This window comes from Bartonella sp. B10834G3 (assembly GCF_016102505.1).
Taxonomy (GTDB): Bacteria; Pseudomonadota; Alphaproteobacteria; order Rhizobiales; family Rhizobiaceae; genus Bartonella; species Bartonella choladocola.
Genome location: NZ_JACFOM010000001.1, coordinates 980416 through 1038086, shown reverse-complemented (window position 1 = coordinate 1038086; position 57671 = coordinate 980416). Strand labels below are relative to the sequence as shown.

Below are 57671 nucleotides of genomic sequence, written 5' to 3'. Positions count from 1 at the left end.
TAAAGATTTCCAATGCCATACGCTTCATAGACACCACGCTATTCGAGAAAAGTGGCTAATTTCGTAAAAATCTCCGCTAGATCTATCGAAACAAAGCTCGGCCGGTTTTAAAAATATTTTAGCCCGAACAATCACTATTCTTCTCCGACGCTTCCATTTTGAAGCTTGCTCAACGTGTCTTCCAATCAATTCCGGCAAGTATCGGAAACTGTAATAGAATTAAAAAAAGCTGCCGGAATTGATCCGGCAGCTTTTCCTTGCATGAAATCTTTGTTCTTTCCATCCATTCAGTGACGGAAATGGCGCATACCGGTAAAGACCATTGCGATATCGTTTTCATCGGCTGCTGCAATCACTTCATCATCGCGGATAGAACCGCCAGGCTGGATGACCGCTGTCGCGCCCGCTTCAACTGCCGACAACAACCCATCGGCAAACGGGAAGAAAGCGTCGGATGCGACAACCGAACCCTTGGTCAAAGGCTCGCTAATACCGGCGATTTTAGCCGCATCCAGCGCTTTATGAGCGGCTATACGGGCTGAGTCCACGCGGCTCATCTGACCGGCACCAATGCCGACTGTTGCATTATCCTTCACATAGACAATGGCATTCGATTTCACGTGTTTGGCAACCTGAAATGCAAATTTGAGATCGCGCATTTCCGCTTCGGTCGGTTGGCGTTTTGTAACCACTTTCAAATCGAGATCGTCAATCACACCATTATCACGCGTCTGAACCAACATGCCGCCCGATACGGTTCTCATTGTCAAACCGGGAGCGCGCGGGTCAGGCAGGCCGCCGGTAATCAGAAGACGCAGATTTTTCTTCCTGGCAATGATTTCGCGAGCCGTTTCTGTAGCGTCCGGTGCGATAATAACTTCGGTAAAAATTTTGGTAATTTCGGTAGCGCAATCTTCGTCAAGCGGACGGTTCAGCGCGATAATACCACCGAAAGCAGAAACAGAATCGCAAGCCAAAGCTTTGAGATAGGCTTCTTTCAACGTTTTGCCTTTGGCAACCCCGCAAGGATTTGCATGTTTGATAATGGCGACCGCTGCACTCTTTTCCGGATCGAATTCGGCAACGGTTTCAAAGGCTGCGTCAGTATCATTGATATTATTATAGGAAAGCTGTTTTCCCTGTAAAACCTGTGCGGTTGATACACCGAAGCGCTTTTCACCGGTCAGATAAAAGCCGGCTTTTTGATGCGGATTTTCGCCATAGCGCATAATCGTTTCAAGTTCGCCGCCAATTGCGCGCCATTTCGGCGTATCAATTTCAAGTGTTTCGGCAAACCAGTTCGATATTGCTGCATCATATGAAGCTGTACGGGCAAAAGCACGGGCAGCCAGCATGCGACGGAAAGAAAGCTTCAGACTGCCTTCATTTTTATCAAGTTCGGCCAATACCAGATTATAATCATCCGCATCTGTCACAACTGTAACATAAGCGTGGTTCTTTGCAGCGGCACGAATCATTGCCGGCCCCCCAATGTCGATGTTTTCGACAATGGTTTCATTATCGGCACCGGAAAGTCTTGTTTCCTCGAACGGATAAAGATTGACAGCAACAAGATCAATGCCGACAATTCCGTGTTTTTTCATTGCGGCCTGATGTTCCGGATCATCACGGATTGCAAGTATGCCTCCATGAATTGCCGGATGCAGAGTTTTGACCCGACCATCCATAATTTCCGGAAAACCGGTAACTTCGGAGACATCTTTGACAGGCAAACCGGCTTCAGCCAGAGCCTTTGCAGTACCGCCTGTCGAAATAAGCTCGACGCCATATTCATGAAGGCGCGTTGCAAAGTCAATAAGGCCGGTTTTATCCGATACGGAAATAAGAGCCCGACGCACCCGAAGCAAATCGGGCGCGGGAATGTGTTTCGATGTCACAGTCATAGTATTGTTCCTGAAATTTACGCAGAAGAAATAACCTTAACTGCCATAGCACAGGAAGTTGAAAAAAACACTCTATGAAAAGAAAAGTGAACGGTTTTGACTTGAAACTTTTAGATAAGCTCTTTTCAAAATACCTTCATTTCCAAGTCAATTACTTAGCTTGCTCCGGTAATACGTGTAAAACGCCAACGGATTTTTTCGGTGAGAACCGGCCGAAAATTCAAGACAATCTGACGTGTTCTTCTGGGACCGCTCGGATCTGCAAAGTCGATTGAATCTTCAAGCTGTATATCGGCATCGGGAGAAATAAAATTCCACGCGTCTCCCTTCAAAACTTCCAGACGCAAGCTGTTACCATCATGGCTCACCTCGACATGGGGATGAAGATGGAACCGCACCGCTACATTGTCACGACCATCGCTTTTGATGGATTTTCCGGCAGGTGCGAAAAAGGAGTCATAGCCGTCGATAATATTGCCATTGGATGTAAGCAGCAATCCACGTTCGTGAATCATATTGAATGATGCGAGATAGCCGTTATGACTTGCAACAAAACCGACACGGTCCGGTTCTTCAACGCGTTTGATATTGACAATTGTCGGGCCGCTTATAAGTGCGGCGCGGCTATTGCCTTTGCGCTTATGGAATTTACCGGAAGATGTATCGTTCAGTGTTGCCGTCGAATGGGCTGCGGTTGCCCGCGCCATCAAAGCATAATCGTCCGGTCCATATGGGTCGATTCCCGCATTGATAATGAAACGGTCGGCACCTGAGGACATTTCAAAGGAAAGGCAACCTGCGGCCGCTTGATAGGAAACCTGACGCGGTGGAATTGTTCCGGTATCGGCAATGATCGTTGTGTTATTGGCGTAAAGTCTCTGATAGCCGGAATAAGGCGCATGTGAAAAAGGCATACCGGCTGTCTCGTCAAGTTTCAGAACAACTGCCAACCTTTCCGGCAAAACCGGCCCCACTCCGTTAAAATGGGCAAGCGTCTGATCCTGATGAACAAAAAACCGCAAAGCCGGTAACATGCGTTCAACCGAATCAACCAATATTCTGGGTGCGGTCTCTTTGCTATGGGCATAAAGGTGACGCAATGCGATAAGATCGGTCAACAGGGAAAGCAATGTTGCGGGATTGCGCGAAATATGCCCGCCATCCGGCAAGATTTGCCGCGCCAAAGACCGCGCAAGCTGCATCTGGGAAGCCTTTTTCATGGAAGGTGATACAGGCAAAGAAACAGAAGCAAAACATAAAGCGATAGCGGCTTGGAGACGGTTTTCATCCTCATCCATATTGCGGATAGCCGTTCTTAGAAACCGTGCATGAAAGCCCAACGCACGCAAAAACCGGCGCTCGAAATTTTCATTTGCGCCATCAAGCAACATTCGTGCATGGCAAAGCCATGAAATCAGCCTGCGCGCTGCAACATCAGGGCGCCATGCCAAACCTTTGACATGTTTTCCGGACTGTTCAAGCCAGTCGTTAAGCAAGGAACGGGCATGGGCATTGGCAAGCGGCGTACGCGCTGCATCAAGATGCCGGAGCCAACTGAAATCGTTAAGTGCTGCTTCCCAAGCTGGCGTTGGCGGCTCGACCGCAAAAGGTGAAATTGAACCGGTTTGCACAATTCTTCCGGCAAGCGCAAAACGGCCATGATAGAATTCATGCGCCATTTCCGGATCGGCCAAATGAAGATCGACAGGTTCAGCCAGAATACGTTGCGGACGAAAACCGGAAAACCGCCAGCGAAATAACGGTCCGACACACACACGCCGCAACAAACGCATCGCAGCATAAAGCGCCGGCGATGTTTTATATTGCTGATCGATTGTGGTGGCCACGATAGGAACTCCATGAAAATGAACTTGAACCTATTTTCATGGATTAAGGTGAATGATTGGTTAATTTTGGTAAAAAACCCGCAATAGAACATCGAGATCAAATGAAGTGGTTGTCATCCATTATACCGGCAAAAAAGGCTTAAAGCTTGATAATGTGCTGGGGCATAAACCGCTATAGTGGCGCTTGAACTTTTAACTTTTTAAAATGCGTTCGGGCTTTTATTTTTAAAAACAAATTTAATTACTCTGCCAATTTTATGCGTCCCGCCTTGAAATATCGGCGTTGAAAATTCCGGATGCTGCCCATCAGCCATTTAAAATTCACAAAACAAACATTCAAAAAACTGAAGGTTTCAGTGCCCCATTTCTCTTTTGTCAGGACAAAGCGGCATGAAAATTGAAAATAATAGCGAGGTTACGAAAGGCTTAAGCAATACGTTTGAATCTCGCTGAAAAAAAGCCGTCCATGCCCGATAATGACGGCGTTTCCCCTTCAAGATCGGCGGGAGTGGTGCGTAAAACACCGTTTGGCAAAAGTTCTTTTCTTCCCCCCACTTCTTCATCACGGATTGGTACGAGCGTGATGTCACTGCGGCTTGAGAGGGCGTTATTGACGAGTTCTTCACCTTCCTGTCTTGCAATCGAACAATTTGCAAAGACAATCAATCCGCCAATTTTGACAAGCGAAATGGAAGCGACAAGAAGTTCAAGCTGTAATTTTGCAAGTTTTTCAATGTCACTAATATCTTTTGTCCATAAAATATCAGGATGTCTTCTGATTGTTCCGGTCGACGAACAGGGCGCATCAAGCAAAACAGCATCGAAAAGCTCTTCAGGTTTGAAATCTTTAAGGTTGCCTGCCCATGTTGCAACCTTCAAATCGAGCCGTTCCATATTATGTTGTAAACGCTTCAGGCGGTTTGCCGAAAGATCGATTGCCGTTACATGGGCGCCCTGAACGGCAAGCTCTGCCGTTTTTCCGCCCGGTGCTGCACATAAATCTGCTACAGCTTTACCTTTAATATTGCCGAGCAAGCGGGCGGGAAGAGAGGCGGCCACATCTTGCACCCACCATTCCCCTTGTTGATAGCCTTCAAGATCGCTTACCGCCCCTTCGACATGTTCAAGCCGGACTGTGCCATTGAAGAGAACATGACCACCGAGTTTTTCCGCCCATATTTCAGGGTTGCTTTTGACTGAAATATCGATTGGTGGTTCATTTGCCTGTGCAGCTATAATTTTTGCTGCCTTTTCACGACCATAGCTTTCGATCAACATGTGAGAAAACCATGCCGGAATATTTTCCGTTGCCGAACTTTGCACCCGTTCCTTATCGGCATTGCGGGCAAGTTTTCGCAAAATTGCGTTCACAAGGCCTGAAAAACGTTGATTGCGCGGGTCGCTTTTGGCGGCAGTAACGGCAAGATCAATGGCCGCATGGTCGGGAACGTCAAGATAGAGCACTTGCGCTGCCGCCACATGGAGAAGATGTTTTAACGACAGGGCATTTTGCGGCAAAGGCCGATCAAGATAACGCTCAAGAATTCTTTCAATATCGGCACGATGGCGAAGGGCTGCCCCCAAAATAGCGCGCACCAGCATACGATCGCGCATTTCAAGTGCCAAATATTGGGGATGCCCGTGCTCGTTATCGGTGAGGCCATCAAGCGATGTCTTTTTGTCGATCACTGCCGAAAGAAGACGGGCTGCTGCCAGCCTTGCCGGAAGTCCCGGAACAGGCACGGCGGATTTTTTTTCGGACAAACCGGATTGATGTATTTTATGTTTATTTGCCAATATCGACTCGTTATGACCATGGACCTTTCGGCGTGTTATTGCGCATCCATGACGGACGTTCAACAGTGCGGCGCATATTTTCCCATGGCGAACCGCTTGTTGTCGTAATATTCATTTCCTCGGCCTGTTTACGCAAAGCTTTTATGCGGTTTTCCGTTGAAGGATGGGTCGAAAAAAGACTATCCGCCCCGCTCCCATTCAAAGGATTGATGATAAACAGATGTGCTGTTGCAGGATTATGTTCTGCTTCCTCATTGGGAACATCTGCAACACCACGGGCAATTTTGTTCAAGGCCGAGGCAAGCCATAACGGATTTCCACATATTTGGCCGCCGCGTTTATCGGCCGCATATTCGCGTGTTCTGCTGATCGCCATTTGCACAAGCATGGCAGCAAAAGGTGCCACGAACATCGCAATAATTGTACCGATAATACCGGATGAATTGGAGTTACCATTGGAATCGCGGTTACTGCTGCCGAAAAACAACGCGAAATTGCCAAGCATCGAAATGGCTCCGGCAATCGAAGCGGTTATTGTCATTGTGAGCGTATCATGGTTTTGCACATGTGACAGCTCGTGCGCCATAACGCCGGCCAGTTCTTCCGGACTAAGCGCATTCAACAGGCCGGTTGTTGCAGCAACCGAGGCATGTTCGGGATTGCGTCCGGTTGCAAAAGCATTGGGCTGCGCGTTATCAATCACAAAGACTTTCGGTTGGGGAAGACCGGCTTTTTTGGCAAGGTCGCTCACAATCCGGTAATATTGGGGGGCGCTCCGCTCATCGACCTGATGCGCGCCATACATACTCAAAACCATTTTATCCGAATTCCAATAGGAAAACAGATTCATTCCGGCTGAAATGAGAAATGCGATCACTGCACCATTACTGCCGCCGATGAGGTAGCCGACGCCCATCAATAGTGCCGTCATGAAAGCAAGAAGCATGGCGGTACGCATAAAATTCATTGTCAAAAACTCCGATATAAAGCATATTTGCCCTATATGATGGTGAATATTTCCGTTTTCTTCAATGGAAGACCTATGAAAAATGACAGACAAACAAAAAGAACAAAATATAGAAAATAAAAATTCTGAAAAAAAAGAACTTCCCCCTGCAGCACAAAGAGCACTGAAAGAAGCCGAGGAACGGCGTAAAAAAGCCAAGAAAACCAATGCGCCGAAGGAAATCGGCGGTCGTGGTGGAAATGATCCTTCACGCTATGGCGATTGGGAAATAAAGGGAAGGGCTATCGACTTCTGATTTTTTGAAATTCGGTTCAAATAAATCCGGTTTTTTAAAAATAAATTCCGGATTTTTTGTGTATTATTATTTTTATATTATTCCGTCTAAATTGTTAAACCGGTTTTTCTTATATATTTTTTTGTTTTTATTTTGGATTTGCCAATTTTTATAACAAATCGAATGTTCGGGAAAGCGATTTATACAGCACGCTTCCCTGTTTTTATTTCCATATTTTAACGACAAATACGCAAAGTTTTTTATCAGGCTTGACCCCATACACCCCGCAATAGAGGCCGGAATGTTTAAAAAAGCTCATCGCCGGAATCTTTGAAAAGCCCGTAAATGAGGAAGTTTAAACTGCCTAATTGATAAATTGCCGCGCTTTCGGTTTGACAATTCATGCTGTAACGCTTCGCAACATATCAATATAGGGCCTTTGATAAAAATAACGAATGCAAAAAATTCTGTGTGCCGTTGATGGTCCACGCAAAATTCCAACAAAAACGGGCATCAAGTGCCCGTTTTTTTGACTTTTTTTCAAGACTTGCAGGAAGTCTCGAAAGCTTTAATTTTAAAAACTTATTCTGTCGGCTGGGCTGCTGCTTCTTCAGCAGGAGCAGCGGCGGCAGCTTTGGCTTCTTCTTCAGCCTGTTTGGCGGCAGCAATACGTTCCTGAGCTTTTTTGCCGGGCTGCGCTTTATTCGGATTGTTGCGGGGCTTGCGCTTGAAAAGACCGGCAGCATCAAGAAAACGTGCAACACGATCTGTCGGCAAAGCACCGTGACCCAGCCAATATTGGATGCGCTCGTTATCTATCTTTACGCGATCATTCTCGTCGGCAAGCATCGGATTCCAGAAACCGACACGTTCGATAAACCGGCCATCACGCGGGCTGCGGATATCGGCGATAACGATATGGTAGTAAGGACGCTTTTTTGAACCTGCGCGTGACAGACGAATTTTCAACGACATGTTTTATCTCCTATTGTCGGTTTTGGCTTTTGACCAATCGGTTTGCCGCCGGTCTTTTCGTGTTCCGGCAGAAATGTTTCCTTATTTTGAATGCAGTTTCAAAGCTGTCGCTTCGTGGTGACGAATGACTTCCTTGACGATGAAATTTAAAAATTTTTCCGCAAAATCGGGATCAAGATGGCTTTCTTCAGCAAGCTTGCGCAAACGCTCGACCTGCCGTTTTTCGCGTGATGGATCGGCGGGCGGAAGGCCATATTTTGCCTTTAATACTCCGACAGCTTTGGTGCAGCGGAACCGTTCGGCAAGAATATGCACAAGTGCAGCATCAAAATTGTCGATTGATTCACGAAGTTGCACAAGCTCTTCAGGAATTTTTGTATCACTCATAATTTTCAACGTTTCTTCGTTTTTCAATGCTTTTTCGGCAGGCCGGGAAGCCCTGGGAATTTCGTTCCGCTTGACGGCAGTCCGGGTAATGTCCCGCCACCAAGACCGGGAAGTTTGTTTCCAAGGCCTGCACTTTCAGCCTGTTTCTGAATTTTTTCCAATTGCTTGGGATCCATTGACGAAAGGTCGGGAAGACCACCACCCAAACCGCCAAATCCCAATTTGGCGCCAATGCCGCCCATCATCTTCTGCATCAGACCACCTTTGCCTTTGCCGCCCATCATTTTCATCATGTCGGCCATCTGGCGATGCATTTTGAGAAGTTTGTTGATGTCGGCCGCATTGGTACCCGAACCTTTGGCAATGCGTTGCTTGCGGCTATGTTTCAAAAGATCGGGATTGGCACGTTCTTCTTTGGTCATGGAAGAAATAATGGCCAATTGGCGGTTAAAAAGATTGTCGTCAAGACCGGCAGCGGCAATCTGGTCTTTCATTTTTCCGATGCCCGGCATCATGCCGAGAATGCCGCCCATGCCACCCAATTTTTTCATTTGCTTGAGCTGTTCGGCCAAATCGCTCAGGTCGAATTTGCCCTTCTGCATTTTTTTGGCAAGTGCGGCTGCTTTTTCCTGATCTATTGTTTCGGCGGCTTTTTCAACGAGCGAAACAATGTCGCCCATGCCCAGAATACGATCGGCAATGCGGCGCGGATGGAATTCTTCCAGCGCTTCCATTTTTTCGCCGGTTGCAATGGCCTTGATCGGCTTGCCGGTTACAGCGCGCATGGAAAGGGCAGCACCACCGCGCCCGTCACCATCCATACGTGTCAATATGATACCGGTAATGCCCACACGCTCGTCAAATGAACGGGCAAGGTTGACAGCATCCTGACCGGTCAGACTATCGGCAACAAGCAGGATTTCGTGCGGTGCGGATTTGGCCTTGATATCGGCCATTTCAACCATAAGCGGCTCGTCGATATGGGTGCGACCGGCCGTGTCGAGAATAACAACATCCTGACCGCCAAGTTTGGCAGCCTGAACAGCACGGGCAGCTATTTCGACAGGTGTCTGTCCGGCAATAATCGGCAATGTCGGCACATGAATCTGTTCGCCGAGCTGGCGCAATTGTTCCTGCGCTGCCGGACGGCGCGTATCAAGAGAAGCCATCAAGACTTTCTTGTTCTGTTTTTCAGTGAGGCGTTTGGCAATTTTTGCCGAAGTTGTGGTTTTACCTGAACCTTGCAAGCCGACCATCATGATAACAACCGGTGAAGGTGCATTGAGGTCGATAGAAATGCCTTCTGTGCCAAGCATTTCCACCAACTCGTCATGAACGAGTTTGACAACCATTTGCCCCGGTTTGATTGATTTCAAGAGATTGGCACCAACCGCCTTTTCACGGACACGGTCGGTAAAGGAGCGCACAACATCAAGTGCAACATCGGCTTCAATCAGCGCACGACGGACCTCACGCAGAGCGGTTGCAACATCCTGCTCCGACAAGCTTCCACGCCCTGTCAGATTGTTCAGAATAGTGCCCAGACGTTCCTGTAAGGAATCAAACATTGTCTACCTCTTTAATAAGCCAACAAACCCGAACCAAACAAAACACCCACCCGAGGGCGCATCGCGCTGTCGGATGTTGACCTCCGGGATCTCTTTATACCGTTACGGGTCCCGGTCGGTGGCTCCAAGTCTGATAAGCTTGTCGCAGATTTAAAGCGTCTTAAAACAGCAAAAGGAGCATCTTGTCAAGGTTTAAGCATATTGTATTTGATAAAGTGTAATCCCACTTGGTTTCAGAACCAACTTGTTATAAGCGGTAAAGTACATTTTACCTTACACAAAAGTCAGGTTTTAAGAAGGAACAGCTCTAATGTCTCGAATGTTTTGTAAAAGAGCGATAAAGGCCGGTTTTATCGGCTTGGCATTTGCCGCAACCACAGGAGTTGCCGTCGCGGCTCCGAAATGCGGAAACACTTCGGCCGGTTTTGAAAACTGGGTAGAGGCAACCAAACAGGAAGCAGCCGCAAACGGAATCGGCAAACAGGGCATAGCCGCGTTGAACAATGTGCATTATGCGCAGGCGACCATCAATGCAGACCGTGGCCAGAAAAGTTTCAAACTGAGCCTTGACCAGTTCATGAAAAAACGCGGCTCGTCAACCATTGTTGCCCGTGGCAGAGTGATGAAAAAGCAGAATGCGGCACTGTTCGACCGGCTTGAGAAAAAATACGGTGTTGCATCCGGTCCGGTGATTGCCATTTGGGGAATGGAAACGAGCTTCGGTTCCTATATGGGTAAACAACATACGCTGTCCGCCGTTGCAACATTGGCTTATGACTGTCGGCGCAGCGCATTTTTTACCGACCAACTCTATGCCGCTTTAAAGCTGATTGACCGCGGAGATTTCGACCCGAATTCTATCGGTGCGATGCATGGCGAAATCGGACAAACCCAATTTTTGCCGAAAAATGTTCTGCTTTATGGCGCCGATGGTGATGGCAACGGTCACATTGACATGATTAACTCGAAAGCCGACGCACTTGCTTCGACATTCAATTTCTTGCGTAACCATGGTTGGAAACCGGGACAGGGCTATCAACCGGGAGAACCCAATTTCGCCGCCATTCAAGGTTGGAATGATGCAAGCGTTTACCAGCAGTCGATTGCCATTATGGGTAAACAGATAGACGGCAATTGATGAAGCGCCTTGCCGTTTCATGGCAAATGGTATTTTTCCATTCCGCTATCCGGCAATAACTATAAAGTGGCGATAAAAGTCATATTTGTTAAAGTCTTGAAAGCCTGCCAATCCGGCGGGCTTTTTCTATAAAACTTTTGTTCGACAACGCGACCGGTTTGAAACGGACTGCCGCAAAGATTATTCTTCTGCCCTGATAAAATCACCGGTACGCCTGTCCATAATCCATAATTCGCCTGTCGCAATATCGAACCACGCTCCATGAAGGGCAAGCTTTCCCTGATCTTCCCGTCGTTTTATCCATGGGAAGGAGCGCAGATTATTGATTGAATAGCGGATGGAAATCCGCTCAAGTGCGGTTTGACGTTCACCCGATGTCATCAATGTATTGGTTGCAACCGCTTCGGCAGCCGGTGTCAATAGCCCCATCCATTTACCGATAAAATCGACCGATGAAAGGGGTGCTCCATCAAGGTCAAGTGCATTGCGTATGCCGCCACAACGCGCGTGGCCAAGTACAACAATGTTTTTGACTTTTAAAGACTGGACAGCAAATTCCAGCGCTGCCGAAGTTGCATGATATTCCTTGTCAGGGTGAAATGGCGGCACGAGATTGGCAACATTGCGCATAACAAATATCTCACCCGGATCGGTATCAAAAACAGTTTCCGGTGCAGCTCGCGAATCGCAGCACGCTATGACCATGGTCTCGGGCTTTTGCCCTTCATAAGCCAATTGTTTATAGCGCTCGCGCTCATGAGTAAAACGGCTTTTCATAAATATATGATAGCCGTTTAAAAGCTTTTCAGGGAAATCCATCATCAATCAGTCACTTGGCAATCATTGGGCAATCACTGGGCAATCACTTCACTTAACAATCACTGGGTAATTTTCGTTGTTCCCGCCTTTTATTTGTTTTTTGCCACTTCTGCCGTATCTTTGAGATAGCGCAACGTAACGCGCTCGGCGAGTGTGCCAAGCCGGTGCAGCCCGCTTTCAAGCATCAATTCGTAACCATTGTTCCTCGTTGTTTCCATGAGCATGGTATAAACAGAAGCCGTGGCAAAACGGAGAGCATCTTCTTCATTGTCACCATCAAGAATACGGGCAAGGAAAAGTGCCGCTGTGAGATCACCAAGCCCGTTGACCGGATCCCTCACCAACGGGTGTTCGGCAAGCAGGATGGATTTATCGGTCACAAGCAGATTGCCGGTGGCGTTTTTTAAAAGTGGCCATGCAGAAGTAACAAGAGTTGTCTTGCAACCCGTTTTTCGTGCAGCTTCAATAATCTCGTGATTGGTATCAAGTTTTTTCGACACAATCCATTCAAGTTCCGACCGGTTGGGTTTCAGAATATCGGCAAGCGGCAACAGTTTTTCGACTGTTTCTTTGGCGATGTCTTCCCCGACATAAAGCCCGCCTTCGTCCCCCAGAACCGGATCACAAAAATAGACAAGATGCGGATTTTTCTGTTTGAGCGTTTTGATAAGATCGGCGGTAATCTCGATCTGTTTGGCACTTCCGAAATAGCCGGTCATGACTGCTGCAATTTCACCCACCCATTTCGAGCGGATAATATCATCCGCCCAGGCTTTGAAATCGGCTACCGGAACGATCAGCCGGTGGGAAGGACCATGGCGCGGCTGCCATGTCATGCTGACTGTCAACATATCCCAAACAGCATATCCCATTTGTTCGAGAGCATTGACGCTCACACGTGTGCCGACCGAACCGCGAATGACATGACTTGAAATAACAAGAACAGATTTTCCAGAATTGCTCATCAACAATGCCTTTTTCATAAAACAAGCTTTTATTTAAAACCTGTTTCACTTTGCCACAAGTGAGAAATTGGTGACAATCGGCAGCAAAGTTCCAGCAATCAAATGGCGGAACCGGAATGGGCGGAAACGAAATAGTCTGAAACGGAATAGTCTGAAACGGAATAGTCTGAAACGGAATAGTCAAGGAATCTATAATAGCGCCATTTGGAAATTATCGTCGCTTTAGGTTCCTGAAATTACATATGACCAGTTTATAAAGATCATTTTTTGAAATATAAATTTATAAAAATTTTATACAAAATTCCAATATCATTATTTTATGAATTAAAAATCTTCATATAGCTCCAAAAAACAATTTATATATTTTAATGATTGAATTTATTTCAAATCGGATATTAAAAATTGTTTTTGTCATCATATCGGATCAATGTGTCCAATTTTAAAAAAGGCCAATCGCACTTCACCGTTTTTCACTGATAGTTGCAGAACCGGATCGCCCTTATCATTCTTTGGCATAGCGCTTAAAGCGAAAAAGATTGTTTTGAGATTGTCGAATTGTGAAGGAAATGTTGAACGGGCCGTTTGCATGAGCTTGTTCTGGTCACTTATTGCAATGTCGAATTTCGCATTGAGGTAACCTTCATCGTTGAAGGAAAATGGTCCCGAAACAGTTAACGCCCCGCCGGTTGCAAAACGCACTGTTGACGATTTCAAAAAACCTTTGTGACCGCGTAGTCGCTCGATCGGAATATCGTGGTTTTCGTCACTTGTAAAAAGGGATGAAGCTTCATCGAGTGTCCATTGAATATCGCCACTCATTTCCGGTATCGCCGTATTTTCATGCGGAACAGTCAAAGGCAACTGCAAATCGACAAATGTCAATCTGGCATCAAGATTGCTATTCAAACCATGAGCATCAAAACGCAGAAATTTTCCTGTTGTTCTGTCTTGTAGCTGGTCGGCATCTGTTCTGGTTCCAATTTCTAAGTCATCAGTCCGTAAACTGACAGCATCGGGGATATGATGGCTCATATCTGTTTCAATTTTCATATCACTCCACTTGGCAGAAAGTGGAACAAGACCCGGAAATTCGAGAGATATTGGGGAATTTAGCGACAATTCCAGCCAGCGGGGTGCATAAACCGGAGCACCGGTAATTATTTTCCCGCCGGAAAAAGCAAATCCTTTGACCAATTGCTGCAAATTGACTGTGTCGCAGGAAACGCCGATTCTGAGAGGATAGCCGGTTTTATGCATATTTTCACATATCGCAACAAAGCCGTTTTCATTATAGCTTGCCAATTGTCCGGAAACTTTTTCCTCGACCTTTGCTGCCAGAAAATACCAGAGAATCGAATAGAGAACGACAATCAGGACAATGGAAAAAATACCCCGTTTCAAATATCTGTGCTTGAGTGATTTACGGTGAGACACAAAGTCGGAGGAGGTCATCTTTCGGTTTTCTCGCAATTTCCATCAATGCCGGTTCGCCGATCATAGAGAATAACAACTTATATCTCCATAGACATTTATGCTTTTTTTAGTGCATATATCGATGTCTATAATGGTGCATGGAATAAGGATCGGCAGCAAATGCACGACTTTTGGGTATTCGGTTATGGTTCTTTGATGTGGAATCCGGGTTTTACCTATGATTTTATGTCGCCTGCCCGCCTTTATGGCTACCACCGCTCTTTGTGTATCTATTCCAACCATTATCGCGGAACAGTAGAAAATCCGGGACTTGTTTTAGGACTTGATCGCGGTGGGTGTTGCGACGGGCTGGCTTTCCACGTTCCGGTAGAGGATACTAAAAAAACCTACGATTATCTGATTGAACGTGAACAGGTAAACAGTGTCTATATCGAAAAGATGAAGCCGATCTATTTGAAAGACGGTCGCGTTGTCAACGGGCTGTTCTTTGTCGCCGATCAATCACATGAGCAATATGCAAAAAAGCTTGATCCGGAAAATATGGCACTCATCATCCGCAAAAGTCACGGACTTGCCGGTTCCAACGTTGATTACGTGGTTAATACTGCGGCAAGTTTGAGAAAAATGGGCATTCCCGACAAGTCTCTGGAAAAGCTTGCAAAACTTCTTCAGGATTGACGAAATCCAATAATCGACAACCTTTAAAGCCGCTTCGGATATTACCGGTCAGGATTGGATGGTTTTTTCCGGATTGCCGAATATCTTGACAAGTGCCTGTTCGATCCAGCGGCGCAAAGCAGGGTCATAGACAAAACGCCCTTCCAGTTGCGATTTTGCACATTGGGCGCCCTTCAACTCCAAACGTTCCGCACCATGCACCACCCAACGCTGCATCATTGCACGTGTCAATTCGGAATGGAATTGCAACCCCCACGCATTTTCACCATAGCGGAAGGCTTGTGTGGGATAAGTGTTGCCCTTGGCCAGAAGTTCGGCACTCTGCGGCAAATCGTAAATGCCTTCGCTATGGAAATGATAAACCATTTTCGGCCAATCCATAACACTTTTGCCCCTTCCGGTTGCTTCGATCGGATACCACCCGATCTCCACCTCGCCATCGCTACGCGGTTTGACCACCCCGCCAAGATTTCTGGCAAGCAATTGCGCCCCAAGGCAAATACCGAGAAACGGTTTATTTTCTTTAAGGGCTACCGAAATCCAGTCCATCTCGCGATTGATAAAGGGCTCATTATCATTGGCACTCATCGGGCCGCCAAAAATAATGGCTCCGGCATAATCTTCCAATGTTGCAGGCAGACAATCCCCTAACACCGGACGATAAATGCTGAGTTCAAACCCGTTTCGTTGCAAGATTTGCCCGATCCGGCCTGTGGTTGAAGAGGCCTGATGTAACACTACCGCTATTTTTTGCTTTTTTTCTTTCGGGTAGAAATTTTCTTCTGCCACTGACATTTTAATAAAACGACCTATTCATTCTCTATGGGGGCTTCCGGTTTTTCCGTAAGTTGTTTTCTTTGCCCCGCCATTTTTTTCAATTCCAGACGATCCTTGCGGTCAACCCCGATCATTTCGGCAATTCGCCAGATCAGTGTGTCTTCCAATTCGTAAATATAACCATCGGCATATGCAATTTCCCATAGCAATCCTATAAATTTGATACATTCCTGACGCGTAAGGTGGCGTTTCAATGTCGAGGTAAATTGGAATATATCAAGACTGTCACGATTGGCTGCTTTTCCTGCTTCGATCAATGCCTTCAATTCGGATCCGGCAAGCGCGAACTCATGGGAAATAATATCATAAAGAACTTTTTTCTCTACACCCTGTTCCTGACCATCCGCATCGACAACGTGAAAAGCAAGGGCGACCGCCGCAACGCGTGGGTCATCATCGCCAAACACGTGATTGGTATTTGCAAGCGATTGTAAAAAATCTGTCAGATGCTTTAATATCAATCCCTGCCCTCGCCTTTTCGGAATAGGTTGATGTGGCACGACGCCATTCAACGAGAAAATACAAAACGTTCGGCTTTATTCTTTATCCGGATTCTTTATCCCGTTTTAGATTTTTCATCCGGTTTTAGGTTTTTCATCCGGTTTTAGGTTTTTCATCCGGTTTTAGATTTTTTATCCGGTTTTAGATTTTTTATCCGGTTTGAAACCCGATATTTTTACAATCGTCCCAACAGGAAACCATCTGCAACCGGTTTTCAAACTTTTGGCCGATTTTTGGTAATTTTTCAAACCTTATTTCTTATGAACACCGGGATCGTCGACATTAATGCGCGTAACATCGACAGGTGTCTCCGGTTTTGACGGGTCAACAGCATCGACAATCATTATCGGTTTTGTGTGGAATGCTTGCGTTCCTTCCCCTTCATGGTTCCCGATTTTTTCCGATCCGATTTTCGCTTCCGCTTTGAGCGCTCCGCTCTTTCCGGTATTGGATGCTTTTTTTGCCTCCTTCGGCGATTGTTCAATGGCAGGAGGTATAACTTCATCCGGATTTAAAGTCAGTCCCGGATTGCGTGAGGGGGCTTGCCACCGGAAAACATCCAATTTGCTGCTGATCGGTGAAACCGGTTGCCATTTTTCAAAGATTTTGCCATCCGCCATCCAAACCGGATCATGGTCGGCGCGCACCGCCAAAGATAACCATTGACGTACCCGCCCCTGATCGCCGCTTTGCGCTTCTTCAATATCGGCAAGCAACAGATAGGCACTCTCGCGAGGAGCAATTTTTAACGCTTTTTCCGCCTGATCGCGCGCAAGCTGCAATTCTCCCGCATCAAAAGCCGATCGTGCAACAATATAGAACGATTCATAGGCTTGCGGATTTTTTTGGAAAAGTGTTCTCGATTTTTTCAAGCGGTCGACAGCACGTTCTTCGCCATCGAGATAAAGGCTTGCCAAATCACCATGGGGCGAGGTTTTCCATAAATTTTCTATGAGCCTGTCAGCTTTGCCGATTTCATGCTGGCGATAGAGAATATCGGCAGCAACCAATGTTGCCGGAACAAATGACGGTTCGAGCTTTTGGGCTTTCAATGCTGTTTTACGCGCATCGTCGGGATAATATTCAAACATATCCTTTGCCTGACCGGTCAAAAGGACAACACGTTTATGCGTCAGTTTTTTATCTGCCCGTTTCGAGCGCGGCAGCGATTTCACCTCGCGGTCAAACAGCGCAATGGCTTTATCCCATGCCCCTTCCGAGCATAACCGGTCGAGCATTGCCTGATTGGCCCATGTAACCGAAGGAGCAACGAGACTTGCTTTTTCTGCATATTGACCGGCCGCTTCATAAGCGCCCGATCTCATGGCTTCACGATAAAGCCCGTAAAACCCCGCAAGTTTCGTTTTCGGAGACTTGCTCATTTCCTCGTAAATGCGAAGTGCATTGGGAACATCGTTTTCTGCAAGCAAGGTTCTTGCTTCCAGAAGTTTTACCAGAGGTTCGTTGTCGCTATCGAGATAACGGGCAACCCGTTTGTTCATCTGTTTTGCAGTGTCAATATCACCGGATAGAATTGCCAACAGCCCGTTCGACAATGCGTCACGACCTTTTTTCTGCCGTTGTTCTGCGAAATGACGCGAAAGCCTATGGGGTGCAGAAAAGATAGATTTCAGGAGCCAGAGCAACAACAAGACAATGACCACAAGCAGAACAAAGGCAATCACGGCTGTCAGAACCGACACTGTTACCCGGCTTGAACCAAAATCCATCACCAGATCTCCGGGATTGTTTGCAATCCACGCAAATCCGGCACCAAGAATTGCTACCACAAGAACATAAAAGAGTACGCGAACCATTTTTCTGAATACTCCTCTAATTCAAATCTTGTGCTTTGGAAGGAGACATAAGCTTGCTTAAAATCTCCGATAAAACCGCATCGGCATCACGCCGCATTTTCAATTTTGTTATAAAATCCGATGAAACATCCTTGGCATTTTGGGGCAAATTCTGCCACTCGCTCAAAGCACGTTCATTATCGCCTTTTTTAATTGCGACTTCCATTCTTGCAGCAATTGCCGGTGCATTTTCTCCCTCTACATTTCCGACCGGACGGGAAGCAACCAGACCTTTTGCACTTGCCCATAATTTTTGACCGAAACCTGCGTCACTTGCAGGTTGATTTTCAGTTCGGGCAATTTCATCGGCAACATGGGCAAATTCTTGCGAAAGTTCGGCCTGATTGGGAACACCCTTATCGGCATATTGTTCGAGGTTATCGAGCGAAGTCAAATCGGGCGCAAGATTTTTGAGCATATCAAGCTCGGCTGCATAGGAACCACCGCGATCAATCGCATTTTTAAGTGCATTGGCCGCTGTTATCGACGCAATGTCCTTCCCCTGAACAGGGTTCTTGAATTCACTTTTTACCGCTTCGATCTCATTCTTCAAATGATCTATATCTTCGGCATTTTTATGAGCCAAATCCAAAGCCTCACCGGATTTTTCCGATATTGCAGAGACTGATTGCAACCGGTTTTGAATATCATCAAATTTCGTTGTCAAAACTTCGGCGGCCTGAGGATTGGCGTTATCACTTCCCAATGAGTTGACAACATTGTTCAATGTTTCAACATTGTCGATAACGCCCGACAATTGCTCGCCCATTGCATTGGTTTTGCTATCGAGTTCGCCAACAGAAGAAACAACTTTATCAAGTGCTTCGCGGTCTTCCGAAGAAAGTTCGGCGGTAATTGCAGCACCATCTGTCGCATTCTGTTTGAGACTTGAAATCCGGTTTTCAAGTTCAGCCAATCTGGTTTGTGTGGAACTATCCTGACGGGAAAAGGCCGGCAACAAACCGCTCCACTGCACCCCCGCTCCAAGAATGAGGGCAATAACACCACCGGCAACACCTGAAGCAAAATGGCTGAAACCGCCTGTTTTTGCACCGGTGGATTTTTGTTGTCTCGAAGCTGTCGAAGCGCCATTGTTTTTTTCATCGGCACGAGAGGTCTGGTCACTTGCCATTTTTACCTCGTTTTTTTCTCTGTTGGTCACTGGAGTGGTTTTTCTATTGGCGGAGGTTTCCGCACTATATGTGGCAGATGTTTTTGTTTCGGCTTTTGCGACCGATGATGGTTTGGCTACAGCAGTTTTCCCGTTTTTCCCCGAAGCTTCCGCCATCGAATTTTTATTGTTTTCATCAAAAGCGACAGGCTCGGCTTCCGGAACACCGGTCTTTTCCGAGTGAATGGCCTTTTCCGCGTGAAGATCGACAACCGGCGGCTTACGGGTTTTCCCCGAATGCCGGGATTTGGCCTTTGGTTTTTGAGGCTCTGCCATTGCTCCTCGCTTTCCTTGTTTAATCTCTCGCCAGAATATGGGCGTGAGATGAAAGAATGGTTTAAATCACCTGAAAATATTGAAAATAGTTTAAGCCAATATTGCCTTCAAGCCTTCTAACATCGCTTTCTCGTTCGGTTCATATGCTATAATCGGTGCATTCAAAAATGTTTTCGGAATAGCATTTGCTATACGCATCGAAAGACATAAAAGTACCGTTGATTGATTAATATAGCCGCCAATTTGTTCAAGACCAGAAGCTGCCATCGCCGAATAGAGCATAACGGCCTCGATTTTTTGCGGAATCTTACGTTTTTGTTGTTCATCAAGCCTTATCGGTACTGTATCATAAATTTCGATCAGCTTTAAAAATTTGTATTTTTGCCGCAAATGGTCTTCAAGATCGGGTCTGCGCACATGACCGGCAAGATAAAGAAGATGATCGGTCGAGGCTCTTTCTATTCGATGACCAAGAGTTCGTGCATCAGGTGCAACAACCGCAATATTGGTGAAACCTGCTTTTTTGGCCGCTTCTGCCGTTTGTTCCCCGACAAGATAGAGAGGTTTTTGGCGAATTTGGTCCAATAAATCCCTTTTCGCATATAAAAATGCCGATTCACTTGTGGCAATAACAGCATCGCATGAAACCTCGCAACGGGTGGCAGGTAACGCGATGGTTTTTGATAAAGGCAAAACATAGGGAAAGAAATTCAAACGACGCAAATGTTCGGCGGTTCGCGTTGCACCGGGTTCAGGACGCGTCACCAGAATGACCATAAAGGAAAACTCCATTTCTTAAAAAAGCCGAAAGATAAATCCGGATTTATCTTTTTGCTTTATAACATGGCAAATTCTATTCGATAGAACTGGTTATTTGATAGAACCGGTTTTAAAATCGTTGTTTTCATGATAGCCAAAAAAGCTAAAACTGACAATTGATTGTCCTGATAACAACTTTGCTAATGATCTTGGTGACAGACAAGATTACGTTCAAAACCATAATGGAAAATATCTTTGAAACGGCTTTCGGAAAGGTGCTTGAGGCGCAAAATGCGTGTTTTAGGAATTGAAACGAGTTGTGATGAAACGGCGGCCGCTATTGTCGAACGTGACGAAGGCGACAAAGCACATATATTGAGCAATATCGTTTGGAGCCAGATTGAAGACCACATTCCTTATGGTGGCGTTGTTCCGGAAATTGCTGCACGCGCGCATGTCGAAATTCTTGACGGGCTTGTCAAACGTGCCCTTGAGGAAGCAAACACCGGACTTCAGGATATTGATGCCATTGCCGCAACAGGTGGCCCTGGACTTATCGGCGGATTGATTGTGGGTTTGATGACGGCGAAAGCACTGGCTCTTGCGGCAAACAAGCCCTTTATTGCAGTCAATCATCTGGAAGGCCATGCGCTGACTGCAAAACTCACCAATAATCTTGACTATCCCTATCTTCTGCTTCTTGTTTCAGGTGGTCACACACAGGTTATTCTGGTCAAAGGATTGGGTGATTATCAACGCCTTGGCACAACTATTGACGATGCATTGGGGGAAGCTTTCGATAAAACCGCAAAGCTTCTTGGCCTTCCCTATCCCGGTGGACCGATTATCGAAAAACTGGCCGCTCAGGGCGATAATCAAAGAATAGAACTGCCAAGACCGTTGAAGGGTGAAAAACGGCTCGATTTTTCATTTTCCGGTCTTAAAACTGCGGTACGACAAATTGCTCTGGAGATGGCACCTTTAAGCGACAAAGATATTGCCGATATTGCAGCCTGTTTTGAACTTGCTGTGACCGATACACTAAGCGACCGTGTCGAACGTTCACTTGCCGTTTTCAAAAACGAATATCCTGATAAAGAGGCTTGCCTCGTGGTTGCCGGTGGCGTTGCATCAAACAAAGCCATAAGAAATTGTTTGCAACAATTGTGCGATGCGCACGGGTTCAGATTTATCGCACCACCAATCGGCCTTTGCACCGACAATGCGGCCATGATTGCCTATGCAGGGCTACAACATTTTATTCACGGCGACTATTCATCCTTCGATATTGCCCCGCGTTCGCGCTGGCCACTTGATGAACAGTCATCGCCATTGATCGGTGCCGGACGACGGGGAGCCAAAGCGTGACCAAAACTTCCAAAAAAATCGCCGTGATGGGAAGTGGCGCATGGGGGACAGCGCTTGCTGTTCTGTCTCGTAATCTGGGGCACAATGTCTCGCTTTACGGGCGCAATCCCGAAACCGTTGAAAAAATTAACAGCCAGCACATCAACCCCTATTATCTTCCGGATGTGGTTTTACCCTCCGGCATTTCTGCGACAACAGATGCAGGAAGTGCACTTTCTTCTGCCGATCTTGTCCTTGCGGTTATTCCGGCACAGGTTTTCGCCTCTGCCTTGACCGGTTTTGCCCGCTTCATTCCCGAAAAGACACCGATTGTTCTGTGCGCCAAAGGCATAGAACAAAAAACCGGACGCTTTATGTCCGACATTGTTGCAGATATTTTGCCCGATCACAGTTTAGCTGTTCTTTCCGGACCCAGTTTTGCCGAAGATGTCGCCCGTGGTTTACCGACGGCGGTAACCATTGCTGCAAAAAATATCGACCTTTCCCGCGAGATTGCCAATGTATTTTCGGGACCGGTTTTCCGTTGTTATGCAAGTGATGATATTGTGGGCGTAGAAATTGGCGGATCGTTGAAAAATGTTCTTGCTATTGCTGCCGGTGCGGCTGCGGGGCGAGGTTTGGGAGCAAGTGCACAAGCCGCTCTTGTAACCCGCGGTTTTGCCGAGTTGCGCCGTATCGGAAAGGTTATGGGCGCGAAAGCCGAAACCATGACAGGGCTTTCGGTATTGGGCGATCTTATCCTCACCTGTTCATCGTCGAAGTCGCGTAATTTTTCTTATGGTTTTGCACTTGGACAAGGGAAATCGACAGATGGTTTGAAACTGGCGGAAGGCGTTGCTACCGCACCCGGTGCTGCCGATTTATGCAAAAGAAAAAATATCGTTGCACCGGTTATTGATGCTGTCGCCAACCTGCTTGACAGACGTATCACCATCGATCAGGCTGTTACCGCACTTATAACTCGCCCATTGAAATCGGAGGATTAGACAATGCTTTACGCCGTTATCTGCAATGACAAAAAAGACCATTTGCATATTCGTCTTGAAATACGCCCGAAGCATCTCGAATATTTGAAAAGCCTTGGCAAAACTCTCAAATTTGCCGGTCCGTTTCTTGATGCTGATGAAAAACCCGATGGCACTTTGGTTGTTGTGGAGGCAAAATCACCGGAAGAAGCAAAAAGTCTTGCCGAAAACGACCCTTATGCAAAAGCCGGTCTCTTCAGTGATATGAAAATCCGTCCGTGGCGCTGGAGTGTCAATAATCCCGAGGAAGCTTAAATGGCTTATTGGTTATTCAAATCCGAGCCATTCAAATGGTCGTGGGACATGCAAAAAAATAAAGGCGCCGAAGGAGAACAGTGGGACGGTGTGCGCAACTATCAGGCACGCAACAATATGCGAGCCATGAAACTTGGTGACAAAGGCTTTTTTTACCACTCCAATGAAGGGCTGGAAATCGTTGGCATTGTCGAAGTTTGTAAAACCGCCCACCACGATTCGACCACCGATGATCCGCGTTGGGAATGTGTCGATATTTGCGCTGTTTGCGACATGCCGAAACCCGTTACTTTGAAAGCTGTCAAAGCCAATCCGAAACTTGCCAATATGTCTTTGGTGACATCCATGCGCCTTTCGGTGCAGCCGGTACGCGAAGATGAATGGTTGGAAGTCTGTAAAATGGGAGGGCTTTTACCGGCTCCTTGACAATTCCTTAGCAGAATTGCCGTTAGTCGAATTGCCCTTAGTCAAATTGCCCTCGGTCGGACCGGTTTTGCCACTGTGATAAACAAAGAAACATTTATCCTTGAAAACACTTCACCACTCCCCTGTCTCAATATACCGGCGATAAAACTGTATCAGGCCGATGAAATCCACGACCTCTGGCATATGACAGAAGCGGAAATGGGAAAAATCGGCTTGGATCCACCCTTTTGGGCTTTTCCATGGGCAGGCGGCGAAGCTTTGGCACTCTATATTCTGGAAAACCCCGAAACAGTAAAGGGGAAAAAAGTGCTCGATTTCGCGTCCGGTTCGGGGCTTGTCGGCATTGCTGCGAAAAAAGCGGGAGCTTCTCTGGTTCTTGCCAATGATATTGATGCTTTTGCATGTGAGGCAATCCGGCTTAATGCCCGCCTCAATCATGTATCAATCGAAATCGACAATAACAATCTTGTCAAAAATGGTAGCCACTTTCAAAACTCTTTCGATGTTATCCTCGCAGGTGATGTGTTTTATGACAAAACAATGAGCGAAACGGTTATAAGCTGGCTAAAACTCTTTGACAGATCAAAAACCGTCATATTCGTTGGCGATCCTGCACGCGCCTATCTACCGGTCGAATGGATGGAAGCAAAAACATCTTTCAAACTACATGTTTCAAAAGCAATAGAAGATAACAGTTTCAAGCATGTAACAATCTGGCAAATGAAACCGTAAAAAATAAAACGGTTTTTTGAAAATCCGGTTCAAACAAACGGGTTTCCCGTGAAACCATGCCTGTTCAAGCAATAGACGGGAAAAAACTCGAAACCGTCCTGATTGACCGACTTATATCTTCACCAATTTTAAAATTCGCAACCTTTACCCCTTAGAAGTCGTTCCTCAAATCACTATATTATCAATATAGGCAATAATCTTATCTGACCGGCTTTGAGCCGTGTCGGGGGTTTTATCTGACAGGCTTTAAATAAAAGCCGGATTGAAAGATTAAAAGAGCTGGCAAGAGGAGGCCGGAATATGGCTCCTCGAAGAAGGTAGAAGAACAGATATGTGGTTGATGCGCATTATCCGGGCAGTTCTCTCACTGGCAATTGCCTTCATTGTTGTGATTGTGGTGGTAAATAATGCCAGCAGCCGGGTGGCTGATAATATGGCAAAATTTTCTGTTCCATTTGCTGTCATGGACGACCACAATTTCAGGAAAAATCCGGAAAAACCGGTCACCGCTTCAACGGGTTCATATGTCCCGACCATAATTGAATAGCCGTTCAAAACTTGAAAAGATCGGGTAAGGCACCGCGGCCGCGAAAACAATAATATTGAAAAAACGGCGGTAAACCGGATTGTTATATTCTCGTGGCTATAGAAATTCGGGCTTTTTAGGGGATGTTTAATTTTTTTGGTGTTATGTTATAGTAAACACAACTGGTCAGGTTTCATCTTTCAAATGGATGAAATCACCTCGATTGAATCTGGTATTGGTGAGGACCTGCTCATCCGGAGCTTTATGAATGAAATTTAGAACTGCGCTTCTTGCTTCTTTCTTTCTTACAGCGACTTTTCTGAGTGGTTGCCAGGAATCATCGAACTTGCCGCAAATCGGTAAAGCGACACAAGAATTGCCGAAAAAGCTGCAAGACAAGATGGTTGCCAAGAATATGGAAAAATATTCGCCTATCGTTGTGCGGGTTTTCAAGGAAGAAAGCGTCGTCGAGATATGGAAGCAGACACGCACCGGAAAATATGACCTGATCTCCACCTATAACATATGCAAATGGTCGGGAAAACTTGGACCTAAATATATGGAAGGAGACCGGCAGGCTCCTGAAGGTTTCTATACAATTCGTCCAAGCCAGATGAATCCGAATTCAAACTATTATCTGGCTTTCAATATCGGCTTTCCGAACGCATACGATCAGGTCAACGGTCGCACCGGCCAACATTTGATGGTTCATGGGGCATGTTCGTCATCCGGCTGCTATTCGATGAGCGATGAAAATATTGCTCAGATTTACGCATTCGGGCGTGACTCGTTCAAAGGTGGACAACGTGAATTCCAGCTTCAAGCTTTTCCATTCCGCATGACTGCCGAAAACATGGCTCGTTACCGCAATGATCCGAATTATAAATTCTGGACAATGCTGAAAGAAGGCTATGACATTTTTGAAGTCACAAAACGCCCGCCAAAGGTTGATGTCTGTGAAAAACGCTATGTTTTCAACCGCAATACCGATGGCAAGGCTTTGACACCGGCAGGCGTATGTCCGGTTGCAACACCCGATGCAGCATTGCAGACAGCTTTTGCATCATATCAAAAGAAATATGATGATGCATTTTCATCTGCCCGCGAAAAGAAAATGAAAGCACCGGCACCGACAATTCAAGGTGTGGAAGAAGCTTCTCTGGTTGCCGATTGGAGCCGTAAACGTGCTTCCGGTGTACAAGTATCGCGCGAGCCGCCGTCACTGACACCGGCATCGAAAGAAACACCTGACGCGCCGGATATAGCAAAGGAAAATGCCGTTGCGTCAAAAGCTGCTGTTTCCAATGAAAAGACAGCAAGCACAGTTGTACCGGCACAAAAACCTGAAGTCGCTGGCCAGTCGCTTGCCGAAGAGGAAGCACAAAATTCCGGTGCGCCGGTTACTCCGGCGGCAGGCGAACCACAAACAAAGAAATCGCTCTGGAAATTATTTGGTGGTTGAAAAAAGTTTTATATATGATTTATGCGGGCTGAAATGCCCGCTTGTTCTTTTGAAGGCAAGAAAAAAGCGGCATTTACTCCCCAATAATATAACGCTTGTCATATTAAGCGATGACCCGTTGGCGCCTTTGGACATTGCCAATTATTGCCAACATAATAATTATGATTTTAAAAAACGTCTGGAAAATCACATTCATCATCTTTTTATCATTCCACGACAGAACACTTGAAAAGTGATCGACCGGAACGTAAATCGGCTTTTCCGGAATAATACTTTAAATTACTCTGTTATGAGAAGATCAATTCTATTTTTAAATTTTATTTACATTTCAAAGTTCATATATTAAAAATATTTAAATAAGTCATCATATAATTAAACAATTCAATTTCTAATTGCTTATCACGATATTCATGAAAATTATTTATTAATTACAATTGTTTAAGTTATGAATTTCAATATTAAATTGATTTTATGTTTATTTTAGAGAATCTTCTTTAATAAGATTTTTTTCAGGTTTCTCTATTTGTTACCGATGTTTTCGGATTATTTTAACTTATTGTTTGAAATGCTGTTTCCGGTTGCAAAAAATTTTGTCGGGCTATTTAACCCGTACTTCACCTGGAATTTTACCCGCAGCCGTAAATCATTCAAACCGGAAAGGAATGAATTTTACGGCCAAAACAAAATGGTATTTGTGCAGATAATTTTCTTCACTTTAAAATTTGAAGCCCGGTATTGCGAGCGGATTATCTGTTATTGCTGCCCGATCAGCCTTATCAAGCACAGGTTTCCCCAAAAAAGCGTCGAACATTTCCCGCACTGTGGTTTCATCCACCCCGTCGGTAATCACAACAAGCCGCGTTTCATGACGGCCTTCCGGCCATTCGGGCAGGCGAACCGGCGGATGGAACAATGTCTGGACACCATGGATGACAACCGGACGTGACGGGTCTTCCTCCAGCTCGACAATGCCTTTCATACGCAACAATTTTGGCCCGTGATTGGCGCGCAAAAGATCTATAAAAGCTTCCAGCGCAAAATAGGGAACAGGTTTGTCATGGGTGAGAGAAAAAGCATGAATCGTATCGGAATGGCGATTGACATCATGATGGTGATGATGGTGATCGTGATCGTCTTCCTTACCAAGCCAGTTTCTTATATCCGGCACTTTCTTGTTCAAATCGAAAACGCCGATATTGACGAGTGCCGAAGGCGGGCAATGGGCAGCATCGGAATAAAGAATTTCGGCCATGGGATTAAGTTTGCCGAGTTCGCTCATCAATGGTTCGAGAGTTTTTTTATCTTCAACAAGATCGGTTTTGGTGAGAACAATCCGATCAGCCAATGCAACCTGATTGCGTGCTTCTTTATGCCTTGCCAGAGTTTCCAGTCCATTGACGGCATCAACAGCGGTGATAACCCCGTCTATGACAAATGCCTGAACCATTGCGGGGTGACCTAACAAAGCTTGCAGAATGGGGGCGGGATCGGCAAGGCCTGTTGTTTCGATAATAACATGGTTCAAGCGTTTGATACGACCTGTTTGAAGCCGGTCGACAAGACTTGCAAGACTATCGACAAGCTGACCACGCATTGTACAACAAAGGCAGCCATTGGATAATTCGATAACGCCATCATCGGCTTGTTCAACAAGAAGGTTATCAATTCCAACCTCGCCAAATTCGTTAACAATAACGGCTGTATCGGTGAGCATCGGGTCTTTCAAAACGCGATTAAGCAAAGTGGTTTTGCCCGCCCCTAAAAAACCTGTAAAAATTGTAACAGCGATACGGTTCATCGAATTCGTCATTGTGCATCCATTGATTGGGGACGAGGTGTCGGAACAGGAATTTTCCACGCCGGTATTTCACCCGGTTTTGCAGGCGCCGGTGCCGAAATCAGCCGAACCTGCATGGGTGTAACATCAAGTGGCCGCGCTGAAATATAGGGAGAATCGAAAACCACTTTCCCCTTTTCATCACGATGCTGCATGCGTGCTTTCCATGCATCATCATTGCATATCCGGTCTTTAATATCGCTAATTTGCGTTAGTTTCGTTCCATAAGGCTGCAAAGTTGCAAGTGTTGTTTGTGACGAGCCTTGGCTCGAAAAACCGTCGTTCAAAAGTTTGGCGGCGAGAGCTTCACGCTGGTCGATACGATCAGCACCGAGAACTACCGCGATAATTGTGCGTTTGTTGCGGGTGGCAGATGCGACAAGATTAAATCCGGACGCACATATAAAACCGGTTTTCATGCCATCGGCACCGGAAAAACGGCCGATCAGATTGTTTGAATTCTGTTCGACTTTGCGCCCGCCGCCGAAATCAATTGCAGGTATGGAAAAATAATGGGCATATTGGGGAAATTCCCGACGGATCTGTACCGCCAGAACGGCAAGGTCACGGGCGGTTGAATAATTATCGGGATTGGGAAGGCCGTTGGCATTGGCAAAATGTGTTCCGAACATGCCAAGTCTTTGGGCTTCTTCATTCATGCGTACAACAAAAGCCTGTTCGGAGCCGCCAACTGTCTCGGCAATCGCTGTTGCAAGATCATTGGTGGATTTTACCAAGGTGATTGACAAGGCTGTATCAAGGTCAAGAACGGAACCCGGTTTATATCCCGAATGGCTGGGTGGAAGCTTTGCGGCTGCCATGCTTATCGTTACTCTTGTTTCAGGCGTAACCTCGCCATTATGGAGTGCCCGAAAAGTGACATAGGCAGTCATCATCTTTGTCAAGGAAGCAGGATACCAACGGTCGAATGCTTCATTATGGGCAAGAATACGACCGCTTGCGACATCCACCGATATATAAGGGTTGGCATGGGCAACAGCCAAACTTATAAAAAACATTATAAAAAGGACGGGTAGACCCGTTATTTTACACATATTGTAAGATCCGGTTTGGTTTTCGGATCCTGATTGGACTTTTGTTTTCATTAGCGATTCTCTTGAAACCGGCTTTTGACCGGAAAAATAGATCTTATCATTTTCAGATGAAGCTTATTAATCCTATAGCTCATAAAATTCAAAACCGCATAAAAATATGGCGATTGGCACGTAAATTGATGCGAATTTACCGGATATAGCCGCCTTCAAGAACGGCTTAGCTGTGAACAAATGTTTTTTCCTGCCCCGATATGGAAGCGCGAATAAAATATAGTATACTTCGGACAAGTTTAGCTTTAAAATTATTGAAGCGGAGCGAGATAATTCTTATTTGCGTGGTAGGGCATAAGTCCGAATAGAAGAGGGAAGGAAATAAATATGTATGAACGTATTCTTGTGGCAACGGATGGTTCGGAACTTGCTGGCCGTGGCGTTGATGCAGCCGTCGAACTTGCAAAGAAAACCGGCGGTGAACTTTTCGTTGTGACAGTAACTAGTCTGATGCCGTCTTACGGCATTGTCGTCGGCGCAGAATGGGCTTCCAGCCCCGGTGCTTTTGACGAATTCCGTAAAGAAATGGAAGATGGTGCACGCAAGATTCTTGAAGGTGCACTCAATAAGGCCGAAAAACAGGGCGTTAAAGCAAAAGGCGTTCATGCAGAAAACCAACTTGCTGCTGCCGGCATTGTTGATGCAGCAAATGAACATAATGCGGATCTTATTATCATTGCCTCGCATGGGCGTCGTGGCGTTAATCGTCTTATTCTCGGCAGTCAGGCTTCCGAAGTTCTGGCCATGAGTGAACGTCCGGTTATGGTCATTAAATAATCATTTCATTCAACGAACTGTTAAAAGCGGGCTTTATGCCCGCTTTTTTTTATGAAGCACACATTTTTCCATAAATTTATTTTATGAATTTTGCTTTTGTCTATTCAGCCTGCTTTTTATTGATTTGCCCCCATTAAATCCGGCAAAGCTTTGCGCAGACGGGTTGCAATCAAATAGGCGAGAATAATCTTTACCATGTCGCCAGGCACAAAGATAAGGTCACCTAAAAAAGCTTTGGAAAAATCAAGCCCGCTCATCATGGTGAGCCAGACAACGCCAAACAAATGATCGATACAAAAAACTCCCGCCATCATAATCAATATCTGTTTGGCGGGTGTCAGTTGTTTGCGAAAGACATGAAAGAAATAGCCGATAAAGGCCGCAGTAAACGGAAAACTGATAAGATAACCGCTTGTGGGCGCAAAAAATACACCGATGCCACCACGCCCGCCGGATAGAAGCGGGAGTCCTGCTGCTACCAATACAAGAAATAAAAGACAGGCCGCAAAGCCTTTTTTTGCCCCCAAAACCGCACCGGAAAGGATAATTCCTAACAGTTGCGCAGTAATGGGAACCGGAATAACGGGAACCGGAATGGCCGGTAAAAATCCTAAAATTGCAATAAAGGCCGCAAAAAGCGCAACCGCAACAATATCACGAATAGACATTCTCTCCCCCGCTCAATTTTTCCCGTTTTTATTGTTCACATCTTCATCAAAACAACGCGCCTCGATTGCGGCTGCCACATCGGCTTGAACCTTCAAGCTTCTTATCAGAACCGGCATAATGACCGCAAACACATTATTTTCCAACCCTCGTGCTTTTTGTGCTTCGCGTACATCTTTGGCAATATCCGAAAAGATTGCAATAAATCGTAAAGTGAGCGACAGCCCTAGCGAGATTTTCGCAGGATTTACGCCAAAGAAGCGCGTAAATGAAAATAATTTCTCGAAACAGGCCATCATTTTTGAAAATGGCGTTGTCAATGTTACGAGTGTGGCAAGCAGTAACAGACTTGAAAGTCGTATGATGACGAGTGCAGCACTTGCCAAATTGTTTGAAAAATATTGAACAATGAAGAGTGCAACGAGAAACCATAAAATTTTCTTCAGCTCGAAAACCGGCTGCAATAACGGAAAACCTGCCAGAAAAAATAGACAACAAACAAAAATGAGAGAACAAACCGCCAATAAAAGTGATGGTAGATAAAACAGCCCGATACTGCAAAAAAAAACGATAGCAAGTTTCAACCCGGCCGGAAGCCGATGAATAAATGTCGTCCCGTAACTCGGATCAATCATGCCATCGCCTCCTCGTAATAGCTGATTGACTTTTCCGGTATATCGTCATGGACAACTCTACCATGGTCGATGACAATAACCCGATCGAAGTTTTTGAGCATATCAAGATCGTGTGAAACAACGATAACTTGCTGGGAAAGACCGAATATTGTTTCTGTCATTTTTCGTTTGTTGGAAAGATCAAGCTGGGTGGTGGGTTCGTCGAAAACAATGATTTCCGGTTCCATGACAATAACACCGCAAAGTGCAACCAATTGCCTTTGTCCACCACTCAAACTTTGCACAGATTGCAACCTCGCAGCTTGAAGGTTGAAGCGGTCAAGCACATAATCGATCCGTCTCGCGATTTCGGCTTTTTCAACACCGATATTTTTCAAACCGAATGCAAGGTCTTCTTCAACCACCGGCATGACAATCTGATTATCGGGATTTTGAAAGACAAAACCCACTTTGCGACGGATGTCTTTGCCATATTTGCGACTGTCGAGTGAATCCACCAGCACTTCACCCGATGTTGGTAATCGCAAACCGTTGAGCAATCGCACGAAGGTACTTTTGCCCGAACCATTGGCACCAATAATAGCAATCCGCTTCTCGGAAAGTTTCAAATTCAAATGATCGAGTATCTTGTGGCCACCCGCCTCGACACAAACATTTTTAAGTTCAATCATGTCAGTGGAATACCCCGATTAATGAAGAATTTTCTGTCGATCCGACCAATAGTTCAAGCGCTAGTCGCGGGTTGGCCCTGTCCAGTCAACGCCCAACTCTTTCAGCCTTTTGACCGCTGTCGGCGGCATAGCCGGCGGGTTCGGATCAAGCGCGGCCTTCACGAGCAGTTCATCACAAGCACTTTCGGTGTCTTTTATCAGACGCGGCAAAAATTCGCGTTTATTGAGATGCGCTTCAATAGGTGGCAAAACGCGGACACGAATTTTTCCCGGATAACGGCGGAAATTGCCACGCGGCCAATAAAGCCCGGCATTGTGGGCAATAGGCACAACCGGCAAACCGAGTTCATTATAAATAGCAACAATACCGGGTTTATAAGCAGGTTCTGCTCCCGGTTGACGGCGCGTACCTTCCGGAAAAATCAGAATCTGGCGACCTTCTGCCGCTTTTTCTTTGGCGCCGGTGAGAACCGCCTTCATGGCTTTCAAAGGCGAGCCGCGATCAATGGGAATAATGCCGGTTTTCAACATGTACCAGCCGAAGATCGGTATCCATGTCAATTCACGCTTCATAATGAGCGAGGGATCATCAAGAAAAGGAACGAGGCCGAACGTTTCCCATGCCGATTGGTGTTTTGGTGCAATGATGTAGGCACCTTTTGGCAGGTTTTCGAGGCCTTCGATTTCAAAATCCGTTCCGGCAATATGTTTTTGCAGAAATAAATTCACTCGCGCCCATGTTTTGGGCACAATCCATGCTTTTTTGCGCGGAAGAAAAAAGTAGAACGGCGCATAAAGAATCATCTGGACAAAAGTTGTCACATAGAATGCTGCCGTAAACAGGATTGACCGGATTGCAAGAACCATAATGTTTCCATTTCAAGCTATTCAAATCAATCTTGCTTATAGAGCAAAATCTTTCGAGAAAACACCTCAATAAAAAACGGCCCGTAGGCCGTTTTCAAATTTGTTTGCAATTTTCACACTTTATTATTTCGTGCGAACCTTGGCGACATCTGCGGCTGTGACTGCCGGAGCATCATTGGTCCAGCTCGAACGCAAGAAAGTAGCAAGTGCTGCAACTTCATCGTCATTCATGCGCCAGCCAAAGCCCGGCATTGCAAGATCGGCAGGGCGTTTTTCAGTCGACGGCATACGAGAACCGTTAACGATCACGCGCAGCAATCCGCTTGCATCCTTTGCATTGACGATTTTTGCACCATCAAGCTCGGGGAAGACACCTTTTGCACCTTTACCGTTTACAAAGTGACAAGCATTGCAATTGTCCATGTAAAGGCGGGCACCAAGTGCCATATCCGGTTTGGCTTCAGTCAACATATCTGTTGTCTTTTTCGGATCACGTACCTGTTTTGATGCGTCACCTGGAAGTGCAATATGTTTGAGATAGGCAACAATCGAATCAAGATCGTCTTCGGTTGCAAATTGCATTGATTCTTCGACAACGAGCGTCATCGGACCGACAACGGCCGAATGACTGTTACGACCTGTCTGCAAATAGGCCTTCAAATCATCTGCTGTCCAATTCGCAACGGATGAATTCGGGCTACGCAAATTCGGCCCATAGAAACCGTCAATCGTTTCACCGGTCAGGAATTTGTTGCTATCGCTATTCGTTCCCGATTGGCGGAACATGGAATCACGCGGTGTATGGCATGCGCCACAGTGGCCTAAGCTTTCGACAAGATAGGCACCGCGATCAAGTTTCGCATCGTTGAAGCGTGGCTCGAAACCACCTTTGCCGGAAATCGCAAAGAAGTTCCAAAGACGGATTCCCCAACGCTGGTTGAACGGAAATGACAGATTGGTTTCTTTGACTTTGGCACTAACCGGTTTCACTTCATGCATGAAATAATCATAAAGTGCAACAATGTCGGGCTCGCTGATCTTGCGATAGTTTTCGTAAGGCATTGCCGGATAAAGAAGCTCGCCATTTTTGCCGATACCGTCACGCAAAGCATCACGGAACTGGTCAAGTGTCATATTCTTTATACCGTTTTCATCCGGTGTGATGTTGGATGAATAGATAATGCCGAACGGACTTTTGACTTCACGACCACCTGCATAAGGTTGGCCACCGGGTGCGGTGTGGCAGGCTGCACAATCGGCCATTCTTGCAAGATATTCACCCCGTCCCTGTTCCGGTTTGAAGTCCGGAGAAAGAGCTTCTGTCGGGCCTGTTCGTTTGATTGGCACAAACATGATTGCCAGAATGACAATAATTGCAAGGATTACCAATCCAATAATAATTTGTATTAAACGTTTCATCGGATGTTTCTCCTATGCCAAAGGCCGCGGGTTTTTGAGGTAATCGGATTTGATATTTTCAAGCATCCAATAGGTCAAAGCGCCGAGCGTTCCTGTAGGATTATGCTGGATATTCTGCGGGAAAGCATTGGCACCCGGAATAAACAGATTGTGGTAATCCCAGTGTTGGAGATAACGGTTCAATGCCGAACGTTTGGGGTCTGTACCCATAATCGCACCGCCCACAGTGTGGGTCGTTTGATAAATGCGGGTATCATATTGCTGGCCTTCTTTCATCGCCGGATTCTGACGATATTTATCAGGACCGATTGCATCGGCAATCTTGTTGATCTTGTCTGTGATGAATTGCGACATCCTGATTTCATTATTGTGCCAGTTGAATGTCATACGCATCAACGGACGACCGAATTTATCTTTATAAGTCGGGTCAAGATCAAGATAGGCATCACGATAGGACATAACCGAACCGTGTTGGCTGATCGACATGGCATGCCCATACCAATCGCCAATAGCCTTCTTCCATTCCGCACCCCAAGCCGGTGTGCCACCCGGCAACGGCATATTGCGAATTGGCTGGCCGTTGGTCTGGCCTGACGAAATACGGCTGCCACCGATAAAGCCTTCTTTTGCCATATCGATCTGGTTGAAGCTGTAATCATCAAGATAAGAACCGTTACAACCGGTACCGACAAATGGATTGAATACCTTATCCTTGAAGAACAATGTGCCACCGCCAATAGCAGTCTGGTAGGCGTAGTTACGGCCGATAACACCTTCACCGGTGATCGGGTCATAAGGTTGACCAAGGCCGGAGAGCAACAACAGGTGAACATTGTTAATCATGAAACCGCCGAGAATGACGAGATCGGCCGGTTGGAAGAACTCTTCATTCTTTTCATTGACATAAGTAACACCGGTTACAGTCTTGCCATCTGCGGATTTTTCAATACGCAAGACTTCCGACTTAACCCGATATTCAAAATTCTTATAGCGCTTCAAAGCAGCCAGAACACTGACTTGCGGTGAAGCTTTTGAATAATTGAGGCAGCCATAACGTTCGCAGAAACCGCAATAGTTACAAGGCCCCATCTGCATACCATAAGGGTTGGTATAAGCCTCGGAAGCGATAGCCGACGGGCAAGGGAACGGATGAAGGCCGATTTTCTTTGCACCTTCTGCAAAGAGCCGCCCGTTATAAGTATAAGGCAAAGCCGGCATAGGATAAGGATTCTTGCGCGGGCCTTCAAAAGGATCGCCACCTTCCTGGATTTTACCGTTCAGATTGCCGGCAGTACCCGAAACGCCTGCGACCTTTTCAAACATATCGAAATGTTTTTCCAGTTCGTCATAGGTAACGCCCCAGTCCTGAATTGTCATATCTTCAGGAATAATATTGCCGAAGGTTTCCTCGATATAGGAACGGGCTCTGAGCTCTTCCGGCTGTGCACGCCATGTCATGCCGTTCCAGTGGATACCTGCCCCGCCAACACCGATACCGGGAAGAAAAGAACCCAATTGGCGATAGGGGAGAGCAACCTGATCCAGTCCTCTGCGAATCGTTACTGTATGATCGCGCGGACGGACGGCAGTGCCGAGACGGACACCATATTTCAATTCGTCAGCCGGTTTCGGATAAGCGAAACTCGGAACTGTATCGCGGTCTTCACCGCGTTCCAGTGCGACAATTTCCAGACCTTCTTTTGCAAGTTCGATGCCGCTGATTGCACCGGTCCATCCGAGGCCGATAATGACAACGTCTTTCTTCTTCATTGTTTGTGTCATGATTTAAGCCCTTTGACCTGAGAGTGAAACGGGCCCGAGTTTGTAAGGAACATTATCCTTTTCGACCCATTCGAGGAAGCTTGCACGTGCACCAGGGAACCCGATGTAAACCCATGCAGCCATGTCATAATTGCCACCATATTGGGGATCGGCGAAATAACCTTCCTTGGTGTTTTGCAAAAGGAACGAGAAGAAATCACCGGAACGCAATTCGGCAATTTCGACTTCATCCTTTTCGACACGCTTTAAAGCTTCATCCTGTTTTTCAGCGGGAAGCTCTGCAAAAATTGCACCATATTGGGCTTTGCACCATTCATTGATCTTCGGAATGGCAATACGATAGGCTTCGGCAGGTGAAGGTTCTGCCTGATAGCCTGTGTAACGGGGCGCATCACGATTGAAAGGCGCTTGTCTATACCAGTGGTCACCTTGCCCCCAAGGATCAGCCAATTGCTTGTCAATGAAAACCGGAACACGTGCTTCCAAAGCACCCGGTCCTTTCCCGTCTGACGGGATAATTCGGGCAGTAGCGGCCATCACAAAGGCCCACTCTTCAGCGTTGAAAAACGACCGCTGATAGTTTTGTAAAGGAACTGGCCCTTGTGGCTGTGCCATTACATGACGGGCCGATAGTGCAGCGGCAGCACATGCTGCTGCCCCCAATAGAAGCCCACGTCTTGTAATGGACAGGTTGGTTTCGTTCAAATTTTTTCGTGTCATAAATACCTCCACGAGCGAATTACACTGCCCTCGTTACACGAATTGTGGCGAGATTTAAGCAACAAGAGTGTGAGCTCCGGAAAAGTGATAAACCTTCAGCTGGTTGTCACATTTTTTGTCATTTTCTATTTTTCCGTTATCGTTTATGTTCGGAAAAAATGTAAAACAGGAATTGCGGTAAAACGGAACTTCATGAAAATCTTGGCCTTTAGCGCTTTTTGGCTGGTGTTTTGGTTGTCCTTCTCATTTGCTGGCGAGCTGCCTGACGGGCCGGAGGGGCGCTATTGCGGTTTTGTCTATAATGCCGGTTATCTGGTTCGCTCCGAAGTTGTGATCGGGAAAACGAAAGACGGTCGCCTGATCGGCAAAATGACTTATCGCGACGGTGACGAGGTAACGGAAGGAACGATTGAGGAAGTCATAAAAAAGCAGGGCCGTGAACGGACAGTCAAATGGAATGATAAATATGGCACGGGACTAGCTATTTTAAAATTTGATGAAAAATTTGATGAATTTGAAGGCCTTTGGGGCACAGATTTAAACATTCCCCAATATGAGTGGACAGGAAAACGCTGCAATGACGTCACCAGTTAAGAAAAACGGAACCGTGATTCCTCGCATTCTTTCAATTGCCGGAACCGACCCTTCCGGAGGCGCGGGAATGCATGCCGATATCAAAACCTTTTCGGCCATGAAAACTTACGCCATGAGTGTTGTCACAGCCGTTGTCGCACAAAATACGCAAGGTGTCCGGGCGTTCAAAGCCATGGATGCCGATTTTGTAGCCGACCAGATTGATGCTGTTTTCGAGGACATCAAAGTCGATGCGGTAAAAATCGGCATGGTAGCCAATGCCGCAATTGCCCAAGTGATTGCCGATAAGCTTATGCATTATGGCGCAAGCAATATTGTTCTTGATCCTGTCATGGTAGCAAAAAGCGGTGACTTGTTGCTTGAAAACGATGCCATAGAAATTATTCGCAATGTACTTGTTCCGATGTCTGCCATTATCACCCCCAATCTGCCGGAAGCTGCCGTGCTTCTCAAAACAAAACCGGAATGGTCACTTGAAGAAATGAGGAAGTGTGCGCCCGATATTCTGGAGCTTCAATGCCGTTCTGTCCTCCTTAAAGGCGGGCATCTCAAAACCCCGACAAGCCCCGATATTTTTTGTGACCGCCACGGTGTTATCGAACTTGAAGCTCCACGCATTGCGACAAAAAATGACCATGGCACAGGTTGCACGATCTCGGCAGCCATTGCCGCTTTATTACCAACGACACCACTGGTTGATTCGGTCCGTTTTGCCAAACGCTATCTGACCGGTGCACTTGCCGCTTCAAATAAACTCGAAGTCGGACACGGGCATGGGCCTGTTCACCATTTTTATGAATTATGGCAAGACGGGATGATCGGCGATTGAACCGTCATTCGTCCGGAAGTCGTGAAAACCGGTCGCGATAATTTTGCGGCGAAACATGAAGGTGACGTTGAAAAACCCGTCTTAAAGTTTCTTCACTACCGAAACCACATTGGCGGGCTGTCTTTTTTATCGACCAGTTCTGTTCAAGATATTGTCTTGCAGCCTCAAGCCGGAAAAGCTCTATTGCTTTGGCTGGCGATGACCCCGTATCACGGGTATAAAGGCGGGAAAAATTCCGTTCGCTCATACCACATTTTTCGGCAAGCATTGCAACCGACAAGGGACGGGAAAGATTTTTCATAATCCATTGATTGAGGAGATTGAATCGTTCATCCTCGCAATAAAAATCGAGAAGTTCACTGAACTGGCTTTGACCGCCCGGACGACGCAGATAAACAACCAATTGACGGGCAACGGATTTTGCCAGATTGAACCCCAAATCTTCTTCCACCATTGCCAAAGCCATATCTATACCGGAGGTGATTCCGGCAGATGTCCAGATTTTGCCATTGCGAATAAAAATTGCCTCGTTTGTCCATAAAACCGATGGATAATCCCTCCGGAATTCGTCTATCCTGCTCCAATGCGTTGTTGCTTTTTTTCCGTCAAGTAGCCCAAGTTTTGCCAATGCCAGAGAACCGCTACAGACTGATGCTGTGCGCCGCGTTTTCCGGTTCATCATATCAAGCCATTGAAGTATCGCTTTGTTTCCGGCAAAGCGGTTGATGCCGCGACCACCGCTGATGATAAGCGTATCGAGCTGATCGGGAGCCAAGGACAAAGGTTCAACTGCCAATTCGAGACCACTTGTCGTTTTAATCTTGTCATTTTCGGCAATTGTCAAAAGCCGGTAGGGCTTCACGTCACCTTCATAAATGTCATTGGCACTCGAAAAAACCTGCAAAGGTCCACTAATGTCGAGCAATTGCGCATCATTAAAACAGACGATAGCAATCGTTGCCGGTGCAATGCTTGCCGGTGCAATAGTTTCCGAAAAATCGATCGAACATTTCTTACTTGGCGTAAATCGTGGGGACTTTGTCATAACTGCCAATTTAGCGCGCTCTATAGTTTTTTAAAACATATTTTTAAAAAGGGATCGCTTATGACTATAAAAGCCGGATTTTTTATTTTTGATGAAATGCAACTTCTGGATTTTGCCGCGCCCTATGATGAATTTTGTTCAACTCCTGAAATAGAAGTTTCTCTCATCGGAGAAAGCTTGAAGCCGATTACAACGACGAGCGGATTATCCTTTGCGCCCGATCATGACATCAGCACAGCCCTTCCACTTGATGTCCTGTGCATTCCCGGAGGAAATGGCGTCAATCAATTTTTGAACAACGAACCGGTTCTCGAATTTTTCCGTAAAGAAGCAAAAGAGACCCGCTTTCTCACATCGGTTTGCACCGGTTCGCTTATTCTGGGTGCAAGCGGCCTTCTTAAAGGACGCAAAGCCACAACCCATTGGAGCGCCATGGAATTTCTACCGATTTTCGGTGCAATTCCTGTTGAGGAACGTGTGGTTGCCGATGGTCACATCATAACAGCCGGCGGAATCACTGCAGGCATTGATTTCGGCTTGGTCATTATCGCAAAACTTCTAGGCCAGGAAACGGCCGAAAAAATTCAATTGCTCATGCAATATGATCCCGAACCGCCATTTGATTGTGGAACACCTGAGAAAGCCCCGAAGGCATTGGTAGAACAACTTCAACGGGAAAATAGTACTGACGAACGGAGAAAACTTGTCCGGAAATGGCAGGAAAAACACGGATTCTGACACGCTATTGCTCGCCACAATTTCCGATAGCCGTGAAATTGATGTTTCCGGAAATATTCTGGTCAAAAAAAATGCCGGTATAAACCGGCATTTCAAGCATAATTGGCGGGCTTTCCGCTATTTCTATAACAGACCAGAGGAAACCATCGATAAATGATGGTTCCAAAGGCTTACCAATAGCCCAATATTTTCCACCAGATACCGCCAATAATTGCGAAGACCAGAAGATTGACGACACTCATCACAAAGCCCACGCCCCACCAGCGGCCGAGACTGACATAGCCGGAACCGAAGATGATCGGCGATGTACCGGTGGCATAGTGGGTCAAGCACATCATGATTGCCGAAGCAGCAGCCATCAGCAACATAAAGAGATTGACATAATCAGCGGGAATGAGGTGAACACCAACCATCAGGAAAGCCAGCATCATCGCGCTGATATGGGCTGTCGTACTTGCAAACACGTAGTGTGTATACATGAATGTCAGGATCAATATAGCCATAGCTACAGGCCAACTCATTCCACTTGATTCGATAGCGAAACGAAGACCGTCAGAGAACCAGGCAATAACGCCAAGTTTGTTAAGCTGGCCGGCAAGCATAACCAGCGCACCGAACCAGATAAGTGTATCCCATGCGCTTTTTTCCTTCAGCACATCATCCCAGGTCAGTGTTCCGCACAAAAGCAGGATAACGAGACCGACAAATGCGACTGCTGTCGGATCAACCGCAAAGGACGGGCCGAACAATGCAGCCGGAAGACCTGCCCACAACAGAAGCATAATAATGAATGTGAGCAACATAATAATTTCCGGAGCTTTGACTTTACCCAATTTCTGCAACTCGTCATGAGCAAAAGTGACGGCATTCGGAGTGACTTTCAGTTCTGGCGGAGAAATCAGATAAATGACAAAGGGCATAATCAACATGGCAACAATGCCCGGTACCAACATGCAAAGTGCCCAGGTGCTCCAAGAAAGCGTGAAACCTTGATGGGTTGCTTCGGCAATATAATTGACAACCAGCGGATTTGGTGCGGTCGCTGTAATAAACATTGCCGAGCTGATCGGATTTGCATGATAATTGACAAGTGCAAGATAAGTGCCGACTTTGCCTTGCGTTCCTTTCTGGGGAACAGAATCGTAGGCAAGGGCAATCGAGCGCATGATCGGGTGGATAATACCGCCGCAGCGTGCTGTATTGCTTGGGGTAAAAGGAGCAAGCAATAATTCGCAAAGTGCAAGCCCGTATCCGATACCGATCGTCCGTTTACCGAGAAGACGGATGAAATAATATCCAATCCGCGCACCCAAACCTGTTTTAATCAGGCCGCGCGAAACAATGACCGAAATAACAATGAGCCATATGAGTGCATTGTCCATCGAACCAAGCGCATCGGCAACAGCTTTCGGAGAGGTTGGTGATGTCACCTTGGACAACATGACCACGGCAATCGTAATCATCGACATGACGCCAAGAGGCATAACCTTGAGAATGATGCCAAGAATAGCTGCCACAAAAATGGCTACAAAATGCCAAGCTTCTGCGGTCAAACCGGCAGGCTTCGGCGACATGTATAAAGCCCAGTAAATGAGCACACAAATAATACCGGGAATAATACGAAAAGGTACATATTCCGATAGTTTCTGGTTTAATTTGCTTAGGGATTGCATCAATATAATCCTTTATGAAGGCTTCTCCAGTAAGGGGTTTATATAGAAGGTTTCAGTTTATAGACCAGTCAAAAGAAGCCTTGGTCTCATGAAACATCCACATCTTAATATCACTTTGAATGAAACTGGCAATAATATGATTTTTCTTGCCACATTATCCAGATTTGAAACGCACGGCTTATCATTCAAATGATGGAAATAGAATCCTGGGAACGAGCATCCAACGAATAAAATCCACGATATTCGCTTTCGCTATGCGATCATTTGCAGATTTATTTTGCGATTGATCTATCGGCTTATTATGCATTGGTCGTGGTTTACCCATTTTCCATTTCAGAAATGTTTGATTTGCATAATTTTTTAAAAAATACAGCGCTCACGGAAATTCGTTTGTTTGAAAAGGTGACCGCGAACCAACCAGACTTTTGTTGATGTCATGTCTTTGATCGGATATACGGTCTTCAAATTTTTCCGCCAATGCCTTTGAACTTTTCGACAAAAGCGGAAATTTTATCAAAAACTGTTTTCTTTTTTGACGCATATTGCGGATTAAGCGGACTCATTCTCGGAAGAGCCTCACTCAAGTCAGTGCCGTTCTCATTGGCAAATTCGTGCTTTAGAGAGGTCGCCAAATAGCGTTTTGCGGCATCCTCCCGCAAATTTTCGGAAGCAATCAGTTCTTCGGCTTCCCGCGCCTGTTCTTTTTGTGCAAATTGATAGAACTCGTCAATAATGCTTGATTTATCGGGAATTTTATCGAAATCGACGTGATTGATAAAATCGACAATCAGGCTTTCTTTGGCTCTGCTTCCCACGCTTGAGCGGATCAACCGGCGTCCCTCTTCAACAATCGTCGCCTTATCCTTGTTTTTTCTGGTCTCTTCAAAAATAAGTTCGAGAATATAATCAAGATTGATTTCTTGCGATTTCAACAAATCGACTTCAAAGACGACGTCTTCCCATATATCGGGTATATCGTCCGGTTTTTTACCTTCTCTTTCTCGACGAAGCCAATCGCGAATATCGTTGTAGGTTGACCGGTAATCTTGCAAGAGACGAATGTCCGGAACGTCAATCTCTTGCAGTTCTTTCAATTTTTCATCGTCAATCTGATATTTTGCTTGTAAAGCGGCAACATCTTCAGGGTTTTCAATGTCTATTTTTTTAAGTTCATTAAGACAGGTAAACTCGTCGTAATTTCGCAATATATTTTCAATGCGCAAATATTCGCCAAAGAGTTTGACAAAGTCCTTTTTGTCTTTTTCCGTATGAATTGCAGTCGGGTTGGGAAACCGGCTCTCGAGTTCGTTGACAATCTCGATGTAGCCACGGTGTCGCTCGCCTGTAAGCTCGTCCGTATAGCCCCTGATATAATCCTCGAAGCTCCGCTCAAGAGCGATAGCTCCAATGTCGTCATGATTTTTTTGACCAAAAAGTTTCAAGGCATCGATTGTCGGCTGTTCAAGATCACGAAAGGTTATAATATTGCCGAATGTTTTGGTTGCATTATAAATGCGATTTGTGCGCGAATAGGCCTGAATAAGGCCATGATAGCGAAGATTTTTATCAACAAACAAAGTATTCAATTGTGGTGCATCAAAGCCGGTCAAAAACATGCCGACAACAATCAGAAGATCAACTTCCTGTTTTTTTACCCTTAAAGAAAGATCACGATAATAATTCTGGAAGCCTTCACTATCGACGCTGAACTTGCATTTAAATTCTTCGTTATAATCGTTGATTGCTGCTGTTAGAAATTCTTTATCCGACTGTTGAAGCTGTGACGGATCAAAGCTCTCGTCGGCAATTTCGCCTTTAGCATCGGGTAGTTTTTCGCAAAGTGCATCTTGTTCGCCATTGGCTGCAAAAGAAAAAATCGTTGCAATTTTCAAACTGTGATCGCGGTCTTTTTGCAAGGCTTTCAGGCAATTATAGTAAGCTTTAGCAGCCGCCACGCTTGAAACTGCAAACATGGCGTTAAAACCTTTGCCATTTGGTACATTGCGGTGTGTTTTGATGGAAAAATTGTCGAGAATATAACGTGAAATCTCTTTAATCCGATTGGGGTGCAGCAATGCGTCGCTGGTTTCCGCAGCCGAGAGCTTTTCAATGTCCTGTTCACTTTCCACTTTGGTGAAAAGCGGGCGCACATTATTATAATCAACCTTGAATTTTAAAACCTTTTCATCACGAATAGCGTCGGTGATAACATAGCTGTGCAATAATTTGCCGAAAACGCTTTCGGTCGTTTGGGCGCCTAGAGCATTTTTTTCAAAAATCGGGGTTCCTGTAAAACCGAACTGATAAAACTGCTTGAACTTCTTGTTAATGTTCTTTTGTGCTTCCCCGAATTGCGATCGATGCGCTTCATCAAAAATGAACACGACCTGCTTGTTATAGATTGACAAATCATCTTCACTTTTTATCAGATTGTTGAGTTTCTGAATGGTCGTAACGATGATTTTATTATCATTATTCTCGACATTATACTTCAATCCGGCCGTGTTGTTGGATCCGATAACGCTATCGCGCGAAAAACGCCGGTATTCTTTCATCGTTTGATAATCAAGGTCCTTGCGGTCGACCACAAAGAGAACCTTGTCAATAAAATCGAGCTCGGTCGCCATAAGCGCTGTTTTAAAACTGGTCAGCGTTTTTCCCGAACCTGTTGTATGCCAGATAAAGCCGCCGCCTTCTGTACTGTGCCACTTTTTAGCGTTATGGGCGGATTTGAGTTTCCATAAAATACGTTCTGTTGCGGCGATCTGATAGGGGCGCATAATCAACAGCGTATTTTCCACATCAAAAATCGAATAATTTATAAGTATATTGAGCAACGTGTTCCTTGAAAGAAATGTAGCGGTAAAATCTTTCAAATCGGATATAATCGAGTTGTCCGAACGCGCCCAATTCATTGTGAAATCGAAGCTATTTTTGTCGCGCTTGGTGGTGTTGGCAAAATAACGTGTGTTCGTACCGTTAGAAATGACAAATATCTGCAAAAACTTGAACAGCGAATTATCTTTATTGAAGCTTTCTTTGGTATAGCGATGAATCTGGTTGAATGCTTCACGTATAGCAACGCCACGCTTTTTGAGTTCCACCTGAACCAATGGCAAGCCGTTGACCAGAATGGTTACATCATAGCGGTTGGCAAAGGTACCCTCTTGTTCAAACTGGTTGATGACCTGAAGCTGGTTGCGAAAAATATTTTTTTTATCGATTAGATAAATATTTTTTATCTCACCACTGTCGAAAATAAAATCATAAATATGGTTGTTCTGGATTTTGCGGGTTTTATCTATAATCGTATCACTTGGGCGATCAAGATATTCGGTTAAAAACCTCTGCCATTCACTGTTTGAAAACTTCACGGAGTTCAATTTTTCCAATTGCTCGCGCAAATTTACAAGTAATGCTTCGTGTGAGGTGAGCTTAGGCAAATATTCATAGCCTTGGGAAGACAGATCTTTTATAAGCTCATTTTCAAGATCGGCTTCAGTCTGGTAGGTAGCACCTGTTCGATCCATGGTGTCGTAACGATCAAGCACAATAAAATTGTTTGTTTCGGCAATCGTTTTTATCTTAGTGCTCATCTTTATTTTGCTCTTCAAAGAATTTATATTCTTTTATAAGATGTTTAACTAAAAAATTCACCATATTCTTTTCTTGTTCTGATGGAATTCTAAATTCTTCATCAGTCAATTTGGAATGACTAGTAAAATTCATTATTCTGCTATAGTATAATTGTTTCTCTTCAGGTAATATTTCTCCCCACCTCTCATATCCCAAGAACATCGCTGTCTTTTCATATAAATTCCTAAGTAGCATAAAGTGATATTTTTCAATGTTTCTATTCTTCGTTGCTTTAACTATAATATCTTTTAAATAAAGATGATAGCTCAATGCGTTATTCGCATCTCCTTGTTTCTCAGCAAGTTCATAAGTACCGTCATCAAACCGAGTTAAAAAATACCCTTTCTTCTTATTAACTTCGTGATAAATAATATTATAAAATAATGTGTTATGTGTTGTAACGATAAACTTTAACCCCACCGCATTACAATTGCGAATAACCTCGCCTAAATCCATAGCCAATTCAATCAAATGATTTTGGTCCAAAGAACTAACTGGATCATCAATAAAAATATATTTTAACGCATCAAATCTGTTAGTCATTTTCGTGTCATTATCTGACACCGTTTTTTCTCTAATGGCGATTTGAATATAATTAAAAAAAATGCTCCAGATAAAGCAACTTTCTTCTCCCTTCGAAATTTTTATATTGTGATCTGTTTCATTATCTCCCGCCATAAAATCGAACGTTACCCAGTCTTTCGTAGTTTCTTCTGAAGGATTATCTTTTTCATTGATATGGAAGTTAATGTCTATTTTTTTACCTATAAGTTTTTGAAAATAAGAAACAATATTGTTCTCTTCTCCCTGTTCGTTTATAATAAAATGAAGGAATGAATTATTTTGGACTACCAATTTATGGGATGATCCCTTTTCCCAGTAAAATATATCTTCAAAATCTGAATTGTAGTTTAGTATTGGAATTCTGTTTTCTGTGAGCCTAGTTTCTTGAGAAACAAGCTTTTCAAATTCATGTGACAGCCTTGTCTTCCCTGTCCCATTAAATGCGTATATTAAATGTGTCTTAAGATTTTTTTCGTGTCCATCACAATTTTTCTTTAACCCCTCTGCAATCTTTTTCAGTGTATCTTTTGTACAAACAAAGTTTTTTTCACCCACTTTAATTCTCCAAATCGGGTTTAGGAAAATCTAACAACTTCTCCCGATAATATTCAAATTGTTTATTTCGTAATTCAATTTCCCTTGGTAACCCCTCAGAAATCGAAGTTATTAACGTCAAAAAAGAATCTAATTTCCGTACAATTTCTTTCTGAACCGATATTGGTGGAACGGGAACTAAAAATATATCTGTATCACGAATTGAAATTTGCGGCATCTGCATTTTATTGCCAATATGTTGGAAGTATTGTTCTTTATTTTTTACGTAATAATATATATACTTTATATCTATATTATCATTTTCCGAATGATAGGACCAAAATTCTTTTTTATGAGAAAATGGTTTATCATAATAATCAAATTCAATATTTCCTCGCGACTTTACGATTATAGAAGGATATTTATTAATGTCCTTTTCAGGAATATCATTAAAATCTGCAAAAGCAAAAGTTCGTCCACCAGCGAATATTTTCAAAGCTCCATTGGCTTTGTTTAGCTCTTTCATTTTTTCAGCCGTTATTGAAGTTCCACCTGTCCTCTTCAACATTTCACCCAAAGACTTCCATTCAACTTCATCGTCAGAAAAAGTAAGTAATTTATTGAGATAATAGTTGTATTGTTTTTTACGTTGATTAAGCTCTGCGGTAAGTTCTGCGGTATGAGACGTAAACGCATCCAATATCCGGACAATTTCCTTTTGAACAGATAATGGCGGTATAGGAAACATCCACTTTTTTAATTTATCCATCTGGACGGAAGGAAAACTTGATATACTGGTGTTTTCTTGCGCTTTTTTATCAATAACAAAAAAATAATAATAAACGTATTTTATGTCTAAAAGCGTCTTATATTTTCCCCTAACGGAAAAATTTGTAAAACGTTGATTACATAGAAAATCGGTTAGTATAAGAGCATGCTCTCCCACTGTTGCCGATGTAGACATGATAATTGAGTCTTTAGGAAATAATTTGCCTTTCACTCCATTGATATGAACTTTTTGAGCAGAGTCCTTTAAAATACGCTCCCCCGCCCGCAAATCTTCCATCCTGAACCAAGGAACCGTTCCGCCGATCCAATATTCTTTAACAGATTTACTGGGTGTATATCCATTTTTTAATGTAAAAATTTCGTCTATTGGCTTCCACTCGACCTCGGCGCCTTTGAGCAGCTTTTCTATGATTGATTGGCTCATGCTTCTATCTCCGCGACAATCTGGTCGATTTCAGCGCGAAGTTTATCGATTTTTTTGACCGTCTCTTTGATTTCAGTATTGAGTTTTTGAATGTCGATTTTTTCGCTTTTGTCTTCCTGTTCCACATAAGAGCTTACAGAAAGGTTATAATTGTTTTCCTTGATCGCTTCATAAGAAACCATCTTCATTTTATAATCGACATCTTGCTTATCAGCGAAGAGCTTCAAGATTTCGGCAATATTGTCTTCTGTCAGGATATTATTATTGGTTTCTTTTTTGAAAATATCACCGGCATCTATAAAGGCCGTTTCAGTATGCCGCTTGTTTTTTGCCAGAATTAAAATATTAACCGCGATGCTGGTGCCGAAAAACAGATTGGGAGCCAGAGCAATAACGGTATCGACATAGTTGTTATCAACCAGATATTGGCGAATTTTTTGTTCGGCCCCGCCACGATAAAAAATGCCGGGAAAGCAGACAATTGCCGCGCGCCCTTTGGGAGAAAGATAGCTTAAAGCATGGAGGATAAAAGCAAAATCCGCCTTTGACTTTGGCGCCAACACCCCAGCGGGCGCGAAACGCTCGTTATTGATAAGGGTCGGGTCATCGCTGCCAATCCAGTGAACCGAATAAGGGGGATTGGAAACAATCGCGTCAAACGGTTTGTCATTATTATGTTTCGGATCCAATAATGTGTCGCCCAAAGCAATATCGAATTTGTCATAATTGACATTATGCAAAAACATATTCATACGGGCGAGGTTATAGGTGGTATGGTTGATTTCCTGACCGAAAAATCCTTCTTCAATAATGTGTTCCTCAAATTGCTTCTTTGCCTGTAGCAACAAAGATCCGGAACCGGCTGCCGGATCATATATTTTATTGACATGGTCCTGACCATATAAGGCAAGTTGAGCAATAAGTTTTGACACGCTTTGCGGCGTAAAAAACTCGCCACCGGACTTACCGGCATTGGCAGCATAATTGGAAATCAGATATTCATAAGCATCGCCAAACAGATCAATGTGATTATCCTGAAAATCTCCAAGATCAAATTCCGCTACCCCCTTTAGCACCTTGGCCAAGGTTTTGTTTTTATCCTGAACAGAATTTCCCAATCTGTTGCTGGTTGTATCAAAATCGGCAAAAAGGCCTTTAATATCCGGTTCGGACGGATGCCCGTTGGCGGAATTTTCAATAGCGTCGAATATCTTTTTGAGGTCAATATTGAGCTCGTCATTCTGGTCGGCCGTTGCAACGACATTTTCAAACAATTGACTGGGAGCGATAAAATAACCTTTTTCCTTTATCGCAAGAATACGCGTTTCGTCGGGAATGTCTTTATCTGCAATTTTTGCATAATTGATCGTTTCATCGCCTGCTTGAATGTAGTCGCAGAAATTCTCACTCATAAAACGATAAAACAATGTGCCCAACACATATTGCTTGAAATCCCAGCCATCGACCGAACCGCGCACATCATTGGCGATTTGCCAGATTTGGCGATGCAATGCTTGACGCTGTTGTTGGCTCTCGGACATTTCACGACTTCCCTTAAAAACTATTTCATTTTATCTAGCGCAAAGCAAACGGGGTTAACAAGCCGGTTCAAATTCAACTGTCATCGCCCAATTGCTTTTCAAGTGCCTGACGGGCAAGACCAACCATATAAGGAAGTTGATCCAGCGACCTGAATTTGGCTTCCACAAAACCGGTTCCAAAATGACCAATCTGTGAGATATCACGGCAAAGACCACGTGGGTCATCAAGCTCGTTTAGCTTGATATTGAGGTTCAAAATTAACTGTTTTGATCGCGGCGAAACATCAACAAAATTCGTTTCCGCTTTATAGGCGATATAGTGCTTCAAGAATTCCTCTCGCACATTGTCATCAAGATTAAGTATTTCTTTGCGGAAGGCCTCGAACAATTCTCGTGTAATGCCGCTTTGTAAAAACGCATGATCGGCAATTGTATATGATTTCAAAACCGGTTTTTCCGGTTTGAAACGTTCAAGCGATTCTTCGGATATATCCGGTGCACGCCAGATATTGACCGCCTGATCGGCAAGGTTCTTCGCCCGCGCTATGATTGTTTTTTCTGTCCATTCCGGAAGTTCACCAAGCCCTTTATTGAGATGGAGCGGGCTTTCGGCAAATCCGCCTCGCATCGTGCGTTTGTCTTCAAATGACCGGTTGCCATATTCGGAATTATATCCTGTTAGTGTCAGATTACCGGCAGTATGCAACCATGTTTCCTGAACACGTTGCCAATCTTCCCCGAGCATTTTTTGCCAATCCTTCGGCAATGGTGTTGATTGCGGCATAATATGTTCGATTGTGTAATCATTAACGGCGACCCGCTCTTTACGACCAAAGTTTTCAAACCGGCGCAACCAGTAAGACCGACTGCGGAAATGATAGAGATCACGGTGCTGGAAATTTTCTTTAAACTCTTCATTTGTCGGAAAACGCCTATAAGACGTCATCAGGCTGAAGGCCGCTTTCACACTTTCGAGATAATCACTTTTATCAATATCACGATAAAGCGTTGCAAAGGTTTTATTCAACGAATTGGTCGGAATCGAACAAATTGCCCTTCGGAACACATAGGCTTCCACCAGACGGACAATTTCGAGAAAATAACCTTTTTCAAGGGTGCCATTGGCATAATCTGCATAAACCGGCAGCAAAAAAGGATATGCGACGTCAACTTTAAGTTCGCTCAAATCAAAAAAAGCTTGTGCCAGCTCTTTATCATTTTCCTCTTCAAGAGCCATTGCGCAATAATAGCGGGCAAAGCGCAACATATCATCAACAATGTTCTCGATTGTTTTAATATTGTCAGTGCGTGCAAACTGCTTGAAGCCGGCGTAAACTTCATCCAGCCGCGGAATTGAACCGGTTTTGACTGTCAGATAATGCCGCATAAAACTGTTGAATTCTGTGTCATAGGCCTCTTGCCCGAAAAGTTTTTCCATCGGTTGCCAATAAGCACGATAAAGCCGCGTCTGTTGATCCGGCTCCAGTCCCATAAGAAAAAAATTCCGGATAAGGTCTGCCTGTGTCAATTGCAGACCTGTCGAATTCATACTTTCAAAAATGAGCTGCGGATTATCTTGCCCTCTGGCAAGGGCCACATAAACAATAAGAAGTTTTGCAATTCCCCGGCATAGAAGCTTTAATTCCTGTTCATTGAGCCTGGCAAGTTGAGTTTCGAAATCATGGTAGTTTGCCAAAATACGTTCCGACTCTGCTGCCGGCAAAGGCGTGTCATTAACAAGCGCCAACAATGTATCGCGGTCGGTTTCGGTTAAAAGAAGACGGTTATGCCGATCTCCGTCCTCATATTCATTGACAAGGTAATAATTGAATATCTTACGAGCCGAAAAACCGTCATAAGGTTCTTTTGTTCCAACGGTTTTGGCAAGTGCCAATAAAAGCAATGTCAAAGTGGTTATTCTTTGCTGACCGTCAATCACAAGTAACGGCGCATTATGAGCATCATTATTCGCGATATAGACAACTGTTCCAAGAAAATGGCCTGCATTGTCATTTGCTCTACCGGCGCGCAAAATATCATGCCACAATTGTTCGCATTGTGTTGATGTCCACGAATATTTGCGTTGATAAATCGGAATGATAAATTGGCGGGCATCTTCCAAAAATTTGAGAAGATTAACGTTGCCAGCATCCATTTTCTGTTCTCCCCGGTAGTCTTTCCGGCTTAAACGAAATGGAACTTGTTGTCTATGTTTTAACAGTTTTGGACAAAAATTAAATCACAGATAGCCGCATCGTCGCAAATATAAATTGCGCGTTTTCCGATAACGGATTGAACCCGTCAATGACGGCTAACCGGATGATCGGCAATGAGCCCGATTGATAACCTTATGCTTCAGACAAACTGTTTTAATGAAAAGTGATCCGGATCAAGAGCATATAGATAAACCAATTTCATCCCGATCATGCACCTCTTCCGGCTATAAAAGGCTTTCCCGATTTTTGTCCTCACGGCATCACTCTATAAAACACTCAATTTTCAACTTTTTTGATAATTTTATCCATATCTGCAATTTTCAGATCATGGTCGAGATAGGCTCTCTTGTCTGATAGCTCGATATCCAACCCGTATTTCACCTCATATGCCAAAGTGCCTTGTTCGATTGAAAAATCAATGACATGCCCGCCCGATGTTTTGCTTTTATCGATGAAATGAAGATGAAAACCGGCAACCGAAATGTTCTGGAAAAATTCAGGAGTCCAGAATCCGATCAGTTCTCCTTCGACATCTTCGACATCCTCAACAATTTGATGTTCTGCAACTTCCAATGCATTCTTGAAGCGTTGCTGAAGCTCCCTCGGCCTTCTCACTTTCAAATGGTCGAATTTGCCTTCCAATTTCAGCGCCAGAAATACATTGTCAAACTTCAGATGTCTGGATAATTCCTGATATAAAGTGGCTTTCGATAACTGTGAAATTTCAAAACTTGCTTCAGGCTCGAAAGTCGTAATCTGGGCAAAAGGCATTTTTTCGTTATCATCCATTATGCGCAATGGCTTATTGCCCTTGGCATCAAGAAAATGACAACAATCTATGATGACTTCCCCTGTCAAACCGTCAGAACAGCCCAAACCGAAATGACCATGCTTTTTTATCTCCGATATGGGAAATAAACCTTCAAAAACGCCTCCCATCAGGGCATTGATTCCGGAAAATTGCGTAATTTTTTTGGTCATTATGTGTTTTTCCTGTTTAGAACAGCAAACCCGATTTCTCGCGGCTGATTGCGTTTTTTTAAAGAGAACTGTTTTCTACATAGCAACCACATTCATAAGTTCAATAACAGGTTGTTTTGATAGTTGCAAAGATCTTGAGGATGAGAATTGATATTCCCGACAAAGTCACATGCTTTTGGACAATAACCAATGTTATTTTTATGGTGTTACACGGCTTACAGGTGTTACATATCAATTTTCCAAATTGGAAATGTTTTCCAATCATCAGGAAAGCCCATAGGTTTTAGATCAACATTTAATCGGTCAAGTAATTCATGTAACTTATTTTTCCATTGTGTATTAGGAGCAGTTATTTCCAACAGATAAATTATAATACACAAAGTATTGTAAATGTTTCTTAAATTTTTACCATTCATCGAACAATTTAAAGAATTCGGACGTTTAGGTACTCTCATGGTGACGATAAAACTTTTATTCCATAATCTACCATGATGAGCACATATATTTCTTATATATGTGAGATGGTGAATTATAGATATAAACACGCTTTCATCTAATTCAAAATTTTTAGCAATTAATTGCCTATCTTTTCGGGATTTCAAATTCGCAATCCATTTTGACAATTGCCCTAAAGATATGATTTCGGCAGTCATCCAGATAGGAGGCTCCGTTGGATCATTATATTTATTTTTATAATGTTTTATAAAGGTGTCGGTTGATCTATCTATTTCATCTATCAATAACGAATAAGCTTTTGCATACTGAGCAGGCTTTGCATAAAGATTTGGGTCTAAATAACCATGCGCTCCATACGTAGTGGCTAAATAATAAGCCCATGACGCACGTATTGAAACTTCAATACGCTCAACAGCATCCATTATTAAAAGACGTAATTCTCTATCAAAAACATATAAATCAACAACATCCTCAAAAGAAGTTCCTGCCTTAAAAGCATGCTCATCAGGAACATCGCATTTTATCTCGAAAGGTAACCAGTATGCACGCAATCTATAATAACTTATATGTTTTAGATAATGCACGGCTCGATCATAGTCATGAATCAACATGCCACGCCTTTTTAAGAGCGTTATTTGTTCATCTATACTTATTGGCGGTTTTATAAATTGCATAAATACTGCTTAAACTATTTTTTAAGTTTATAAAAGCAGAAACCCACCAGGTGCGCAGTTCAATGACGAATCATTTTCCGAGGCGTGGTGGGTCTTATTAAGGTACATATGGATTATTACCTAACAAAAATCAATACGAAACTGTGGATATTTAATGTTCCTTTGTGCATAACGATGTTTTTATGAATTTTATCGCTTGACTCTTTAATAAATAGTATTGAGCGAAATTTCATCTAAGGTTGTCATTATCATTCTATAAAATATAGATTTTTCATTGTGATAACACAAAATACATAATTCTTTCTGCGATCACACACCTGCGCCGCTTCCAATTTCAGATATGAACTTCACGTCTGCATTGAATCAATGGAAAGGGTGATTCTGTTTGTCCGCTTTTTGTATGGCGTTCATTCAGTATCGCAGTGGTACTTTTCCAATATGCCACCCCATACAGATGGCGCAGGCAACAGAATGATGCACAAAGAAAATTCAAAGACAACATAGACGGAGCCGCAGTCGCCTGGATAGCCATTTCTCGTATTGCTTTCTGTTTATAATCGCGACAACTGGTCAAACAAAATGGCTTATTTTAATTCATTTGGTTCCGAATTGGTTTGGCGTGATTTTACATAAACAAAAAGCGCCTTACGGCGCTTGTCTAATTCTTGATTCTCTCAAGATTTATTGGAGCGGGCGATGGGATTCGAACCCACGACCCCAACCTTGGCAAGGTTGTGCTCTACCCCTGAGCTACACCCGCTCACAAACCGGAAGCGCTTCGCTTCGGTCGTGCCTATATGACCCAACCTTGCGACGATTGCAACATAAAAAATAAAATTCTTTCAATATTCGTTTTTCATGCTTTAAAAATCGTTGAAAATATTGATTTCCGGCCATGGCTCCAATAAAGCTTTTAAGAGGTTTTAGAGGGAGAAGTGATTATGCGTCGTTTGGTTCTGGCAGCCGCAGCTATTCTGGCATTGGGAAATTTTTCATTCGCAGCCGATAAAGTGAAAGTCGATATTACGCAGATTGTTGCCCATCCAGCTTTGGATGCCGTGCGCAAAGGCGTAGAGGATGTCCTCGCACAACAGGGCTACAAGAATGGGGAAAATCTTGTTCTCAACTTCCAGTCAGCACAGGGAAACATTTCCACAGCAACCCAGATTGCCCGCCAATTTGTTGGCGACAAGCCGGATGTGATTGTGACCATTTCAACGCCGTCGGCACAAACCATGCTCGCAGCGACCAAGAACATACCAATTGTTTTTGCAGCTGTTTCAGACCCCGTTGAAGCAAAGCTCGTACCGGATATGAAAAACCCCGGTGGAAACGTCACCGGCATATGCGACCGCTCGCCGGTTGAAGAACATATAAAACTCTTGAAAGAAATCAGACCTGATCTGAAAAAACTCGGCTACCTTTATAATGCTGCCGAGGCCAATTCGGTTTCGACCCTGAATGTTTTGAAAAAGCTCGCAGAAGAAGACGGCATAGAGGTTATCCCCTCGGCTGCACCGAAATCATCCGACGTGCAGGCAGCAACCCGCGCCCTTATCGGCAAAGTCGATATGATTTATGTACCGACAGACAATACAATTATCTCGGTGCTTGAAGGAGCAACAAAAGTAGCAGCCGAATCAAAAACACCGCTTTTTACGGCTGATCCGAGTTCGATTGGACGTGGCGCCTTTGCAGCCCAGGGAATCGATTATTATGATTCGGGGCTTGAGGCGGGTAAACTCGTTGGCCGCATTTTAAAAGGTGAAAAGCCCGCAGACATCGCTGTTGTCATACCGGACGGAAAAAATGTGGCGATTGACCTTCAAGCTGCAGAAAAAATGGGGGTTGTGATTCCCCAACCGGTACTTGATCGGGCTGCAAAAATTATCAACAAATAAGGTATCCTGACGGTGGAATTTTTCGATACTGACATAATTGCAAGCGGGGCAATTGCCTCATGAGTATGTTTGCCTTTACCGGTGCTGTCGAGCTCGGGCTTGTTTATGCATTTGTCGCTATCGGAGTCTATTTATCGTTCCGGATTCTCGATTTTCCGGATTTGACAGTGGACGGTTCGTTTCTGTTAGGCTCGACCGTCTGCGGTGTTATGATTCTATGTGGTTTTAATCCGTGGTTTGCCATGTTTTCGGCACTCGTTGCCGGAATGATTGCCGGACTTGTTACCGCACTTTTGAATTTGAAGTTCGGCATTCTGAACCTCCTTGCATCCATTTTGACAATGTCGGCGCTCTACACCATTAATCTTCGCATTATGGGAATTATGGGGGTATCGAATGTCAATCTGGGTTTGGCAGATACCGCGCTCACACCGTTTTATAATCTGTTCGGATTGCCGGATATGATTATCCGCCCGCTTTTTGTTGGCATACTCGTCATCATTGTTGCTTTTCTTGTCTGGCGTTTTCTGGAAAGTGAAATCGGCCTTGCCATGCGGGCAACCGGAACGAATCAGCGTATGGCGAAAGCTCAAGGAATCAAAACCGCGCTTCTCATTTATGCCGGTATGGGATTATCCAACGCTCTGGTTGCTCTTGGCGGGTCGCTTTATATCCAGACCGCTATCGCCACTGACATAACGGGAGGTGCAGGAACCATTGTGTTCGGGCTTGCTGCCGTTATTATCGGCGAGACATTGTTTAGAACCCGAAATCTTTTACTGATTATCATAAGCTGCATTGTCGGTTCTGTCCTTTATCGCGTTGCTGTGCAATTTGCATTTGAAGGCAGCAGCCTTGGCATTGATACATCGACAGACTTGCAGCTTATTACCGCTTTGATTGTGGTATTGACTCTTGTTTTGCCGCATTATCTGGGGGCAAAAAAGCATGATTGAACTGCAACATATCGGCGTAACATTCAAAGCCGGAACGCCCTTGGAAAAACAGGCGCTTATCGATCTCAACCTTAAAATTGAGCGTGGCAGCTTTGTAACCATTATCGGCTCGAATGGTGCCGGCAAATCGACCATGCTTGGGGTTCTCGCCGGAGATATTTTGCCCAATGAAGGCAAAGTCATTATCAACAATATTGATGTTTCAAGAAAATCGACAGCCGAACGGGCAGGCATGATCGCACGGGTTTTTCAGGATCCGCTAGCTGGAAGTTGCGGATCCCTCACCATTGAAGAAAATCTTGCCCTTGCCGCCCGTCGCGGGAAAAGGCGGGGGTTGCGTTCGGCTTTGACAAAAGAAAACCGCGAAATATTCCGCGCCCGAATCGCCGCTCTCGGTCTTGGACTTGAAGACCGCATCCAGAACCGGATGGACAGTCTTTCGGGCGGGCAACGTCAGGCTTTGGCGTTAATTATGGCCACCTTGTCGGATGCCGATGTTTTGCTGCTTGACGAACACACAGCCGCACTTGATCCGGGAATGGCCGAATTTGTCATGAAACTTACAGAAAAAGTTATCAAGGAAAATAATCTGACCACTTTGATGGTTACCCATTCTATGCGGCAGGCACTTGATTATGGTGATCGTACCTTTATGCTGCATGGTGGAAAGGTGATACTTGATGTGCACGAAGAAGAACGCAAAGGTCTTGATGTGAGCGACCTTGTCGGCATGTTCCAGAAGGTCAGAGGTGAAGCGCTCGACGATGACAAGCTGCTGATGGATTAACATGGCGCAGAAAAAAGCTCATGAGGTTGACGGTTTCCTTTCACGTTTACAAGCGCAATACCCCATTGTTCTGATTTTCGGTCCCGATAAGGGGCTTGTTTCCGAACGGGCGTCGAAATTTGCCAAGCTAACAGGTGTCAAACTTGATGACCCGTTTTCCAATATCAGGCTTGAAGCGGCCGATCTTGAACGTGACCCTACGCGTCTTCTTGACGAAGCCCATACGGTTTCGCTGTTTGGCGGAAAGCGGCTCATCTCGATAAAAAACGCCGGCAATGGACGAAATCTCACCGAAGTTATCAAAAAACTTGCAAAAACCGGCCTTGAAAATGTTTATCTGATGATAGAAGCCGGAGACCTTAAAAAAGGTGCCGGTTTGCGCTCGGCTGTGGAAACGGCAGCGTCAGCCATGGCGCTTCCCTGTTATGCCGATGATGCACGCTCGCTTGAAGGGCTGATCGACGAGGTTCTTGGTGAATATCACCTTGCTATTTCGCTTGAAGCAAGAAAATGGCTCAAAGAAAGTCTGGGGGGTGACCGGCTTATCTCGCGTAGTGAATTGGACAAGCTTTGCCTTTACGCAATGGGTAAAGACGAGATTACACTTGATGATGTAAAAGCTGCCGTCAGCGATGTAAGCGGCCTCACTTATGATGAAATGATTGATGCTGTGCTCATTGGTGATCTCGTCGGCTTCAACAACCGTTTCGACCGTCAGGTTGCAACCGGTAACGCGCTTTTTTTGATATTAAGCGCAGCCGAGAGACAATTCCAACAATTGCAACTTTTGCGCCAGCAAGTGGAAGTCGAGGGAAAGACACCCTCCTCGGCCATTGCTTCGGCACGTCCGCCTATTTTCTTTCGCCGACAAAAGATCATGGAACAGGCACTCAACCGTTGGACCTT

Annotated in this window: 52 protein-coding genes and 1 tRNA gene (1 of these 53 running past the window's edge); 19 read left to right on the top strand and 34 right to left on the bottom strand. The window is 44.8% G+C overall.

Annotated elements, in window-relative coordinates; translation table 11 throughout:
- Positions 1-287: 287 nt before the first annotated feature.
- The 4 genes from purH to htpX all read right to left on the bottom strand — a co-directional run bounded on the left by purH (position 288) and on the right by htpX (position 6515).
- Positions 288-1904: a bifunctional phosphoribosylaminoimidazolecarboxamide formyltransferase/IMP cyclohydrolase gene (purH, locus tag H3S94_RS04515; protein ID WP_198240391.1), complete on the bottom strand. Its 1617-nt coding sequence runs from the start codon at positions 1902-1904 to the stop codon at positions 288-290.
- A 155-nt stretch (positions 1905-2059) separates the two neighbouring features.
- Entirely contained in the window at positions 2060-3697 is a 1638-nt protein-coding gene (locus H3S94_RS04510; RefSeq protein ID WP_077994716.1) for a heparinase II/III family protein, read from the bottom strand.
- 480 nt (positions 3698-4177) lie between these two features.
- Positions 4178-5515: an RsmB/NOP family class I SAM-dependent RNA methyltransferase gene (locus H3S94_RS04505; RefSeq protein ID WP_246786431.1), complete on the bottom strand. Its 1338-nt coding sequence runs from the start codon at positions 5513-5515 to the stop codon at positions 4178-4180.
- A 43-nt stretch (positions 5516-5558) separates the two neighbouring features.
- On the bottom strand, positions 5559-6515 hold the full coding sequence (htpX, locus tag H3S94_RS04500) for a zinc metalloprotease HtpX (RefSeq protein WP_198240390.1): 957 nt from the start codon (positions 6513-6515) through the stop codon (positions 5559-5561).
- Positions 6516-6597: 82 nt separating this feature from the next.
- Here htpX and H3S94_RS04495 point away from each other — a divergent pair, with 82 nt between their 5' ends.
- Positions 6598-6810: a DUF1674 domain-containing protein gene (locus tag H3S94_RS04495; RefSeq protein ID WP_198240389.1), complete on the top strand. Its 213-nt coding sequence runs from the start codon at positions 6598-6600 to the stop codon at positions 6808-6810.
- A 561-nt stretch (positions 6811-7371) separates the two neighbouring features.
- Here H3S94_RS04495 and rpsP read toward each other — a convergent pair.
- From rpsP to ffh, 3 genes are all read right to left on the bottom strand, one after another.
- Positions 7372-7764: a 30S ribosomal protein S16 gene (gene rpsP / locus H3S94_RS04490; RefSeq protein WP_198240388.1), complete on the bottom strand. Its 393-nt coding sequence runs from the start codon at positions 7762-7764 to the stop codon at positions 7372-7374.
- A gap of 81 nt (positions 7765-7845) precedes the next feature.
- Complete coding sequence (locus tag H3S94_RS04485) at positions 7846-8151, bottom strand: chorismate mutase (protein WP_077994720.1); 306 nt, start codon at positions 8149-8151, stop codon at positions 7846-7848.
- A 23-nt stretch (positions 8152-8174) separates the two neighbouring features.
- A complete protein-coding gene (gene ffh, locus H3S94_RS04480; protein ID WP_077973207.1) occupies positions 8175-9719 on the bottom strand; it encodes a signal recognition particle protein in 1545 nt (514 codons plus the stop codon).
- 319 nt (positions 9720-10038) lie between these two features.
- On the opposite strand from ffh, the gene H3S94_RS04475 reads away from it, so the two are divergent.
- Positions 10039-10857 carry a lytic transglycosylase domain-containing protein gene (locus tag H3S94_RS04475; RefSeq protein ID WP_077994184.1) on the top strand — a complete coding sequence of 273 codons (819 nt, stop codon included), beginning with the start codon at positions 10039-10041 and terminating at the stop codon, positions 10855-10857.
- 180 nt (positions 10858-11037) lie between these two features.
- Here the strand turns inward: H3S94_RS04475 and H3S94_RS04470 are convergent, their stop codons facing one another.
- From H3S94_RS04470 to H3S94_RS04460, 3 genes are all read right to left on the bottom strand, one after another.
- Positions 11038-11679, bottom strand: a complete 642-nt coding sequence (locus tag H3S94_RS04470) for a carbonic anhydrase (protein WP_198240387.1) — start codon at positions 11677-11679, stop codon at positions 11038-11040.
- A gap of 86 nt (positions 11680-11765) precedes the next feature.
- A complete protein-coding gene (gene pdxY, locus H3S94_RS04465; protein WP_198240386.1) occupies positions 11766-12641 on the bottom strand; it encodes a pyridoxal kinase in 876 nt (291 codons plus the stop codon).
- 414 nt (positions 12642-13055) lie between these two features.
- Complete coding sequence (locus tag H3S94_RS04460; RefSeq protein WP_198240385.1) at positions 13056-14093, bottom strand: DUF2125 domain-containing protein; 1038 nt, start codon at positions 14091-14093, stop codon at positions 13056-13058.
- A 141-nt stretch (positions 14094-14234) separates the two neighbouring features.
- Between H3S94_RS04460 and H3S94_RS04455 the strand changes: the two genes are divergently transcribed.
- The gene (locus H3S94_RS04455; RefSeq protein WP_077994195.1) at positions 14235-14753 is read left to right on the top strand and encodes a gamma-glutamylcyclotransferase; all 519 of its coding nucleotides are present in this window, start codon (positions 14235-14237) and stop codon (positions 14751-14753) included.
- Positions 14754-14801: 48 nt separating this feature from the next.
- On the opposite strand, the gene H3S94_RS04450 is transcribed toward H3S94_RS04455, so the two are convergent.
- The 5 genes from H3S94_RS04450 to H3S94_RS04430 all read right to left on the bottom strand — a co-directional run bounded on the left by H3S94_RS04450 (position 14802) and on the right by H3S94_RS04430 (position 20171).
- The gene (locus H3S94_RS04450; RefSeq protein ID WP_198240384.1) at positions 14802-15548 is read right to left on the bottom strand and encodes a glutamine amidotransferase; all 747 of its coding nucleotides are present in this window, start codon (positions 15546-15548) and stop codon (positions 14802-14804) included.
- Between the two features lie 14 nt (positions 15549-15562).
- Positions 15563-16051 (bottom strand): TerB family tellurite resistance protein, encoded by a 489-nt coding sequence (locus tag H3S94_RS04445; protein ID WP_198230345.1) that lies wholly within the window; start codon positions 16049-16051, stop codon positions 15563-15565.
- A gap of 291 nt (positions 16052-16342) precedes the next feature.
- Positions 16343-17908, bottom strand: a complete 1566-nt coding sequence (locus H3S94_RS04440) for a heme biosynthesis protein HemY (protein WP_198240383.1) — start codon at positions 17906-17908, stop codon at positions 16343-16345.
- A gap of 16 nt (positions 17909-17924) precedes the next feature.
- Positions 17925-19394 carry a COG4223 family protein gene (locus tag H3S94_RS04435; RefSeq protein WP_198240382.1) on the bottom strand — a complete coding sequence of 490 codons (1470 nt, stop codon included), beginning with the start codon at positions 19392-19394 and terminating at the stop codon, positions 17925-17927.
- Positions 19395-19484: 90 nt separating this feature from the next.
- Positions 19485-20171, bottom strand: a complete 687-nt coding sequence (locus H3S94_RS04430) for a uroporphyrinogen-III synthase (RefSeq protein ID WP_198240381.1) — start codon at positions 20169-20171, stop codon at positions 19485-19487.
- A gap of 273 nt (positions 20172-20444) precedes the next feature.
- Here H3S94_RS04430 and tsaD point away from each other — a divergent pair, with 273 nt between their 5' ends.
- The 8 genes from tsaD (at position 20445) to H3S94_RS12090 (ending at position 26176) form a co-directional block, all read left to right on the top strand.
- Positions 20445-21521: a tRNA (adenosine(37)-N6)-threonylcarbamoyltransferase complex transferase subunit TsaD gene (gene tsaD, locus H3S94_RS04425; RefSeq protein ID WP_198240380.1), complete on the top strand. Its 1077-nt coding sequence runs from the start codon at positions 20445-20447 to the stop codon at positions 21519-21521.
- The gene (locus H3S94_RS04420) at positions 21518-22507 is read left to right on the top strand and encodes an NAD(P)H-dependent glycerol-3-phosphate dehydrogenase (protein ID WP_198240379.1); all 990 of its coding nucleotides are present in this window, start codon (positions 21518-21520) and stop codon (positions 22505-22507) included. The genes tsaD and H3S94_RS04420 overlap by 4 nt, the downstream gene beginning before the upstream one ends.
- Positions 22508-22510: 3 nt before the next feature.
- Positions 22511-22801, top strand: a complete 291-nt coding sequence (locus tag H3S94_RS04415) for a YciI-like protein (RefSeq protein WP_077994210.1) — start codon at positions 22511-22513, stop codon at positions 22799-22801.
- Positions 22802-23227, top strand: coding sequence for an EVE domain-containing protein (locus H3S94_RS04410; protein WP_198240378.1), 426 nt, complete (start codon positions 22802-22804; stop codon positions 23225-23227). It abuts the gene before it with no gap.
- Between the two features lie 75 nt (positions 23228-23302).
- Complete coding sequence (locus tag H3S94_RS04405) at positions 23303-23959, top strand: 50S ribosomal protein L11 methyltransferase (protein ID WP_198240377.1); 657 nt, start codon at positions 23303-23305, stop codon at positions 23957-23959.
- A gap of 340 nt (positions 23960-24299) precedes the next feature.
- The gene (locus tag H3S94_RS04400; protein ID WP_198240376.1) at positions 24300-24506 is read left to right on the top strand and encodes a hypothetical protein; all 207 of its coding nucleotides are present in this window, start codon (positions 24300-24302) and stop codon (positions 24504-24506) included.
- 247 nt (positions 24507-24753) lie between these two features.
- Entirely contained in the window at positions 24754-25947 is a 1194-nt protein-coding gene (locus tag H3S94_RS04395; RefSeq protein WP_077994233.1) for a murein L,D-transpeptidase family protein, read from the top strand.
- On the top strand, positions 25877-26176 hold the full coding sequence (locus tag H3S94_RS12090; RefSeq protein ID WP_369805693.1) for a sulfurtransferase TusA family protein: 300 nt from the start codon (positions 25877-25879) through the stop codon (positions 26174-26176). Before H3S94_RS04395 ends, H3S94_RS12090 begins: the two co-directional genes overlap by 71 nt.
- A 486-nt stretch (positions 26177-26662) precedes the next feature.
- Here the strand turns inward: H3S94_RS12090 and H3S94_RS04385 are convergent, their stop codons facing one another.
- Together H3S94_RS04385 and H3S94_RS04380 are read right to left on the bottom strand one after the other, a co-directional pair.
- A complete protein-coding gene (locus tag H3S94_RS04385) occupies positions 26663-27757 on the bottom strand; it encodes a GTP-binding protein (protein ID WP_246786402.1) in 1095 nt (364 codons plus the stop codon).
- Positions 27754-28839 (bottom strand): D-alanyl-D-alanine carboxypeptidase family protein, encoded by a 1086-nt coding sequence (locus H3S94_RS04380; RefSeq protein WP_077994723.1) that lies wholly within the window; start codon positions 28837-28839, stop codon positions 27754-27756. The genes H3S94_RS04385 and H3S94_RS04380 overlap by 4 nt, the downstream gene beginning before the upstream one ends.
- Positions 28840-29217: 378 nt before the next feature.
- On the opposite strand from H3S94_RS04380, the gene H3S94_RS04375 reads away from it, so the two are divergent.
- The gene (locus tag H3S94_RS04375) at positions 29218-29667 is read left to right on the top strand and encodes a universal stress protein (RefSeq protein WP_077994243.1); all 450 of its coding nucleotides are present in this window, start codon (positions 29218-29220) and stop codon (positions 29665-29667) included.
- A 116-nt stretch (positions 29668-29783) separates the two neighbouring features.
- Here the strand turns inward: H3S94_RS04375 and H3S94_RS04370 are convergent, their stop codons facing one another.
- The 7 genes from H3S94_RS04370 to H3S94_RS04340 all read right to left on the bottom strand — a co-directional run bounded on the left by H3S94_RS04370 (position 29784) and on the right by H3S94_RS04340 (position 36427).
- A complete protein-coding gene (locus H3S94_RS04370; RefSeq protein WP_198240374.1) occupies positions 29784-30335 on the bottom strand; it encodes a biotin transporter BioY in 552 nt (183 codons plus the stop codon).
- A gap of 12 nt (positions 30336-30347) precedes the next feature.
- A complete protein-coding gene (locus H3S94_RS04365) occupies positions 30348-30968 on the bottom strand; it encodes an energy-coupling factor transporter transmembrane protein EcfT (RefSeq protein WP_210327968.1) in 621 nt (206 codons plus the stop codon).
- On the bottom strand, positions 30965-31639 hold the full coding sequence (locus H3S94_RS04360; RefSeq protein ID WP_198240373.1) for an energy-coupling factor ABC transporter ATP-binding protein: 675 nt from the start codon (positions 31637-31639) through the stop codon (positions 30965-30967). The genes H3S94_RS04365 and H3S94_RS04360 overlap by 4 nt, the downstream gene beginning before the upstream one ends.
- A 60-nt stretch (positions 31640-31699) precedes the next feature.
- Positions 31700-32506: a 1-acyl-sn-glycerol-3-phosphate acyltransferase gene (locus H3S94_RS04355; protein WP_198230355.1), complete on the bottom strand. Its 807-nt coding sequence runs from the start codon at positions 32504-32506 to the stop codon at positions 31700-31702.
- A gap of 123 nt (positions 32507-32629) precedes the next feature.
- Positions 32630-33925, bottom strand: a complete 1296-nt coding sequence (locus tag H3S94_RS04350; RefSeq protein ID WP_077994250.1) for a cytochrome c — start codon at positions 33923-33925, stop codon at positions 32630-32632.
- Between the two features lie 12 nt (positions 33926-33937).
- Positions 33938-35707 (bottom strand): GMC family oxidoreductase, encoded by a 1770-nt coding sequence (locus H3S94_RS04345; RefSeq protein WP_198240372.1) that lies wholly within the window; start codon positions 35705-35707, stop codon positions 33938-33940.
- A gap of 3 nt (positions 35708-35710) precedes the next feature.
- Complete coding sequence (locus tag H3S94_RS04340; RefSeq protein ID WP_077994262.1) at positions 35711-36427, bottom strand: gluconate 2-dehydrogenase subunit 3 family protein; 717 nt, start codon at positions 36425-36427, stop codon at positions 35711-35713.
- A 234-nt stretch (positions 36428-36661) separates the two neighbouring features.
- On the opposite strand from H3S94_RS04340, the gene H3S94_RS04335 reads away from it, so the two are divergent.
- Together H3S94_RS04335 and thiD are read left to right on the top strand one after the other, a co-directional pair.
- Positions 36662-37021, top strand: a complete 360-nt coding sequence (locus H3S94_RS04335) for a hypothetical protein (protein ID WP_149866708.1) — start codon at positions 36662-36664, stop codon at positions 37019-37021.
- Entirely contained in the window at positions 37005-37850 is an 846-nt protein-coding gene (gene thiD / locus H3S94_RS04330; protein ID WP_210327967.1) for a bifunctional hydroxymethylpyrimidine kinase/phosphomethylpyrimidine kinase, read from the top strand. Before H3S94_RS04335 ends, thiD begins: the two co-directional genes overlap by 17 nt.
- 4 nt (positions 37851-37854) lie before the next feature.
- Here thiD and H3S94_RS04325 read toward each other — a convergent pair whose 3' ends face one another.
- Positions 37855-38895, bottom strand: a complete 1041-nt coding sequence (locus tag H3S94_RS04325) for a GlxA family transcriptional regulator (RefSeq protein WP_198240371.1) — start codon at positions 38893-38895, stop codon at positions 37855-37857.
- Between the two features lie 60 nt (positions 38896-38955).
- Here H3S94_RS04325 and H3S94_RS04320 point away from each other — a divergent pair, with 60 nt between their 5' ends.
- Positions 38956-39633, top strand: coding sequence for a DJ-1/PfpI family protein (locus H3S94_RS04320; protein ID WP_198240370.1), 678 nt, complete (start codon positions 38956-38958; stop codon positions 39631-39633).
- Positions 39634-39803: 170 nt separating this feature from the next.
- Here H3S94_RS04320 and H3S94_RS04315 read toward each other — a convergent pair whose 3' ends face one another.
- From H3S94_RS04315 to H3S94_RS04275, 9 genes are all read right to left on the bottom strand, one after another.
- On the bottom strand, positions 39804-41306 hold the full coding sequence (locus H3S94_RS04315) for a DASS family sodium-coupled anion symporter (protein ID WP_077994272.1): 1503 nt from the start codon (positions 41304-41306) through the stop codon (positions 39804-39806).
- Positions 41307-41767: 461 nt separating this feature from the next.
- On the bottom strand, positions 41768-44902 hold the full coding sequence (locus H3S94_RS04310; RefSeq protein ID WP_198240369.1) for a type I restriction endonuclease subunit R: 3135 nt from the start codon (positions 44900-44902) through the stop codon (positions 41768-41770).
- Positions 44892-46061, bottom strand: coding sequence for an anticodon nuclease (locus H3S94_RS04305; protein ID WP_198240368.1), 1170 nt, complete (start codon positions 46059-46061; stop codon positions 44892-44894). The genes H3S94_RS04310 and H3S94_RS04305 overlap by 11 nt, the downstream gene beginning before the upstream one ends.
- 1 nt (position 46062) lies before the next feature.
- Positions 46063-47253 (bottom strand): restriction endonuclease subunit S, encoded by a 1191-nt coding sequence (locus H3S94_RS04300; RefSeq protein ID WP_198240367.1) that lies wholly within the window; start codon positions 47251-47253, stop codon positions 46063-46065.
- A complete protein-coding gene (locus H3S94_RS04295) occupies positions 47250-48794 on the bottom strand; it encodes a type I restriction-modification system subunit M (RefSeq protein WP_198240366.1) in 1545 nt (514 codons plus the stop codon). The genes H3S94_RS04300 and H3S94_RS04295 overlap by 4 nt, the downstream gene beginning before the upstream one ends.
- Positions 48795-48867: 73 nt before the next feature.
- Positions 48868-50949: a DUF262 and DUF1524 domain-containing protein gene (locus tag H3S94_RS04290; RefSeq protein WP_198240365.1), complete on the bottom strand. Its 2082-nt coding sequence runs from the start codon at positions 50947-50949 to the stop codon at positions 48868-48870.
- Positions 50950-51286: 337 nt separating this feature from the next.
- Entirely contained in the window at positions 51287-51991 is a 705-nt protein-coding gene (gene budA, locus H3S94_RS04285; RefSeq protein ID WP_198240364.1) for an acetolactate decarboxylase, read from the bottom strand.
- A gap of 224 nt (positions 51992-52215) precedes the next feature.
- The gene (locus H3S94_RS04280; protein ID WP_198240363.1) at positions 52216-53121 is read right to left on the bottom strand and encodes an Abi family protein; all 906 of its coding nucleotides are present in this window, start codon (positions 53119-53121) and stop codon (positions 52216-52218) included.
- Between the two features lie 685 nt (positions 53122-53806).
- A tRNA-Gly gene (locus H3S94_RS04275) sits at positions 53807-53881 on the bottom strand.
- A gap of 181 nt (positions 53882-54062) precedes the next feature.
- On the opposite strand from H3S94_RS04275, the gene H3S94_RS04270 reads away from it, so the two are divergent.
- The 4 genes in view from H3S94_RS04270 to holA are tightly spaced (at most 59 nt apart) and all read left to right on the top strand, a layout consistent with a single transcriptional unit that may run on beyond the window.
- Positions 54063-55022, top strand: coding sequence for an ABC transporter substrate-binding protein (locus tag H3S94_RS04270; RefSeq protein WP_198230367.1), 960 nt, complete (start codon positions 54063-54065; stop codon positions 55020-55022).
- Between the two features lie 59 nt (positions 55023-55081).
- Positions 55082-55978, top strand: coding sequence for an ABC transporter permease (locus tag H3S94_RS04265; RefSeq protein WP_198240362.1), 897 nt, complete (start codon positions 55082-55084; stop codon positions 55976-55978).
- Positions 55971-56765 carry an ABC transporter ATP-binding protein gene (locus H3S94_RS04260; RefSeq protein WP_075869455.1) on the top strand — a complete coding sequence of 265 codons (795 nt, stop codon included), beginning with the start codon at positions 55971-55973 and terminating at the stop codon, positions 56763-56765. Before H3S94_RS04265 ends, H3S94_RS04260 begins: the two co-directional genes overlap by 8 nt.
- 1 nt (position 56766) lies before the next feature.
- On the top strand, positions 56767-57671 hold the 5' portion of the coding sequence (gene holA / locus H3S94_RS04255; RefSeq protein WP_198240361.1) for a DNA polymerase III subunit delta. It continues 133 nt past the right edge of the window; 905 of the gene's 1038 nt are visible here — the first part of the coding sequence; it begins with the start codon at positions 56767-56769; its stop codon lies beyond the right edge, outside the window.

What these genes read in the sequence shown, in the direction of transcription:
- H3S94_RS04360 (WP_198240373.1), bottom strand. Translation starts at nt 31,639, where the DNA reads ATGATTGAACTTAAAAATGTTTGTGTCGAGGCGGGTGGCCACAAGATA.
- H3S94_RS04415 (WP_077994210.1), top strand. Translation starts at nt 22,511, where the DNA reads ATGCTTTACGCCGTTATCTGCAATGACAAAAAAGACCATTTGCATATT.
- H3S94_RS04435 (WP_198240382.1), bottom strand. Translation starts at nt 19,394, where the DNA reads ATGGCAGAGCCTCAAAAACCAAAGGCCAAATCCCGGCATTCGGGGAAA.
- H3S94_RS04485 (WP_077994720.1), bottom strand. Translation starts at nt 8,151, where the DNA reads ATGAGTGATACAAAAATTCCTGAAGAGCTTGTGCAACTTCGTGAATCA.
- budA (WP_198240364.1), bottom strand. Translation starts at nt 51,991, where the DNA reads ATGACCAAAAAAATTACGCAATTTTCCGGAATCAATGCCCTGATGGGA.
- H3S94_RS04340 (WP_077994262.1), bottom strand. Translation starts at nt 36,427, where the DNA reads ATGACACGAAAAAATTTGAACGAAACCAACCTGTCCATTACAAGACGT.
- tsaD (WP_198240380.1), top strand. Translation starts at nt 20,445, where the DNA reads ATGCGTGTTTTAGGAATTGAAACGAGTTGTGATGAAACGGCGGCCGCT.
- H3S94_RS04400 (WP_198240376.1), top strand. Translation starts at nt 24,300, where the DNA reads ATGCGCATTATCCGGGCAGTTCTCTCACTGGCAATTGCCTTCATTGTT.
- H3S94_RS04315 (WP_077994272.1), bottom strand. Translation starts at nt 41,306, where the DNA reads ATGCAATCCCTAAGCAAATTAAACCAGAAACTATCGGAATATGTACCT.
- H3S94_RS04460 (WP_198240385.1), bottom strand. Translation starts at nt 14,093, where the DNA reads ATGACCTCCTCCGACTTTGTGTCTCACCGTAAATCACTCAAGCACAGA.
- H3S94_RS04325 (WP_198240371.1), bottom strand. Translation starts at nt 38,895, where the DNA reads ATGACAAAGTCCCCACGATTTACGCCAAGTAAGAAATGTTCGATCGAT.
- H3S94_RS04270 (WP_198230367.1), top strand. Translation starts at nt 54,063, where the DNA reads ATGCGTCGTTTGGTTCTGGCAGCCGCAGCTATTCTGGCATTGGGAAAT.
- H3S94_RS04280 (WP_198240363.1), bottom strand. Translation starts at nt 53,121, where the DNA reads ATGCAATTTATAAAACCGCCAATAAGTATAGATGAACAAATAACGCTC.
- pdxY (WP_198240386.1), bottom strand. Translation starts at nt 12,641, where the DNA reads ATGAGCAATTCTGGAAAATCTGTTCTTGTTATTTCAAGTCATGTCATT.
- H3S94_RS04470 (WP_198240387.1), bottom strand. Translation starts at nt 11,679, where the DNA reads ATGATGGATTTCCCTGAAAAGCTTTTAAACGGCTATCATATATTTATG.
- H3S94_RS04320 (WP_198240370.1), top strand. Translation starts at nt 38,956, where the DNA reads ATGACTATAAAAGCCGGATTTTTTATTTTTGATGAAATGCAACTTCTG.
- H3S94_RS04260 (WP_075869455.1), top strand. Translation starts at nt 55,971, where the DNA reads ATGATTGAACTGCAACATATCGGCGTAACATTCAAAGCCGGAACGCCC.
- H3S94_RS04430 (WP_198240381.1), bottom strand. Translation starts at nt 20,171, where the DNA reads ATGGTCATTCTGGTGACGCGTCCTGAACCCGGTGCAACGCGAACCGCC.
- H3S94_RS04300 (WP_198240367.1), bottom strand. Translation starts at nt 47,253, where the DNA reads ATGAGCCAATCAATCATAGAAAAGCTGCTCAAAGGCGCCGAGGTCGAG.
- ffh (WP_077973207.1), bottom strand. Translation starts at nt 9,719, where the DNA reads ATGTTTGATTCCTTACAGGAACGTCTGGGCACTATTCTGAACAATCTG.
- H3S94_RS04350 (WP_077994250.1), bottom strand. Translation starts at nt 33,925, where the DNA reads ATGAAACGTTTAATACAAATTATTATTGGATTGGTAATCCTTGCAATT.
- H3S94_RS04450 (WP_198240384.1), bottom strand. Translation starts at nt 15,548, where the DNA reads ATGTCAGTGGCAGAAGAAAATTTCTACCCGAAAGAAAAAAAGCAAAAA.
- H3S94_RS04355 (WP_198230355.1), bottom strand. Translation starts at nt 32,506, where the DNA reads ATGGTTCTTGCAATCCGGTCAATCCTGTTTACGGCAGCATTCTATGTG.
- H3S94_RS04265 (WP_198240362.1), top strand. Translation starts at nt 55,082, where the DNA reads ATGAGTATGTTTGCCTTTACCGGTGCTGTCGAGCTCGGGCTTGTTTAT.
- htpX (WP_198240390.1), bottom strand. Translation starts at nt 6,515, where the DNA reads ATGAATTTTATGCGTACCGCCATGCTTCTTGCTTTCATGACGGCACTA.
- H3S94_RS04475 (WP_077994184.1), top strand. Translation starts at nt 10,039, where the DNA reads ATGTTTTGTAAAAGAGCGATAAAGGCCGGTTTTATCGGCTTGGCATTT.
- H3S94_RS04345 (WP_198240372.1), bottom strand. Translation starts at nt 35,707, where the DNA reads ATGACACAAACAATGAAGAAGAAAGACGTTGTCATTATCGGCCTCGGA.
- H3S94_RS04455 (WP_077994195.1), top strand. Translation starts at nt 14,235, where the DNA reads ATGCACGACTTTTGGGTATTCGGTTATGGTTCTTTGATGTGGAATCCG.
- H3S94_RS04380 (WP_077994723.1), bottom strand. Translation starts at nt 28,839, where the DNA reads ATGTGTAAAATAACGGGTCTACCCGTCCTTTTTATAATGTTTTTTATA.
- H3S94_RS04495 (WP_198240389.1), top strand. Translation starts at nt 6,598, where the DNA reads ATGACAGACAAACAAAAAGAACAAAATATAGAAAATAAAAATTCTGAA.
- H3S94_RS04395 (WP_077994233.1), top strand. Translation starts at nt 24,754, where the DNA reads ATGAAATTTAGAACTGCGCTTCTTGCTTCTTTCTTTCTTACAGCGACT.
- H3S94_RS04375 (WP_077994243.1), top strand. Translation starts at nt 29,218, where the DNA reads ATGTATGAACGTATTCTTGTGGCAACGGATGGTTCGGAACTTGCTGGC.
- H3S94_RS04440 (WP_198240383.1), bottom strand. Translation starts at nt 17,908, where the DNA reads ATGGTTCGCGTACTCTTTTATGTTCTTGTGGTAGCAATTCTTGGTGCC.
- H3S94_RS04290 (WP_198240365.1), bottom strand. Translation starts at nt 50,949, where the DNA reads ATGGATGCTGGCAACGTTAATCTTCTCAAATTTTTGGAAGATGCCCGC.
- H3S94_RS04385 (WP_246786402.1), bottom strand. Translation starts at nt 27,757, where the DNA reads ATGACGAATTCGATGAACCGTATCGCTGTTACAATTTTTACAGGTTTT.
- rpsP (WP_198240388.1), bottom strand. Translation starts at nt 7,764, where the DNA reads ATGTCGTTGAAAATTCGTCTGTCACGCGCAGGTTCAAAAAAGCGTCCT.
- H3S94_RS04365 (WP_210327968.1), bottom strand. Translation starts at nt 30,968, where the DNA reads ATGATTGATCCGAGTTACGGGACGACATTTATTCATCGGCTTCCGGCC.
- H3S94_RS04295 (WP_198240366.1), bottom strand. Translation starts at nt 48,794, where the DNA reads ATGTCCGAGAGCCAACAACAGCGTCAAGCATTGCATCGCCAAATCTGG.
- purH (WP_198240391.1), bottom strand. Translation starts at nt 1,904, where the DNA reads ATGACTGTGACATCGAAACACATTCCCGCGCCCGATTTGCTTCGGGTG.
- H3S94_RS04370 (WP_198240374.1), bottom strand. Translation starts at nt 30,335, where the DNA reads ATGTCTATTCGTGATATTGTTGCGGTTGCGCTTTTTGCGGCCTTTATT.
- H3S94_RS04510 (WP_077994716.1), bottom strand. Translation starts at nt 3,697, where the DNA reads ATGCGTTTGTTGCGGCGTGTGTGTGTCGGACCGTTATTTCGCTGGCGG.
- H3S94_RS04310 (WP_198240369.1), bottom strand. Translation starts at nt 44,902, where the DNA reads ATGAGCACTAAGATAAAAACGATTGCCGAAACAAACAATTTTATTGTG.
- thiD (WP_210327967.1), top strand. Translation starts at nt 37,005, where the DNA reads ATGACGTCACCAGTTAAGAAAAACGGAACCGTGATTCCTCGCATTCTT.
- H3S94_RS04410 (WP_198240378.1), top strand. Translation starts at nt 22,802, where the DNA reads ATGGCTTATTGGTTATTCAAATCCGAGCCATTCAAATGGTCGTGGGAC.